52 protein-coding genes and 2 pseudogenes (2 of these 54 only partly in view) are annotated in these 57671 nt (G+C 37.2%); 25 read left to right on the plus strand and 29 right to left on the minus strand.

Translation table 11 applies throughout. The features are described 5' to 3' along the window. Window positions 1-1259: the 5' portion of an adenosylhomocysteinase gene (ahcY, locus tag AC0IWE_RS16710; protein WP_055908063.1), read on the minus strand. It extends 58 nt beyond the left edge of the window; only the first 1259 of its 1317 coding nucleotides appear in the window; the start codon lies at window positions 1257-1259; its stop codon lies beyond the left edge, outside the window. Between the two features lie 403 nt (window positions 1260-1662). On the opposite strand from ahcY, the gene AC0IWE_RS16715 reads away from it, so the two are divergent. Further along, on the plus strand, window positions 1663-2091 hold the full coding sequence (locus AC0IWE_RS16715; RefSeq protein ID WP_471793909.1) for a CBS domain-containing protein: 429 nt from the start codon (window positions 1663-1665) through the stop codon (window positions 2089-2091). 300 nt (window positions 2092-2391) lie between these two features. Here the strand turns inward: AC0IWE_RS16715 and AC0IWE_RS16720 are convergent, their stop codons facing one another. The 4 genes from AC0IWE_RS16720 to AC0IWE_RS16735 all read right to left on the minus strand — a co-directional run bounded on the left by AC0IWE_RS16720 (window position 2392) and on the right by AC0IWE_RS16735 (window position 6033). Then, entirely contained in the window at window positions 2392-2799 is a 408-nt protein-coding gene (locus AC0IWE_RS16720; RefSeq protein ID WP_471793910.1) for a M28 family peptidase, read from the minus strand. 43 nt (window positions 2800-2842) lie between these two features. Next, window positions 2843-3802, minus strand: a complete 960-nt coding sequence (locus tag AC0IWE_RS16725; RefSeq protein WP_471793911.1) for a M28 family peptidase — start codon at window positions 3800-3802, stop codon at window positions 2843-2845. A gap of 204 nt (window positions 3803-4006) precedes the next feature. After that, window positions 4007-5062, minus strand: a complete 1056-nt coding sequence (locus AC0IWE_RS16730) for a TerC family protein (protein WP_471793912.1) — start codon at window positions 5060-5062, stop codon at window positions 4007-4009. Further along, window positions 5062-6033 carry a polyprenyl synthetase family protein gene (locus AC0IWE_RS16735; protein ID WP_055908076.1) on the minus strand — a complete coding sequence of 324 codons (972 nt, stop codon included), beginning with the start codon at window positions 6031-6033 and terminating at the stop codon, window positions 5062-5064. The genes AC0IWE_RS16730 and AC0IWE_RS16735 overlap by 1 nt, the downstream gene beginning before the upstream one ends. 293 nt (window positions 6034-6326) lie before the next feature. Between AC0IWE_RS16735 and AC0IWE_RS16740 the strand changes: the two genes are divergently transcribed. The 3 genes from AC0IWE_RS16740 (at window position 6327) to AC0IWE_RS16750 (ending at window position 8780) form a co-directional block, all read left to right on the plus strand. Continuing rightward, window positions 6327-7319: an alpha/beta hydrolase gene (locus AC0IWE_RS16740; RefSeq protein WP_471793913.1), complete on the plus strand. Its 993-nt coding sequence runs from the start codon at window positions 6327-6329 to the stop codon at window positions 7317-7319. A 130-nt stretch (window positions 7320-7449) separates the two neighbouring features. Then, window positions 7450-7953 (plus strand): hypothetical protein, encoded by a 504-nt coding sequence (locus AC0IWE_RS16745; RefSeq protein ID WP_471793914.1) that lies wholly within the window; start codon window positions 7450-7452, stop codon window positions 7951-7953. Next, window positions 7950-8780 carry an alpha/beta hydrolase gene (locus AC0IWE_RS16750; protein ID WP_471793915.1) on the plus strand — a complete coding sequence of 277 codons (831 nt, stop codon included), beginning with the start codon at window positions 7950-7952 and terminating at the stop codon, window positions 8778-8780. Before AC0IWE_RS16745 ends, AC0IWE_RS16750 begins: the two co-directional genes overlap by 4 nt. Before the next feature lie 26 nt (window positions 8781-8806). Here AC0IWE_RS16750 and AC0IWE_RS16755 read toward each other — a convergent pair whose 3' ends face one another. The 9 genes and pseudogenes from AC0IWE_RS16755 to AC0IWE_RS16795 all read right to left on the minus strand — a co-directional run bounded on the left by AC0IWE_RS16755 (window position 8807) and on the right by AC0IWE_RS16795 (window position 21828). Then, the gene (locus AC0IWE_RS16755; RefSeq protein WP_471793916.1) at window positions 8807-9772 is read right to left on the minus strand and encodes a YpdA family putative bacillithiol disulfide reductase; all 966 of its coding nucleotides are present in this window, start codon (window positions 9770-9772) and stop codon (window positions 8807-8809) included. Window positions 9773-9859: 87 nt separating this feature from the next. Then, on the minus strand, window positions 9860-11272 hold the full coding sequence (locus AC0IWE_RS16760; RefSeq protein WP_471793917.1) for an MBL fold metallo-hydrolase: 1413 nt from the start codon (window positions 11270-11272) through the stop codon (window positions 9860-9862). Between the two features lie 1385 nt (window positions 11273-12657). Beyond that, window positions 12658-13677: pseudogene (locus AC0IWE_RS16765) on the minus strand (asparaginase). Window positions 13678-13960: 283 nt separating this feature from the next. Beyond that, entirely contained in the window at window positions 13961-14728 is a 768-nt protein-coding gene (locus AC0IWE_RS16770; protein ID WP_471793918.1) for a TatD family hydrolase, read from the minus strand. Window positions 14729-14921: 193 nt separating this feature from the next. Continuing rightward, window positions 14922-17757: pseudogene (gene uvrA / locus AC0IWE_RS16775) on the minus strand (excinuclease ABC subunit UvrA); the annotation flags it as partial. Between the two features lie 111 nt (window positions 17758-17868). Continuing rightward, window positions 17869-18828, minus strand: coding sequence for a hypothetical protein (locus AC0IWE_RS16780; protein WP_471793919.1), 960 nt, complete (start codon window positions 18826-18828; stop codon window positions 17869-17871). Window positions 18829-19049: 221 nt separating this feature from the next. Continuing rightward, window positions 19050-19331: a hypothetical protein gene (locus AC0IWE_RS16785; RefSeq protein ID WP_471793920.1), complete on the minus strand. Its 282-nt coding sequence runs from the start codon at window positions 19329-19331 to the stop codon at window positions 19050-19052. A gap of 252 nt (window positions 19332-19583) precedes the next feature. After that, window positions 19584-20627 carry a 2Fe-2S iron-sulfur cluster-binding protein gene (locus tag AC0IWE_RS16790; protein WP_471793921.1) on the minus strand — a complete coding sequence of 348 codons (1044 nt, stop codon included), beginning with the start codon at window positions 20625-20627 and terminating at the stop codon, window positions 19584-19586. A gap of 418 nt (window positions 20628-21045) precedes the next feature. Continuing rightward, a complete protein-coding gene (locus AC0IWE_RS16795; RefSeq protein WP_055908105.1) occupies window positions 21046-21828 on the minus strand; it encodes a lytic transglycosylase domain-containing protein in 783 nt (260 codons plus the stop codon). A gap of 263 nt (window positions 21829-22091) precedes the next feature. Between AC0IWE_RS16795 and AC0IWE_RS16800 the strand changes: the two genes are divergently transcribed. From AC0IWE_RS16800 to AC0IWE_RS16810, 3 genes are all read left to right on the plus strand, one after another. Then, complete coding sequence (locus tag AC0IWE_RS16800; RefSeq protein WP_055908110.1) at window positions 22092-23627, plus strand: pseudouridine synthase; 1536 nt, start codon at window positions 22092-22094, stop codon at window positions 23625-23627. A gap of 331 nt (window positions 23628-23958) precedes the next feature. Continuing rightward, complete coding sequence (locus AC0IWE_RS16805) at window positions 23959-25032, plus strand: lactonase family protein (RefSeq protein ID WP_471793922.1); 1074 nt, start codon at window positions 23959-23961, stop codon at window positions 25030-25032. Window positions 25033-25049: 17 nt separating this feature from the next. Continuing rightward, a complete protein-coding gene (locus AC0IWE_RS16810) occupies window positions 25050-25544 on the plus strand; it encodes an SRPBCC family protein (protein ID WP_055908116.1) in 495 nt (164 codons plus the stop codon). A 211-nt stretch (window positions 25545-25755) separates the two neighbouring features. Here AC0IWE_RS16810 and AC0IWE_RS16815 read toward each other — a convergent pair whose 3' ends face one another. The 4 genes from AC0IWE_RS16815 to tilS all read right to left on the minus strand — a co-directional run bounded on the left by AC0IWE_RS16815 (window position 25756) and on the right by tilS (window position 29541). Further along, a complete protein-coding gene (locus AC0IWE_RS16815; protein ID WP_029279950.1) occupies window positions 25756-26202 on the minus strand; it encodes a KTSC domain-containing protein in 447 nt (148 codons plus the stop codon). 244 nt (window positions 26203-26446) lie between these two features. Beyond that, window positions 26447-27589, minus strand: coding sequence for an N-acetyl-alpha-D-glucosaminyl L-malate synthase BshA (gene bshA / locus AC0IWE_RS16820; protein ID WP_055908118.1), 1143 nt, complete (start codon window positions 27587-27589; stop codon window positions 26447-26449). A gap of 128 nt (window positions 27590-27717) precedes the next feature. After that, a complete protein-coding gene (locus AC0IWE_RS16825) occupies window positions 27718-28209 on the minus strand; it encodes a hypothetical protein (protein ID WP_055908121.1) in 492 nt (163 codons plus the stop codon). Further along, a complete protein-coding gene (gene tilS, locus AC0IWE_RS16830; RefSeq protein WP_471793923.1) occupies window positions 28210-29541 on the minus strand; it encodes a tRNA lysidine(34) synthetase TilS in 1332 nt (443 codons plus the stop codon). It lies immediately after the preceding gene. 65 nt (window positions 29542-29606) lie between these two features. Between tilS and AC0IWE_RS16835 the strand changes: the two genes are divergently transcribed. Genes AC0IWE_RS16835 through AC0IWE_RS16845 form a run of 3 tightly spaced genes read left to right on the plus strand, consistent with a single transcriptional unit; the run spans window position 29607 to window position 32589 of the window. Next, the gene (locus AC0IWE_RS16835; RefSeq protein ID WP_471793924.1) at window positions 29607-32027 is read left to right on the plus strand and encodes an OstA-like protein; all 2421 of its coding nucleotides are present in this window, start codon (window positions 29607-29609) and stop codon (window positions 32025-32027) included. A gap of 38 nt (window positions 32028-32065) precedes the next feature. Beyond that, window positions 32066-32287, plus strand: a complete 222-nt coding sequence (locus AC0IWE_RS16840) for a hypothetical protein (protein ID WP_471793925.1) — start codon at window positions 32066-32068, stop codon at window positions 32285-32287. Next, window positions 32287-32589, plus strand: coding sequence for a type II toxin-antitoxin system RelE/ParE family toxin (locus AC0IWE_RS16845; RefSeq protein WP_471793926.1), 303 nt, complete (start codon window positions 32287-32289; stop codon window positions 32587-32589). The genes AC0IWE_RS16840 and AC0IWE_RS16845 overlap by 1 nt, the downstream gene beginning before the upstream one ends. Here the strand turns inward: AC0IWE_RS16845 and rdgB are convergent. Together rdgB and AC0IWE_RS16855 are read right to left on the minus strand one after the other, a co-directional pair. Then, window positions 32584-33162, minus strand: a complete 579-nt coding sequence (gene rdgB / locus AC0IWE_RS16850) for an RdgB/HAM1 family non-canonical purine NTP pyrophosphatase (RefSeq protein ID WP_471793927.1) — start codon at window positions 33160-33162, stop codon at window positions 32584-32586. The two genes, AC0IWE_RS16845 and rdgB, sit on opposite strands and share 6 nt — an antisense overlap. Before the next feature lie 94 nt (window positions 33163-33256). Next, window positions 33257-33910 (minus strand): hypothetical protein, encoded by a 654-nt coding sequence (locus AC0IWE_RS16855; protein WP_471793928.1) that lies wholly within the window; start codon window positions 33908-33910, stop codon window positions 33257-33259. 104 nt (window positions 33911-34014) lie between these two features. On the opposite strand from AC0IWE_RS16855, the gene AC0IWE_RS16860 reads away from it, so the two are divergent. The 5 genes from AC0IWE_RS16860 (at window position 34015) to AC0IWE_RS16880 (ending at window position 37921) form a co-directional block, all read left to right on the plus strand. After that, complete coding sequence (locus tag AC0IWE_RS16860; RefSeq protein WP_471793929.1) at window positions 34015-34473, plus strand: hypothetical protein; 459 nt, start codon at window positions 34015-34017, stop codon at window positions 34471-34473. A 181-nt stretch (window positions 34474-34654) separates the two neighbouring features. Beyond that, the gene (locus AC0IWE_RS16865; RefSeq protein WP_055908141.1) at window positions 34655-36013 is read left to right on the plus strand and encodes a peptidylprolyl isomerase; all 1359 of its coding nucleotides are present in this window, start codon (window positions 34655-34657) and stop codon (window positions 36011-36013) included. 5 nt (window positions 36014-36018) lie between these two features. Then, window positions 36019-36981 carry an AAA family ATPase gene (locus AC0IWE_RS16870; RefSeq protein ID WP_055908143.1) on the plus strand — a complete coding sequence of 321 codons (963 nt, stop codon included), beginning with the start codon at window positions 36019-36021 and terminating at the stop codon, window positions 36979-36981. Window positions 36982-37082: 101 nt separating this feature from the next. Continuing rightward, the gene (locus AC0IWE_RS16875) at window positions 37083-37541 is read left to right on the plus strand and encodes a hypothetical protein (RefSeq protein ID WP_471793930.1); all 459 of its coding nucleotides are present in this window, start codon (window positions 37083-37085) and stop codon (window positions 37539-37541) included. A 188-nt stretch (window positions 37542-37729) separates the two neighbouring features. Continuing rightward, window positions 37730-37921 carry a hypothetical protein gene (locus AC0IWE_RS16880; RefSeq protein ID WP_471793931.1) on the plus strand — a complete coding sequence of 64 codons (192 nt, stop codon included), beginning with the start codon at window positions 37730-37732 and terminating at the stop codon, window positions 37919-37921. A 146-nt stretch (window positions 37922-38067) separates the two neighbouring features. Here the strand turns inward: AC0IWE_RS16880 and AC0IWE_RS16885 are convergent, their stop codons facing one another. The 6 genes from AC0IWE_RS16885 to cysS form a co-directional block, all read right to left on the minus strand. Further along, entirely contained in the window at window positions 38068-38952 is an 885-nt protein-coding gene (locus AC0IWE_RS16885; RefSeq protein WP_463492492.1) for a glycerophosphodiester phosphodiesterase family protein, read from the minus strand. A 222-nt stretch (window positions 38953-39174) separates the two neighbouring features. Continuing rightward, entirely contained in the window at window positions 39175-39558 is a 384-nt protein-coding gene (locus tag AC0IWE_RS16890; protein ID WP_471793932.1) for a DUF4440 domain-containing protein, read from the minus strand. Between the two features lie 49 nt (window positions 39559-39607). After that, window positions 39608-40033, minus strand: a complete 426-nt coding sequence (locus AC0IWE_RS16895; RefSeq protein WP_471793933.1) for a nuclear transport factor 2 family protein — start codon at window positions 40031-40033, stop codon at window positions 39608-39610. Window positions 40034-40119: 86 nt separating this feature from the next. Beyond that, window positions 40120-41100, minus strand: coding sequence for a M28 family peptidase (locus AC0IWE_RS16900; RefSeq protein ID WP_471793934.1), 981 nt, complete (start codon window positions 41098-41100; stop codon window positions 40120-40122). Between the two features lie 84 nt (window positions 41101-41184). Then, complete coding sequence (locus AC0IWE_RS16905; protein WP_471793935.1) at window positions 41185-41820, minus strand: aspartate/glutamate racemase family protein; 636 nt, start codon at window positions 41818-41820, stop codon at window positions 41185-41187. A gap of 86 nt (window positions 41821-41906) precedes the next feature. Further along, on the minus strand, window positions 41907-43367 hold the full coding sequence (gene cysS / locus AC0IWE_RS16910) for a cysteine--tRNA ligase (RefSeq protein ID WP_471793936.1): 1461 nt from the start codon (window positions 43365-43367) through the stop codon (window positions 41907-41909). A gap of 538 nt (window positions 43368-43905) precedes the next feature. Between cysS and AC0IWE_RS16915 the strand changes: the two genes are divergently transcribed. From AC0IWE_RS16915 to AC0IWE_RS16930, 4 genes are all read left to right on the plus strand, one after another. Next, window positions 43906-44337: a GNAT family N-acetyltransferase gene (locus AC0IWE_RS16915; RefSeq protein ID WP_471793937.1), complete on the plus strand. Its 432-nt coding sequence runs from the start codon at window positions 43906-43908 to the stop codon at window positions 44335-44337. Window positions 44338-44496: 159 nt separating this feature from the next. Next, a complete protein-coding gene (lipA, locus tag AC0IWE_RS16920) occupies window positions 44497-45390 on the plus strand; it encodes a lipoyl synthase (RefSeq protein ID WP_029278501.1) in 894 nt (297 codons plus the stop codon). A gap of 114 nt (window positions 45391-45504) precedes the next feature. After that, the gene (locus AC0IWE_RS16925; protein WP_025144171.1) at window positions 45505-46056 is read left to right on the plus strand and encodes an RNA polymerase sigma factor; all 552 of its coding nucleotides are present in this window, start codon (window positions 45505-45507) and stop codon (window positions 46054-46056) included. A 2-nt stretch (window positions 46057-46058) separates the two neighbouring features. Next, complete coding sequence (locus AC0IWE_RS16930) at window positions 46059-46916, plus strand: anti-sigma factor (RefSeq protein WP_055908166.1); 858 nt, start codon at window positions 46059-46061, stop codon at window positions 46914-46916. 188 nt (window positions 46917-47104) lie between these two features. On the opposite strand, the gene AC0IWE_RS16935 is transcribed toward AC0IWE_RS16930, so the two are convergent. Both AC0IWE_RS16935 and AC0IWE_RS16940 read right to left on the minus strand, forming a co-directional pair. Continuing rightward, window positions 47105-47806 (minus strand): AIM24 family protein, encoded by a 702-nt coding sequence (locus AC0IWE_RS16935; RefSeq protein ID WP_055908167.1) that lies wholly within the window; start codon window positions 47804-47806, stop codon window positions 47105-47107. Between the two features lie 118 nt (window positions 47807-47924). Continuing rightward, complete coding sequence (locus tag AC0IWE_RS16940) at window positions 47925-49421, minus strand: NAD(P)H-hydrate dehydratase (RefSeq protein WP_471793938.1); 1497 nt, start codon at window positions 49419-49421, stop codon at window positions 47925-47927. 353 nt (window positions 49422-49774) lie between these two features. On the opposite strand from AC0IWE_RS16940, the gene yiaA reads away from it, so the two are divergent. Continuing rightward, a complete protein-coding gene (yiaA, locus tag AC0IWE_RS16945; RefSeq protein WP_471793939.1) occupies window positions 49775-50182 on the plus strand; it encodes an inner membrane protein YiaA in 408 nt (135 codons plus the stop codon). A 154-nt stretch (window positions 50183-50336) separates the two neighbouring features. Here the strand turns inward: yiaA and AC0IWE_RS16950 are convergent, their stop codons facing one another. Further along, window positions 50337-52433 carry a M48 family metalloprotease gene (locus tag AC0IWE_RS16950; protein ID WP_471793940.1) on the minus strand — a complete coding sequence of 699 codons (2097 nt, stop codon included), beginning with the start codon at window positions 52431-52433 and terminating at the stop codon, window positions 50337-50339. 201 nt (window positions 52434-52634) lie between these two features. On the opposite strand from AC0IWE_RS16950, the gene eat reads away from it, so the two are divergent. The 5 genes from eat to AC0IWE_RS16975 form a co-directional block, all read left to right on the plus strand. Next, window positions 52635-53951: an ethanolamine permease gene (gene eat, locus AC0IWE_RS16955; protein WP_471794053.1), complete on the plus strand. Its 1317-nt coding sequence runs from the start codon at window positions 52635-52637 to the stop codon at window positions 53949-53951. Then, on the plus strand, window positions 53951-55312 hold the full coding sequence (locus AC0IWE_RS16960; protein WP_471793941.1) for a glutamine synthetase family protein: 1362 nt from the start codon (window positions 53951-53953) through the stop codon (window positions 55310-55312). Before eat ends, AC0IWE_RS16960 begins: the two co-directional genes overlap by 1 nt. A gap of 287 nt (window positions 55313-55599) precedes the next feature. Continuing rightward, the gene (locus tag AC0IWE_RS16965; RefSeq protein WP_471793942.1) at window positions 55600-56748 is read left to right on the plus strand and encodes an iron-containing alcohol dehydrogenase; all 1149 of its coding nucleotides are present in this window, start codon (window positions 55600-55602) and stop codon (window positions 56746-56748) included. Between the two features lie 45 nt (window positions 56749-56793). After that, window positions 56794-57507: a gamma-glutamyl-gamma-aminobutyrate hydrolase family protein gene (locus tag AC0IWE_RS16970; RefSeq protein WP_471793943.1), complete on the plus strand. Its 714-nt coding sequence runs from the start codon at window positions 56794-56796 to the stop codon at window positions 57505-57507. 82 nt (window positions 57508-57589) lie between these two features. Next, window positions 57590-57671, plus strand: the start of a protein-coding gene (locus AC0IWE_RS16975) for an aldehyde dehydrogenase family protein (RefSeq protein ID WP_471793944.1). The gene runs 1283 nt beyond the window's last position; 82 of the gene's 1365 nt are visible here — the first part of the coding sequence; it begins with the start codon at window positions 57590-57592; its stop codon lies off the right edge, out of view.

Here is a 57671-nt window from a genome sequence, read left to right on the forward strand (position 1 = left end):
GCCTGGTGTTGATCTAAAACATCCAACTCTACACCAATTTTTTCTAAGTGCAAACGGGCAACTTTTTCATCTAAATGTTTAGGTAAAGTATACACTTTGTTTTCGTAAGCTGCAGTGTTTGTCCAAAGTTCCAATTGAGCTAAAGTTTGGTTGGTGAATGAGTTACTCATTACGAAACTTGGGTGACCAGTTGCGCAACCTAAGTTTACCAAGCGACCTTCAGCAAGCACAATTACATCTTTACCGTCGATAGTATATTTATCAACTTGTGGTTTAATTTCCACTTTGGTATCGCCATAATTGCCATTTAACCAAGCCATATCAATTTCATTATCGAAGTGACCAATGTTACAAACAATAGCTTTATCTTTTAGTGCACGGAAATGTTTTTCGCGAACAATATCACAGTTACCTGTAGTTGTTACCACGATATCAGCTTCTTTAATTGCAGTATCTAAACGTTTAACTTCGTAACCTTCCATTGCAGCCTGTAAAGCACAGATTGGATCAATTTCGGTTACAATTACACGTACACCTTGTGAGCTTAATGATTCTGCAGATCCTTTACCCACATCACCATAACCACAAACAACAGCAACTTTACCAGCCATCATTACATCGGTAGCACGACGGATCGCATCAACCAATGATTCGCGACAGCCATATTTGTTATCGAATTTTGATTTGGTAACCGAATCGTTAACGTTAATTGCAGGCACGTGCAAGGTTCCGTTTTTCATTCTTTCGTACAAACGGTGAACACCAGTTGTAGTTTCTTCTGATAAACCTTTAATTGCTGCAATCAGCTCAGGATATTTATCAAAAACCATATTGGTTAAATCGCCACCATCATCTAAAATCATATTTAATGGCTGTTGCTCCGGACCGAAGTGTAAAGTTTGCTCAATACACCAGTCGAATTCTTCTTCGTTTAAGCCTTTCCAGGCGTAAACCTGAATACCAGCAGCAGCAATTGCAGCAGCAGCATGATCTTGTGTTGAAAAAATATTGCAAGATGACCAGGTAACCTCAGCACCTAGTGCAGTTAATGTTTCGATTAATACAGCCGTTTGGATGGTCATGTGCAGACAACCTGCAATGCGCGCACCTTTAAGCGGTTGTGTTGGACCGAATTCTTTACGTAAACTCATTAAACCTGGCATTTCTGCCTCGGCTAATTCGATTTCTTTACGGCCCCATTCTGCCAGTGAAATGTCCTTAACTTTGTAAGGGATATAAGTTGTCTCTACTGATGACATAATTATTTGTTTTTAAATGTAATGCAAAGTTACGGCATAGCTTTGTGAAAGCCAAATAATTAAAAGAGCAAGCAGGTTTACAGATTGTAAAATCTCTTAGCACATAATAAGAATCATATTATTATACATGACCGACTTTAAAGTGATTATGCTTGATTTGAAAAGCAAGACCAGCAGCACTGAGAGGGCTGTCCATCCATTATAACACCGATCAGGAATCGGAAGCTACCAATTTTGTAGGTTGAGATTAATCCGGTTCTACCGTATATGCCTCAAAGAAGTCAAGTTGACATGGCGAGGTGTACATCAAAAACTTGACTTCTTTTTAAATCTCCTAAACATCAAATAAAACTTTGATTTACAGGTAATTATTTCTTAAATTGTTATAACCAAAATAACTGTTATGAAGAGCGTAAAAAATTTATTGGATACCAAACAGGTAAGGATTATCTCGGTATCAGAAAATATATCCGTTTTGGATGCTTTAAAAGTAATGACCGAAAAGAATATCAGTGCCGTATTGGTAATGGAAAATGACTTGCTTAAGGGCATTTTTACAGAACGCGATTATGCCAGAAAAATCATTCTTCAGGGCAAATCATCAAAAGATACATTGATTAAAGAAGCTATGACGGCCAGTCCGATTACCATAAATTTAAGCGATACAATTGATTATTGCATGGAGCTGATGACCGATAAACACATCCGTCATTTACCAGTAGTAGAAAACAACGAGGTAAAAGGAATGGTTTCAATCGGCGATGTGGTTAAATTTATCATCGCCGATCAAAAGCAAACCATTTCGCAATTGGAAAGCTATATTAGCGGATAGTACTGGTTGGTGAGATACCTGGTTTACTCAATCTTCTACTACTACTTCTCCGCTACCGATGAAGTGTAATGAGCTTCAGTCGAAACGACGAAGCTAGAATTATTTCCGTCATTTCGAGTGCAGCGCAGCGAAGTCGAGAAATCTTTAAAGGTAGTTCTCACAAAGATTTCTCCCCGAAGGAGTTCCTTTGGAACACCAAATTCGAAAGGACGAATTATCTTATACCAATGAAGACTATACTCTGTGCATCTATCCCCAGGCTATTTCCATCTCCACTCACCGGCAATGGTTAAAGGTTCTTTAAGGTTTTGAGATTCTGAAAAAAGTCTTCAATTCATTTTCTCCTTGTACCCCTACCGGAATTTTTGGTGTATTGGCTAAAGCATATGTTAACATCGCACTGTAACGCACCGTGTTTTTAAGTTCCTGTTCATCAACCAGCTTAAAACTATCACCATCTGAATGGTAAAATGAGCCAGAATTGTTTGGCAATTTACCACCAAAACCACCACCAGTAGGAATACCTTCCAACATAAATGGTTGATGATCGCTATGTAATCCCGCACCTGCATTAAACATGTTTTTAAAACCCGTATCAATTTTTACAATATCAGCACCCCAGGCGGTAAACAAATCTTTCATTTCTGCTCTTGAGGTAGAAAAACCCTTCGGGTCATTCGTCATATCATAATTCAGCATAAATTTCACCTGATTTAAGGTTTTATCCTTTTTAGCCTGATCGATATACGCTTTAGAACCTAATAAACCCTGCCTCCTCGCCCATAAAAAGAACGAATTCTACAGTACGCTTTGTTTTTAAATTCAGTTTTTTAAACGTACGTGCCATATCCATAATGGCAAAAGAACCGATTCCATTGTCAATTGCACCAGTTGCCAAGTCCCAGCTATCTAAATGCCCGCCAACTACAATTTTATCTTTGGGCAACTCGGTTCCCTTAAAAGTAGCCACTACGTTTCTCGCTTTAATTAAACCAGAGAAATTGGTCATGGCGATATGCGCAATCTGATTTTGTGATTTTATTTTCGTTTTCAACGCCATACCATCTTCCAAACCAATACATATAGCCGGAATAGGAATTAATTTACCCGTTACAGAAGCGGTTCCGGTTAACAGAACACCATCTTTTACAGTATTAATTATAATAACTCCTATTGCACCATATTTAGTTGCAATGGCAGTTTTTTCTGAGCGATGCAGTGTTTTTGTTCCTGCCGGAGAGCCTGGCAAAACACCAAGATAAATTAATGCGATTTTACCTTTAAACTTATCTGGATTGGCTTGATAATCTACTTCTAATCCATTACCAGCATCAACAATTTCGCCAGTAACATCTGCACTCACTGGCGAATGCGCAAGTGTAACGGCTTTAACCTTGGTCAGATTATTTTTATCTGTACCAATTTCTACACTAATCGCTTTTCTAGCCCAGCTTTCTACTTCAAAAGGTTGAAACTTTACTTCACAGCCGTATGATTTTAATAAATCGAAAGCATATTGCTCAGCCTTTGCCCCATTTGTAGAGCCAGTTAAACGGTGGCCAATCGTTTCGGTTTCATATTTAAGCGTTTCATAGGCTTTTGAATGCTGTTGTACATCTGTATTGATCTTGGCAAAAACATCACCGAATTTATCCTGGGCATTTGCAACAAAAGCGGCACAAAGAAGTGCAGCGGAGAAAAAATATTTCATTAATAATAGTAGTTTAGTTGCTGAAAGTACAAATTTTAGCCAGAGATTGCTAGCTGTAACGTATATTTTGCTTTGGATAAGGTGTTATGCTAATGGTTCGTCGTTTCGAAGTATCAATCCACTATTTTAAAGTATTACAGGTTTTAAAAGACACTGAAATAACTTAAGGTGGACGATAAGTGCGAAATCATCCAATGCAAAAGATTATTTTGCAATATCTACCTTTTTCTTAGGGAAAACCAATGAAGCCACAATACTGATAACGAGTATGCTTAAAATCACTATAAGTGAGTGTTCGGTCGTAAAACCCCATTTCTCCAAATACACGTGACCCAACATTTTAACGCCGATAAATGCCAGTAGAATAGCCAAACCAGTTTTTAAATAATGAAATTTATGAATAATATTCACCAGTAGGAAGAACATAGACCGCAAACCCATGATGGCGAAAATATTAGAGAAAAATACGATATAAGGATCTTTTGTTACTGCAAAAATAGCCGGAATGGAATCCACAGCGAATAGAAGATCGGTAAACTCGACAATCAACAATACTAAAAATAGTGGTGTTACCAATGTTTTATGGTCAATTTTTACAAAAAACTTCTTTCCTTCGTACTTAGGGTGAATTGAAAATATTTTTGATGCCCATTTTACAACAGGATGATTTTCAGGATCTATTTTATCATCTTCCTGCTTACTTAAAAACATTTTAACACCAGTAAATACCAGAAAAGCACCGAAAATATAAAGTATCCAGGCAAATTTTGTAATCAGTGCTGCACCAACAAAAATAAAGATGAAGCGCATCACAATTGCACCCAAAATACCCCAGAATAATACTCGGTGATAATATTTTTCTTCTACCGCAAAAGCAGAAAAAACAAGAACGATTACAAAAATATTGTCGACCGAGAGTGCATATTCAATTACATAACCGGTTAAAAACTCCAAACCAAGATTTTGTTTGTAAATGGCTAAACTGCCATCAAAATCGCCTGGGATTAATTTAATATGATGCTGATGTTTGGTTACAATTTCCTGAAGTTGTGCAAAATCTTTGATTCCGTGCAGTTGGTGCCCTTCAGTTAAAAGGATAAAGTAAAAGCCAATGGCCAGTGCCACCATAATCAAACTCATTACTCCAGCTTGTTTTAAACTTACTACATGCTCTTTCCTGCTAAAAAGACCAAGGTCTAAAGCAAGAACAAGTACAATAAATAGTAGAAAACCTAAGCTAAAAAGTAATTCGTTACCCATTATTTTTTACGTTCAGTGGTGTACAATACAAGCTGTTCTAAACCAGTGCGTGCCTCGCCTGCTTCAAAACTGTGCAAAATATCAAATGCATCTTTCTGGTATTCCAGCATTTTTTGATTGGCATAAAATACACCTTCATTTGCATTTACAAAATCAATAATCTGTTGAATTTTAACCGGGTCATCCTGATGGTTTTTCACCAGGTTGATGATCCGTTTCCGTTCTGTTTTATCAGATTTGTTTAATGCATATATTAAAGGCAATGTTACTTTTTTTTCTTTAATATCAATCCCCAAAGGCTTACCCACATCATCCGTTCCGAAATCGAAAGTATCATCTTTAATTTGAAAGGCAATTCCTACTTTTTCACCAAAAAGGCGCATTTTCTCAATTGTTTCATCATCAGCACCTGCCGAAGCGGCCCCTGCAGCACAACAGGAAGCAATTAAAGAAGCTGTTTTCTGCCGGATTACATCAAAGTATAAATCCTCCGAAATATCCATTCTTCGCACTTTTTCCACCTGCAACAATTCTCCCTCACTCATTTGTTTAACTGCTTCTGATACAATTTGTAACAATCTGTGCTCGTTATTGTTTACTGAAAGCAATAATCCTTTGGCCAGCAAATAATCGCCAACTAAAACGGCAATCTTATTTTTCCATAAGGCGTTAATGGAGAAAAAGCCACGACGCTCGTACGCATTGTCTACCACATCATCATGCACCAAGGTTGCCGTATGTAAAAGCTCTACCAAGGCTGCGCCACGATGCGTCGATTCTGTTATTCCACCGCATAGCTTAGCCGCAAAAAACACGAACATCGGTCGCATTTGCTTGCCTTTTTGCTTCACTATATAATGGGTAATCCTATCCAGCAACGGTGCGTCGCTATGCATAGACTCTTTAAAGGTTTTTTCAAACGCTTTAATATCAGCAGCAATAGGTGTTTTTATCTGTTCGATTCCCGGCATTAAGTCGAAAAATTTTGATTGCAAACTTAAGCTAATTTCCCATAAAAAGGTAATCTGGAAACTTAATATTGAGGATTTGAAGAGCCGAAACTACAATCTCTATAATCTTTTCGCTTCTGCTATTCCTTATTATATCAAAACTTAAGCTTCGGTTTTAGACGATCTGGTGCATTAAGGATTGTCAGGCGCGATAAAAGCGGTTGTAAAAATGAGCTTTATCACAATAAATCCATTAAAACATTAGCTTTATTTAATTTCAAATTTTACATTTAAACCAATATTAGCTGTGCTAAATGAAAAAACGCTACAAAGTAATTATCGGTCTTTCGGCATTAATTGTTGCAGGCTATTTGTTGGGGCCTAAGCCTAAAAAGCCCATTTACAATGAGGAATTAACTGAAATTCCGGAATTGGAAGATTTAGATAATTTTGTGGCGAGTTTGGAATCCATGCATAAAATAAAACCAGGTAATGAGGCAGAAATTATCTGGGCAGATAGCATCCATAAGCAAACGGAATATGCTATTGTTTACCTCCATGGCTTTTCAGCATCGAAAACTGAAGGCAATCCGGTTTACCTCAACCTGGCAAAAGAGTTAAATGCCAATTTATATTTAGCTCGTTTGGCTGATCATGGGATCGATACCCTGGCCCCAATGCAATATTTTACCGCAGATCGCCTTTGGGAAACAAGCAAGCAGGCTTATGCCATAGGTAAAAAGTTAGGTAAAAAAGTAATCCTGATAGGCACTTCTACCGGTGGAACTGTAGCATTAAAATTAGCGGCAACCTACCCAGAAATTAACAGTTTGATTTTATTATCGCCCAATGTGGCCATTAATGATAAAAATGCATGGTTGTTGAATAATCCATGGGGCTTGCAGATTGCCAGAAAAGTAGTTGGGGGCGATGAAAGAAAAGTAGACGACCGCACCGATGAGTATAAAAAATACTGGTATACGAATTATCGCCTAGAATCGCTTGTAGAACTGGAAGAGTTTATAGAAAGCAGTATGGTAAAATCTACTTTCCAGAAAGTAAAACAGCCTGTTTTAATGCTGTATTATTATAAAAATGAACTGGAGCAAGATCCTGTGGTGCGGGTAGATGCCATGCTGAAAATGTTTGCTGAACTGGGTACACCAATTGACTTAAAAAGAAAGGTGGCAATACCAAATGCAGGCAACCATGTAATGGGATCGTACATTACCTCTAAAGATTTGTCAGGCGTTGAAACAGCTATAGGTAATTTTGTAGATAGTACGCTTAAGGCTCCTGTTCATTAGTTAATTTTATTAATCACTAGTCGTCACCCTGAATTTATTTCAGGGCCTACCTTGCAAGAAAGATGCTGAAATAAATCTAACAGCTATCGGATCAGCATGACGAGTAATACTAATCTAAATTTCGCTCACTATGAAAACCAAACCATTACTACAAGAAATTTTATGGCTCTTAAGTTGCATTGCAATTAGCGTAATTATTAGCCTCTGCATATTTGGAAAAACTCTTTTTATTGATTCAATTGATGTCAATCTTCACGACACCTACCTCGTGATTAAAAAACAGTTCTTATTAATATCCTTTTTTGTAATTATTTCCTTTCTTATTTATTATTTTAAAGAATTAAAATATTCATACAACAGAAAAATTCAGCGTTCATTTATTTTCTTATTGGGTTTTATTTTAATCCTTCTTGCATCATTAGCGTTGCAGATTTTACCTATCTTAAATCCATACCGCAATAACAACGGATGGACAGTTTACCCCCCGTTATCCATCCATCCGAAAATCGATCCATATGAGCAAAACATTACTATATTGGCAATCGTATCTAAAGCTGTTCTCATATTTCAAATTATAGTCGTTTCTATGCTACTAGTTTTAGCTTATAAACGCGGAAAATCAAAAAATAAATGATGAAATTTTACTTTTTAGCGGCCTTTATTCTTTTTTTAACCACAGAATCTTTTTCTCAGACAAAACTTGATTCTAAACCATTTATTTTAGGGGAAACTCTGGAAATTAATTCCAATGAACTTAAAGAAACCAGGAAATTAAATATCTATCTACCAGAAGGTTATGCTGCAGATTCTGCTACCAAGTATCCGGTAATTTATTTGCTCGATGGATCTGCAAACGAAGATTTTATTCACATTGTAGGCCTGGTCCAATTTTTAACGATGATCGAAAAAATGCCAAAAACAATAGTCGTTGGCATCGCCAATGTAGACAGGAGACGAGATTTCACCTTCCCCACAACCATTAAACAAGATTTAATTGATTATCCAACAACTGGTAAATCGGAAAAATTTATATCGTTTATCGAAAGAGAATTGCAGCCGTTTATCACAAAGAATTTTAAAACAAATGGTTCTAAAACCATTATTGGTCAATCTTTAGGCGGCTTGTTGGCTACTGAAATTTTATTAAAGAAGCCTCAATTGTTCGATAATTATATCATAATTAGTCCAAGTTTATGGTGGAACAATGAATCGCTTATAACTGATGCTACCAAATTTATTCCCAACATTAAAACTGAAGCTAAAATCTATATTTCTGTTGGTAAGGAAGAAAAAATGATAGCAGATGCCACAAAACTAGCTGAACTTGCTCAGGCAAATAAAAAATTAAACACAACATTTGTTCCGCTTATGCAGGAGAATCACCTTACTATTTTACACAATAGTGCGTATAAGGGCTTAGAAATTGTGTTTTCCAAAAAAAATAATTCAATAACTTATTAAGGTTAAGGCACAAACTTTGCCGAAATTTAGCTAAGTATATTTTTAACAATAATTTCAGCGTGTACCCTCGAATTTTCGATAAATAGCTTGTGGGTATCCAATCCGCCACAAACCACACCGGCCAGATATAAACCTTTTACATTGGTTTCCATGGTTTCTTCGTTATAGGCCGGGCAAAGTGTTTTTGGTAATTCGATGCCAAATTTTCTTAACATTCCAAAATCAGGCTGATAGCCCGTCATTGCAATTACAAAATCGTTCGGTATAGTTTGTATGCCTTCGGGGGTTTTTATATCAACCTCTCCTACGCGTATTTCGACCAATTCAGAATTAAAATGCGCCTTAATTTCACCTTCTTTAATCCTGTTTTGTATATCTGGTCGCACCCAATATTTCACATGTGGACCAAGATCGCCGCTTCGAACCACCATAGTTACATTTGCGCCCTTTCTGTAGGTTTCTAAGGCCGCATCTACTCCAGAGTTGTTTGCACCAACCACTACTACATTTTGAAAAGCATATAAATGTGGATCTTTGTAATAATGGGTCACTTTTGGCAAATCTTCACCCGGTACATTCATCAATAAAGGAACATCATAAAAACCGGTAGCCACAACTACATTCTTTGCCGTATAATTTGTTTTGGAAGTACTAATTTCAAAAACCTGATCTTCGTTTTTTACAACTTGTTTTACGCTTTCGAAAAGATGAATGTTTAAATCAAATTTTTCTGCTACCCGACGATAATATTCAACAGCTTCATTACGATTGGGTTTTGGGCTGATGGTTACAAAAGGTACACCCCCTATTTCTAACTTCTGTGAAGTAGAAAAGAAAGTCATAAATACCGGGTAGTTGAACAAACTGTTCACCAAAGCACCTTTTTCTACAATTACGTAACTTAAGTTTGCTTTTTTTGCTTCAATTGCACAAGCCATCCCTATTGGTCCGGCACCGATAATTAATACGTCGTAATGATTTTGATTTGCCAAATGCTTTATATCTTATGTTGTCATTCTTGAGCCTGTCGAAGAACCTTTAATGCAATTCGACAAACTCAATGTGACATTTGCGCTTAATTATACTTTCATTGCTTTACTCGGGCATGCAAAATCGGTTCTTTTTAAACCGGTATTTTTAATTGCAGCATACCCCCCGGCAACATCTATTACATTTTCTACTCCACGCGATTTTAAAATTGAAGCGGCTATCATTGAGCGGTAACCACCAGCACAATGGATGTAATACGTAGATTTTGGATCAATTTCACCCGTCCATTCGTTAATAAAATCTAATGGGCAGCTAAGTGTAAATTCCAGATGCTCTGATTCATATTCACCAGGTTTACGCACATCAAGCGCTGTAATTTCACCATTGGTATTTGCTTCTTCAAATGCTTCAGCTGAGATCGAATCGATAGTATCGATTTCCTTACCGGAATCCGTCCATCTTTCGAAACCACCATCTAAATAGCCAATCGTACTATCGTATCCCACCCGGGTTAGGCGCGTAATGGTTTCTTCCTCTTTGCCCTCATCTGTGATTAATAAAATTGGTTGCTGTAAATCGCTAATCAAAGCACCAACCCAAGGCGCAAACTGCCCGTTTAGGCCAATATTAATCGAATTGGGAATAAAACCTTTGGCAAAAACCTGAGGATCGCGGGTATCAAGCATAATGGCACCCGTTTGGTTAGCGGTATCTTCAAATTGCTGAGGCGTTAAGGCGTTTAATCCTTTTTCATAAACCTCGTCAATACTTTCTACGCCACCTTTATTAATGGCTGCATTTTTAGCAAAATATTGTGGTGGTGGCATAATGCCATCTGTTACTTCGGTTATAAACTGTTCTTTAGTTTGCGCTTTTAAGGCATAATTAACCTCTTTCTGGTGGCCTAAAGTATCAAATGTTTCTTTGCTCATGCTTTTACCACAGGCCGAACCAGCACCATGCGCAGGATAAACAATTACATGATCAGCCAATGGCTTAATTTTCTCATTTAACGAATCGTAAAGCATACCTGCCAGATCTTCCATCGTTAAATGCCCTTTTTGCGCTAAATCCGGGCGACCTACATCACCAATAAACAAGGTATCGCCACTAAAAATGCAGTAATCTTTCCCGTTTTCATCAGTTAACAAATAAGTGGTAGATTCTAACGTATGGCCAGGTGTATGTAACGCAGTTATGGTTACTCTGCCTACTTTAAACTGCTCTCCATCTTGAGCAATATGTGCTTTAAATTCAGTTTTAGCAGTTGGTCCGTAAATAATTTCTGCACCAGATTTTTCAGCCAAATCTACATGTCCGGAAACAAAATCAGCATGAAAATGCGTTTCGAAAATATATTTGATGGTTGCTCCTGCTTTTTCAGCTTTCTTTAAGTATGTTCCAACCTCTCTCAGTGGATCAATAATAGCAGCTTCACCATCACTTTCTATGTAATAGGCGGCTTCAGCCAGGCATCCTGTATATATCTGTTCTATTTTCATGTTTTTTTCACTACGTCAAACTGAATTTATTTCAGCTGCTTACTAAAAGATGCTGATCGGAAAGATTCGGGACAGCATGACGGATCTATAAAAGCAAAAATAGGGCTAAATACTTATAATCGGAATGTTGTAGATCATAATTGCAGAAGTTTTACTTAGCGGGGGCATAAAAACTGCAAACTGTGAACCAATTAGCTGCCAACTATAAACTGTAAACTATAACTGCCAACTGATCTGGGCGTTTCCCATCCCGATGAAAAAATCGGGAAAGGGGCGGGCTTTGCAGGGCTGCGCTGCGCTCCGGTACCGATGAAGGATCGGCACTGAACCCTTACAATCCCTAACGCGGTATTTATGACAATATCTATCCCGGGGTTAAAATTTGTAGCCAAAAGCACCAGAATTGTTAAATAAACCTGATAAAACGGAAAGCCCGGAGCGAAGAATGAGTGAGGACTTGGAGTGATAGCAAGGCTTTCTTAACCTAAAATCACCGAACCCCGCTTTTCAAAATAATTCGTATATGGTTTTTCCAGATTGTACTGCAAATTAAAAACTGCAAACGGTGAACCAATTAGCTGTAAAACTGCCAACTATAAACTGTTAACTGTAAACTGCCAACTAATCTGGGCGTTTCCCATCCCGATGAAAAATCGGGAAAGGGGCGGGCTTTGCAGGGCTGCGCTCCGGTACCGATGAAGGATCGTTACTGAACCCTTACAATCCCTAACGCGGTATTTATCATAATATCTATCCCGAAGTTAAAATTTGTAGCCATAAGCACCGATTTGTTAAATAAACCTGATAAAACGGAAAGCCCGGAGCGAACAATGAGTGAGGACTTGGAGAGATAGCAGGGCTTTCTTAACCTAAAAGCACCGAACCCCGCTTTTCAAAATAATTCGTATATGGTTTTTCCAGGTTGTACTGCAAATTAAAAACTGCAAACGGTGAACCAATTAGCTGTAAAACTGCCAACTATAAACTGTTAACTGTAAACTGCCAACTGATCTGGGCGTTACCAATCCCGATCAAAAAATCGGGAAAGGGGCGCGCTTTGCAGGGCTGCGCTGCGCTCCGGTACCGATGAAGGATCGGCACTGAACCCTTACAATCCCTAACGCGGTATTTATCACAATATCTATCCCGAAGTTAAAATTTATAGCCATAAGCATCGAATTTGTTAAATAAACCTGATAAAACGGAAAGCCCGGAGCGAAGAATGAGTGAGGACTTGGAGTGATAGCAGGGCTTTCGTACCCTAAAAGCACCGAACCCCGCTTTTCAAAATAATTTGTATATGTTTTTTTAGAAGGTTTTACTGCAAATTAAAAACTGCAAACTGATTAGCTGTTGTTAATGGCATTACAAATCAAATCTGGCAATTAATCTTTGCTTAACTCCCCTCTTAACGGTTCTTCCATCAACTTACGGCTTTCTTCAACTGATAAACCCCAGGCCCATTACAAACATGAGTTTTGTAACAGTTGCCTCAAAAGTTAAATCGTAACCACTTAAAACACCCATTTTTAGCAATTCTCTACTGGTTTCGTATCTGCCTAGCTGAACCGAACCTTTTTTACATTGAGAAATGTCGATAATGATTTTTCCATTCAAAATGGCCTGTCGTAAACTGTCTAAAAACCATTGGGCAGTTGTGGTATTGCCCGAGCCAAATGCTTCGAGTATTATGGCATCTACTTTTGAGTCTGTTATTGCCTGAACGGCTTGTGGCGTTATGCCCGGATACAATTTAAGCACCCCAATGTTCGCGTTAAAATTGGTATGTAATTTTAGTTTGCCTTCTGGTGCTTTTAGAATATAATTCCGGTAAAATTGCAGGTGTACCCCTGCTTCGGCAAGTGTAGGATAATTTGGTGAGCGGAATGCCTCAAACTTTTCGCTATTGTATTTTATGGAGCGGTTACCCCTAAATAATTGCGCATCAAAATAAATGCAAACCTCAGGAACAGTGCTTTTCCATCTTCTTTCGTAGCTGCAATCTCTAAAGCTGTAATTAAATTTTCTTTGGCATCCGTTCTAATTTCGCCAATAGGCAATTGCGATCCCGTCAAAACTACTGGTTTATCCAGGTTTTCGAGCATAAAGCTCAATGCCGATGCAGTAAAAGCCATGGTATCCGATCCATGGAGGATCACAAAACCATCATACTGATCATATTTATGGTAAACGAGTTCGGCTAATGTTTTCCATATCTCAGGATCCATGTTTGATGAATCCAATACCGGATTAAAGGAGTGTACATCCAAATCATAATCTAAACGACTTAATTCTGGAACGTTTTCTTTTATCTGCTCGAAATTAAATGGAACTAACATCCCATTTATAGGATCGTTAACCATACCAATGGTGCCACCGGTATAAATTATTAATATTTTGGTCATTTGGTTTAGTGAAGGTTGCTCAACGCAAAGAAACTAAAAAATTACAAATGATGGAGTGATATTTTCAAATTAGCAATAAAAAGAGATATTTCAACTCTAATATTACGAATTTAATAATTTAAATTTTAAATAATTATTAAATTAACAATTCAATTTATAAAGTAGTCTCAAATCAATTATTGAATGCTACAAAACAGATTTCACTATTATGTTACACTTCGGTCGAAATGACAACCGGCTCAACCGGATTAACAACTTCAGACGGTGGACTTCGAACTCAATCCTAAACCCCGAAAATTTTCTTCGAATTCTCTGTGGTAACATCTGCAATTTCTTCAATAGAAACACTATAAATATCAGCCAGTTTCTGAGCGATATAAATCAGATAACTACTTTCATTGGGTTTACCACGAAAAGGAACTGGTGCCAAATATGGCGAATCGGTTTCCAAAACAAGGTTTTGTAGAGCGATTTCAGATAATACCAAATCCAAACCTGCTTTTTTATAGGTAACCACACCACCAATACCCAAATAAAAATTTAAATCGATAGCTTGTTTTGCCTGCGCTACATTGCCCGTAAAACAATGGAAAATACCGCGTAACTTTTCATCGCGTTCGCTTTCTAAAACTTCGAAAACTTCATCAAAAGCTTCGCGACAGTGAATTACAATTGGCAAACCCAAATCTTTTGCCCAGCCAATTTGTTTGCGGAAGGCATCTTGTTGAATGCCCAAAGTTGTTTTATCCCAATATAGATCGATGCCAATTTCACCGATGGCATAAATTTTCCGTCCAGAAATACTCTTGTAAATTTCATCAAGCTGAGCAAGATAATCGTCCTTAACATCACAAGGATGTAAACCCGCCATAGCAAAACAATTTGCAGGGTATTTCGCCACCAAATCATTAATCATCGCTATTGACTTAACATCAACATTTGGCAAGAATAATCGGTTAACGTCGTTTTCAAAGCAACGATCAATCAACTGCGCCTGTTTCTCGGCATCTTGCTCGTAATATAAATGGGTATGGGTATCGGTGAAAATCATGTTTATAGGTGAAATGATGATGAGTTAGGTTTTGAGTTAAAAATTATGTCATTGACAAATCTATTTTTCAATTTTGGTATTTCTGATCTCCGACCTGTGACTATTTTTTATTTCCAGCTTTGCTTTTCTTCAATGCTTTGACTTTAGGCTCCGGACTTTCGACTTCAGACTTTCCGTTCTGCGGATTCCATTCCATTTCCTTTTTCAAAAATTTCCCTGTCAAACTAATCGGATTCTGGATTAAACCTTCTGGCGTACCTTCAAATAAAATTCTTCCGCCGCCAGCTCCTCCTTCTTCTCCAAGATCGATCACCCAATCGGCCACTTTAACCACATCCAAATTATGTTCAATTACCAAAATGGTATTTCCTTTATCAACTAACTCTTGCAAAACGCCTAAAAGCACATTAATATCTTCAAAATGGAGTCCGGTTGTAGGTTCATCTAAAATATAGAAGGTTTTTCCGGTATCCTTTTTAGAAAGTTCTGTTGCCAGTTTAACCCGTTGCGCTTCTCCTCCGGATAGGGTTACGGATGATTGCCCTAAGGTAATATAACCCAACCCTACATCTTTCAGGGTTTTGATTTTTCTATAAATAATCGGAATATTTTCGAAGAAATTGCAAGCATCTTCAATACTCATATCCAATACATCACTGATCGATTTTCCACGGAAACGCACTTCCAAAGTTTCCCGGTTATATCTTCTTCCGCCACACTCCTCACAAGGCACCTGAACATCCGGAAGGAAATTCATTTCAATTACTTTTAAACCTGCACCCTGACAGGTTTCGCAACGGCCACCTTTAACATTAAAAGAAAAACGGCCAGGTTTATACCCCCGGATTTTGGCTTCTGGCAGCTGAACGAAAAGATTTCTGATATCAGAAAAAACCCCGGTATAAGTTGAAGGATTTGAACGTGGCGTTCTGCCAATAGGTGCCTGGTCAATTTCAATTACCTTATCAATTTCCTTTAATCCGTTGATTTTTTCGTAAGGAAGCGGTGTTTTTTTCGCCCTAAAGAAATGATGGTTTAAAATCGGGTATAAAGTTTCGGTAATCAAGCTGGATTTACCGCTACCAGAAACGCCGGTTACGGCAATAAATTTACCCAAAGGAAAATCTACCGATACCTCTTTTAGGTTGTGCCCGGTTGCTTTAATGATTGATAATTTATGGCCATTTCCTTTCCTGCGGATTTTTGGCGTTTCAATCTGCTTTTTACCATTCAGGTAATCGGCAGTTAAGGTTTTCGATTTAAGAATTTGTGCCGCTGTTCCTTCAGCAACCACAGTACCGCCATGAATCCCTGCACCCGGGCCAACGTCGATTACCCAATCGGCCTCAAGTATCATATCCTTATCATGCCTCTACCACCAAAACGGTATTGCCAAGATCACGGAGATTTTTAAGCGCATTGATTAAACGCTCATTATCGCGCTGATGCAAACCAATACTTGGCTCATCAAGAATATACATTACGTTCATTAACTGCGAACCAATCTGCGTAGCCAAACGGATCCGTTGCGCCTCTCCACCAGAAAGTGTACGGGCTGTACGATCTTAAAGTTAAATACGTTAAACCAACATCTGTTAAAAATCCGATCCTGGCTTTAATTTCCTTTAAAATTTCTTTCGCTATAATATTCTGACGGTCGGTAAGGCGTTCATCAACTTTTTCGAACCATTGATGAAGGTTGTTAATGTCCATCGAAGAAAGTTCGAAAATATTTTTACCATCAACTTTAAAGTGCAGGCTCTCTTTTTCAAACGGGCACCATGGCACTCCGGACAGGTTTTCAGTTTCCTGAATTCATCCATATCATCAGATGCAGATTCACTTCTTTTTTCGTTCTGCTCTTCAAGCATCTTAATAATACCGTCGAAAGTAATATTGTAATTCTGAACGTTCCACTTATTATATTCTACCTCAACTTTAATCAGATCAGGTGAGCCGTTTAAAATGATGTTGATAATTTCGTCGCTTAACTTTTCAACAGGCGTAGAAAGGGAAAAGCTGTATTTTTTTGCCAGGGCTTTAAGCACCTGAAACATCCAGATATCCCTGTATTCTCCGAGCGGAGCTAGCGCACCGTTCAAAATACTCAGTTTTTGGTTTGGAATCACCGATTCTTTATCCACCACAAAAATATACCCCAAACCATCGCAACGCTCGCAGGCACCATAAGGCGAATTGAACGAAAAACTGTTGGGTTGTGGTTCATCATAAGAAATACCGGTGGTTGGGCACATTAAAAACTTGCTAAAATGCGCAACATTATTGTCTTTATCGCTTATCTTGATTACCCCTTTACCCATTTTCATTGCAATCTGCAATGAATCGAGCAGGCGTTTTTTATCTTTCACATCAATAATCAAGCGATCGATCACTACTTCAATATCGTGGATTTTATATCGATCTACCTGCATTTTTGCAGAAATATCTTTTATTTCGCCATCTACACGCACTTTTACATAGCCCTGCTTACGGATTTGCTCAAAAAGTTCGCGATAGTGTCCTTTTCTACCTTTAACAACGGGTGCAAGAATATTTACTGCAACGCCATCAAATTTGTTGAAGATATTCTGCAAGATCTGATCTTCGCTCATGCGCTCCATCTTTTCGCCTGTATTGTACGAAAAGGCATCGGCAACACGTGCATAAAGCAAACGCATAAAATCGTAAATTTCGGTAATGGTACCAACTGTAGAGCGTGGGTTTTTGCTTGTGGTTTTTTGCTCAATGGCAATAACAGGACTTAACCCCGAAACTTTATCAACATCAGGCCGCTCCATCCCACCCATAAACTGGCGGCTGTAGGCACTAAATGTTTCCATATAGCGGCGCTGCCCTTCGGCATATATGGTATCAAAAGCCAGCGATGATTTACCGCTTCCACTTAAACCTGTTATTACAACAAGCTGGTTGCGCGGAAAACTAACATCTATATTCTTTAAATTATGTACCCTCGCACCATATACTTCTACATCTTTTTGCTCGCCGAGGTCGATAGATTTATTGCTCATATTTTATTTAAAGTTGGGGGAAAATCAAGCCATAAAAAAGACTGAATTTCAATCCGCAAAAATGCTAAAAATTTTATCAAAAAGAAAGTCGAAACCAATCTGTATTACCGATTAATTGTCATAATGTCGACTTCTATTTCGTAGGAAACCAGATGATAAGCCCAAGCGCACATAACCATAATGATCCTGAAAATAAATGTTGTAATTATCTTCTCCATAGTAACCTACTGCAGCCATCAAAAACACGTTATGCATAAAAGGGAAGCTATAATTAAAATTAATTTCAGCATTTAGCCTTTTCTGAATATCCATCAGATTTTTTGAAGGAATTTTATTCACCGCATAAGATAACTCTGTATTTAAACGCCAGGTTTCTTTTTCAGTTTTTGTTTTCGACTTGTTTTTTGCATTTTTTTCAATTTCATCATATTTGCGCCACGAGAAACCATATAATATGCGCGTAAAGCCGAAGCCTTCATTCAAAGCCGGTTCATACCTAAAAAACTTGTACCATTGTAAGCCTACCCGATGATTTAACGAATAATAACTTTCGTTAACGTTGGTTGGTGTAAGCTGCCCGAATCGGTAAGAAAGTGTTAAGTAATTGGCATTAAAATTTCCTGTGCGTGTGTTTATGGTGCCATCTGGATTAAGCGCATCATGATCTTGCCCGTTCGAATGGTGGGTAAAAGCCAGTTCACCATATTTATAATTATCAGGGGTGGTATTTAACCTTGCATAGGCAGCAAAACCTAAACGGTAGCTAGGGGTACGCACCGCTGCCGAAAACTCGTTGCGCACTCTAACGGTAAAATCGGGAATAATGGCAAATGCAACGGGCGATTTGTAACTACCTAAAAGCATATAAGTAGTGGTAAGCCGCCCATTAATTACATATTTTGCAGGTGCCCCCAGTTCTCCACCTGGTGCAGTATAGGCTAAATCAGCATTTTCTTTGTAGAGATGAATGTATTCCCTATTGGCAAATTCTCTTTTTACAGCAATAGAATCTTGAGCGGATGATTGTAAGTAGAAGAGGCAGATTATAATTGTAAAAAAAGATCTGATCATACCAGATAAACGCTGATAATGAAGCAACGGTTTTGTAATTGTTTAATTGATCTTGGAAATTAATTAATTGTATAATAAATTAGACCAGAAACAATAATAAGCGGCATTAATAATAGCATACATTTAAATCCGTAATTACATTTTAAACAATACAAAAATTATGACTTTAAAAAATATGCCGGACAAGTAGCCCGACACATGTTTTTAGTTCTTAATCTTAGCTATAAGCTAAAATTATCATTTAACCACTTTTTAATATTGGCATGACTTCTAGTTGTTCCAGGAAGTTTATCACGCAACGAATCCTCTAATTTATGCAGGGTGGCTTGACTCGTCCATCCTTTATCAGCCATATACCTATTAAGAAAAGGAAGGACTTCGTATCCTTCATGCCTATCAAGAAGTACATTGTCCGGAAAACCCGTAATTTTTGCATTATCACTTTCTGCAGAAGCCGTCCAAGAATAGGTAAGCTTTAAATCACTTTTTTTAAAATTTGCCATGCTATAGTTTAATTAGTAAGCTCGAAAATATTCATAAGAGGCAATAAATATTTACGGGAAACCATAGAAGACAAAATTATTTTAAATTAACTTTATCTGTAAAAAGTAATCCTTGCAGATAAAATAATAAGGAAAACTTCAAAAGATATGATAAACAACCTACTTTTTGCCCGTTACTCTCAGCTCAAGATATTCAATATAATAACTATAATTGGAGTTGCTACATTCTTAATATTTAACAAATGAACTAACTCACCACTCTATCGTAGTTCCGTTTTCAGTTGGATGCCCGGTACAAACCAAAACCCTGCCCCTTTCAATTTCATCATCGGTAAGCACTTCATTGTAATCCATCCGCACGCCACCTTTAGTACAATTTGCTACGCAGGTACTACATACACCTCCGCGGCAACTATAAGGCAGCTTGATCTTATTTTCGAGTGCAACATCTAAAATCCGCTTTGGCCAGGGCACTTCGAGATTGTACAGTTTGCCTTGAAAATTTAAAATCACAGAATAGGTATTTTTGTCGACAACTTTTTCGGAGCTATCATCTTCATCCACCTCATCTTCAGGCAGCACAAAGGTTTCTCTCTTGATCTGTTTAATATCGAAACCCATGCCCAACAAGGTTATCCGGCATAAATCCATGTAAATTATCGGTCCGCAGCTATAAAACAGTGCATTATTACGGTCGAAATGTAAATGCTCTTTGAGCAATCTTTCAATATAAAATTTGTTTAACCTGGCCGTCATCAGGTTTTTGCTGTTGCTAAAAATCCAAATTATTTTTAACCTATCGGGATATTTCTCTTGCCATTCATTAAGTTCATTGTAAAAGAGGGCATCTTCTTGCGACTTGTTGCTATATACCAACGTAATCAACGATTTTTTTTCACGCACCAAGGCTGTTTTCATAATCGAATACAAAGGTGTAATGCCAACCCCTGCCGCAAAAAGAAAAAGATCGCGTTCCAGGTTTTCTTCTGGCAGATAACTGAACAATCCTTGCGGCTCTTGGGCGAACAGAATATCATTTACAGCTGTTTTATGGTGAAGAAACCTTGAAATTTCTCCATTTTCTACCCTTTTCACCGTAATTGCCAAAGGCTCATCTACATCAGGCGAACTATTAAATGAATACGACCTTCTTACTTCTTTATGCTTCCCCTGAAAAACCAACGACAAAAACTGCCCAGCCAGGTATTTTGGATAGTGTTCATCCACTTCTTCAAATTGAAATGTAATGTTATCCCCCGGTTGATTGATTATTTTATTTATGCGCAGCTTAAACATAATGCAAAGTAAGGGTTTTGAGCGTAAAGCGAAAAGCGTTTGGCGTAAATTCAACGATCCTTTGTCGGTAAATCGGTTACTGTCCTAATTGGTTAATCGATCACTAGTTTTAATGAGTAATCCGCTATCCACATTCCATCGTCAACCTGATCGGGTAGCTATCGGATCACGATGACGGAACGGAGGAAAATTTTCTGTGACCAGAAGCTCAATAGTCCGCTAGTAATTGGTTCATTGTCTGTATGATGCATACATTATTCCGTGTGAATCCGTGTCTCCGTGGCTAACAACTTCCTTTCATTGATTAGCAGGGTGCAAAAGAATGTCAGTTTTTTTCTGTGTAATCACCTTCAAAAAAAAAACGTCCTGATTTAAAATCAGGACGCCTTACCAAATGCTTGTCTTTATCTTAATTATACTATTCGGCGTTATAAGCCAATAATACCCTCGGTTTTTCGTAACCGTAACGTTTTGGATGTTCCATAATCTGTTTCATAGAAATCACCTTATAAACATAGCCTCCGGTTTCGCGGTTGAGCTTCATTTTGTAGTAATTGTCTTGATTTTGATTATCGATCTGCTTGCGTAAGCGTCCATCGCCAACATTGTAAGCCGCAGCTACCAATGTCCAGCTTTCTAAACCCTTATACATTTCCTTAATGTATTTGCAGGCCGCAATGGTAGATTTACGCAAATTGTAGCGCTCATCAACATTTCCGTTTACTCTTAATCCGTAGGTACGCGCTGTGCCGGGCATAAACTGCCAGATACCGGCTGCACCTTTTGGAGAAACTCCTTCAGCCATTCCAGATTCGACCAGGGCCAAATACTTAAAATCATTAGGGATTTTGTACGCGGCAAGAATAGGCTCAATTACAGGAAACCATTTTGCTGCTTTTGCATGCAGGCGGTTCGTTTGTGTGTTGCCATAACGATGTGCTGCAAGAATTTTTTTCATTTTGCGTTCTACTTTTTTATCGCCCAAAGGCAAAGTTTCTTTTGCAAAATTTAACTGTGCCATTAAAGATAGAGGGCTTTCCTCTTTTTCCACTTTAAGGCTATCAGATTTTGGTATTGTAGTGTTTAATTTTTCTTCTTTTAAAAGACTTTTTTGTGCTAAGGGCATTTGGTAAGCGAACACTTTTGCCAAGATAAATAGTGTTGCCACTACCGCAAATGGTACGATGTGTTTCTTTAACATTTTCCTCCTTTTTTTGGTGAACTTATATAAAAACGTTGGCAAAGCTAAAAAATAATAAGCACATTATCAAATAGTTACGAAATTAAGCCCCAAAATCAGCCCTTAAAGTGCTTTAAACGTGGATTTTAAATTTTGATTTTCAACCGATTTTTCCTATTTTAGAGGCTATTTTTTTAGCTAATTTTTCCGCTCTTAAAATTGTTATGTTCATCATTTTTTCATAAATTTGCAACCCGCATTTTTAATGTGGTTAAAAGCGTATCATGATAAATAAAAACAACAGGAACAGTCGGGATGACAAGTCCAAACCAGGCAGTCGGAAAACAGAGGGCAGGAGCAGTTCGGCCGGGTCTGACAGAAGAAGATCAGACGACAAAGACAGCAAATTCAAAAAATCATCCGATTCAAAAGACGGCTTCAAACCCAGAAGCTCAGACGGTAAAGATTTCAAATCAAAATCTTTCGGAGACAAAAAAGACTTCAGACCAAGAACAGGAGACCGCGATTTTAAATCAAAAGACGGGGAATCAAAAGGATTCAAATTTGGCGACCGTGAATTTAAATCAAAAGATAGCAATTCAAAATCAGAAGACCGTAGTTTTAAACCTAGAGAAGGCGGATCGAGAGATTATAAGCCAAGAACAGGCGATCGTGATTTCAAATCGAGAGAGGGCGGATCAAGAGATTACAAACCAAGAACAGGAGACAGGGATTTTAAACCAAGAGAAGGTGGTGCAAGAGATTATAAGCCAAGAACAGGAGAACGTGATTTCAAATCTAAGGATGGAGATTCGAGAGATTTTAAACCGAGAACTGGCGACCGCGACTTCAAGCCTAGAGAAGGCGGATCAAGAGATTACAAACCAAGAGAAGGTGGCTACAAAGATTTTAAATCAAGAGGCAAATCAGACGATTTTAAACCAAGTGCTGGAAGTTCAAGAGATGTAAAACCTAGGGAACCAAAAGAAGGTGACACCCGTCCATTTAGAAAACGCGAGGATGCGCAGCCTAGAGATACAGAATTTAACCGCCCGGAGCGTACTGTAATTGCTCAGGGCCGCAGAACTACGAATGAAGATAAAGGCTTAATCCGCCTGAACAGATATATTTCAAATGCAGGCATCTGCTCTCGTCGTAAAGCTGATGAGTTAATTGCTGCCGGCATTATTACCGTAAACGGAGAAGCCATTACCGAATTAGGGCATAAAGTTGATCCCGCTAAAGATTTAGTACGCTATAATGGCGAACTTTTAAAACGTGAGAAAAAAGTTTACGTGTTATTGAACAAACCAAAAGATTACATCACCACAACTGACGATCCACAGGAACGCCGTACAGTGATGCAACTGGTTGATAAAGCAAGCCGCGAGCGTATTTACCCGGTTGGCCGTTTAGATCGTAATACTACCGGTTTATTATTAATGACAAATGATGGTGATTTAGCGGATAAATTATCTCATCCTAAAAACGGAATTACCAAAATTTACAATGTTGAACTGGATAAATCTTTATCACAAGGTGATTTAAACAAAATTGCTTTTGGTTTAGAATTAGAAGATGGATTGATAAAACCGGATAACATTTCTTATGTTGCAGGTGGAACCAAAAAAGAAATCGGCATTCAGATTCACAGCGGTAAAAACAGAATTGTTCGTCGTATTTTCGAGCACCTGGGTTACAGCGTAGAAAAATTAGACCGTGTGGTTTATGGCAATTTAACCAAAAAAGATCTGCCCCGCGGTAGATGGCGTTATCTAGAAGATCATGAATTGATTCAGATTAAGCATTTAATTAAATAATATACAAAAGGCAGCCAATGGTTGCCTTTTTTTTATATTGCTAATTTCACCACAAAGCGCACAGAGAAAGCACAGCGTTCACAGAGCTGGAGTCTATATCCAATCGCCCTCGTTTGTAAGAGGATGCAAAAGAAAAACGATTATAGAGTTAATTAGTAATAGTAACGTGCATCACAAATGCAGCAGTCAATCACCGTGATTACAAACACAGAAGAAAATGGGGAAACATCTTCGGTGTTTTCTGTGCCTCCGTGGCCAACTTTATTTATATTTGTTAAAATCAAGATCATTCTCCATGAAAAAATTCAGTTCATTATTTATACTTATCATATTGTCTACATTAGCCTTTGCCCAAAAAAGCAGTTACAATCTTATCGTTGGAACCTATACCGCACCGGGAAAGAGTGAAGGAATTTACACTTACGATTTTAATGCTTTAACCGCTGTTACCAAGATAAAAAGCATTACCAAAAATACCGCTAATCCGAGTTACCTCGCCATATCTCCCGACCAAAAATTTATTTATGTGGTTAATGAAACCGGCACCACAAGTACTGTAAGTGCTTTTAAATACAATGCAAAAACTGGTGATTTAACGTTTTTAAACAAAGTTGATAGTCATGGTGCCGATCCTTGTTTTATTACCGTTGATACAAAAAATGTAATAGTTGCAAATTATAGCGGCGGCAGTTTAGCAGTATTTGCAAGAAAGGCCAATGGAGCTTTAACCGAAGCTTTGCAGATTATTAAGCATACGGGAAAGAGCATCGACCCAAAAGGCAGACAGGAAAGTGCCCATGTGCACATGACGGTATTCACGCCAGACCACAAATATTTAATAGTGAACGACTTGGGCGAAGATCAAACCTATATTTATACATACAAGCCTACAGCAAAAGAAAACATACTAACGGTTAAATCGGTAATTAAAACCAATGCAGGTACCGGCCCCCGACATATAACTTTTAGTCCGAATGGAAAGTTTGCCTACCTGGCGCACGAATTTAATGGCACCATTACAGCTTTTGCTTATTCTGATGGAAGATTAACTAAAATACAGGAGATTGGCACTGCGCCAAAAGATTTTGCAGGCAAGATTGATGGTGCAGATATTCACGTCTCACCAGACGGAAAATTTCTTTATGAAACGAACCGTGGCGATGCCAATAGCATTTCTACTTTCTCAATCCTTTCAACGGGAAAACTTAAATTTATCGAAACCGTAAGCACCCTGGGTAAAGGCCCAAGGAATTTTGCCATCGATCCAACTGGAAAATTTTTACTTGTTGGACACCAGTATACCAACAACATCGTGATTTTTAACCGCAACAAAACAACCGGCAAATTGACCGATAGCGGGAAAAGAATTGATGTTGGCGCTCCTGTATGTTTGGTATTTAATTAAGATCTAAAACCAAACCAATGGAAAATTTCGATTGGACAAAATTTACCATCAGGATAGCGATTAAGGTTAATATGGCAGACCTATACAACGCGTGGACAAAACCAAGTGAAATTGAAAAGTGGTTTTTAAGCGAAGCAACGTTTTATGATGAGAATGATGTATTACTGAGCAAAACGCAAAATGCGCTAAAAGGCGATCGCTACAAATGGATCTGGTATTTGTATGATGATATCGAAAATGGAACCATAACCGAAGCGAACGGTAAAGATTATTTTCAGTTTACTTTTGCAGGCGATTGCTTGGTAGATATCAAACTGAGGGAAGAATTCGAATACATTGTTGTAGAACTTACGCAAAAAAATATTCCACTTGATGATAATTCCAAAAGGAATATCCGTTTAGGCTGCCATAACGGCTGGAGTTTTTATCTTTTGAATTTAAAATCAATTTATGAAGGTGGTTTGGATTTAAGAAATAAGGATAACCGTTTCAAACCCATGTTAAATAATTAAAGCTGCTATAATAGATGCTGAAATAAATTCAGCAGGACGCATGTTTAATACGCTTGCGTAAATTTAATTTATAGTACGATCTTCACCCTGGATTTATAATACGCTTATAACAGTCGACGATAGTTTTAACCACCTCATCTCGAAGGATCAACGCAAAAAAAATGGCCCCGATTTTCATCGCGACCATTCTTAACTATTTTAATTTTAGTAATTATGCTGGTTCTGCAACCCTTGCAACGTTACGGTATGGAAATTCATTAAAAATATGCCTGCGGGCGAAACGACCAGGAGAATCCGCATTCACCAATTTCACATAAATTGCTTTTGGCACATCGAAATATTCGTAAGCACTCCCATCAAAAAACTGGATGTTTAAAACCTGTTGTTTGTATTCGAAATCCTGAATATTTGATAATGTTGTGGTTTGTGTATACGTTTCAATATTCTGCTCGCGTGTTTCTGGCGCAATACTTACCAGGAAATGATAAGCTTCGATAATTTCTTTACTTCTTGCTTCTGCATCTAATTTCTCTTCTTCCTGCTGAAATTTATCAGGGTGACAATCTTTCATCAATGTACGGTACACCGATTTAAGCTCTTTTAACTCAGCATTTTTGTCTACGCTCAAAAGCTTTCTGTAATCAACTATTTTCTTCATGGGAACTAACCTCTTTTATAATTTTGCTGAAACGTTTTTAAATCGCTAAAGCGTTTCAAGCCGCAAAGATACGATTTATAATCATTTGATTTTGAGAAAGTTTACTTTTTTCAAATATTGCAGATAGTAATGATAAATTGTGCATTTAGAAGTATCTTAATACCCATTCAATACCCCAAAACTAAAAAAGTTTTGCTGCGTAAAAACGGCAAAACTTTGAATGAGTTAAATAAATAACTTGTAGTTAATATTTGGGCTGTAACGAATTCTCAATCACTTCTTTGTAATAATCGATATATATAGGCAAGATCTTTTTCAGATCGAAATCCTGAGCCCTTTTAAAAGCATTTTCTTTAAAACGGTTTAATGTTTCATCATCTTTCAAAATTTCGATTGCATGAGCTGCCATTGCATCAACATCGCCAACATTGCTCATATAACCACAAAATCCATCTACATTAAGCTCTGGCAAGCCACCAGCATTTGTAGTAATTGCAGGCACTTTACAAGCCATTGCTTCTAAGGCAGCCAAACCAAAACTTTCAGATTCTGAAGGCATCAGAAAAAGATCCGAAACCGATAAAATTTCTTCTACCGCATCTTGTTTCCCCAAAAACCTTACACTTTCGCAAATATTTAACGATCTGCAAAGTTGTTCATCATAAGCACGCTCAGGTCCATCGCCAACCATTAACAGCTTCGAAGGAATAACCGCCTGCACCTTTTCGAAAATCCGGATAACGTCTGAAGTGCGTTTCACTTTCCTGAAGTTGCTGGTATGAATTAAAATCCGTTCGTTATTCGGGGCAATTGCTTTTTTGAAATGGTCTTTAGCCTGTAAACTGAATCGCGAAAAATCGATAAAATTCGGAATTACCTTAATTTCTTTAGTTATTTCAAAGTGGTTATAGGTATCTTCTTTTAAATCTTCCGAAACTGTAGTTACACCATCACTCTGGTTGATTGAAAAGGTAACCACTGGTTTATATGTTGGATCTTTACCTACCAAAGTAATATCTGTACCGTGCAAAGTAGTTACCACTGGTATATGAATACCATAACTCGCTAAAATCTGTTTTGCCATGAAAGCAGCGGAAGCATGTGGAATAGCATAATGTACATGCAATACATCCAATTGTTCGAAACGGACAACATCTACCAGTTTACTCGCCAATGCGGATTCGTATGGCGCATAATCAAAAAGTGGATAGTCTCTAACCGATACCTCATGATAAAACAGATTGGCAGAGAAGAAATCGAGCCTGGCGGGCTGACTATATGTGATAAAGTGAACTTGATGACCCTCGTTAGCAAGCGCCTTACCAAGTTCTGTTGCAACTACTCCACTACCGCCAAAAGTGGGGTAGCAAACAATTCCTATCTTCATTGTATGTGTATTGTTGTTACCGCAAATGTACCCGATTTTAATGTATAATGCGTGTCGGTCTATTGCAATAAAAAAGACGAGAAATTGAGTAGAGATTTTCTCAAGAAAATCGAAAAAAAATTAGAAGATTAGGATTTGAGGTTTCTCATTTCATCCTTAATTACCAGGAAGAGTTCATTTGGACGCTGCGTGCCGATAAAATATTCTAATCCATCACGATCGGTTAGCACAACCGCATCTTTACCTGATGAATAAAAACGAATTGTTCCTTTTGTGTGGAGGTTATATACCGGATTATTGAAAAAATAACGGCTGTAAGTAGCTTTACGCACATCAACAATGCTATTTAAATCTATTTTAACCCGTTTGGTTGTCCAAAGGCCATCCAAAATCATACTGCCATTATCTACCACAATTTTGTATTGAATCAAAAACAGCAAAAGCATGGAAACACCTATAATTCCAAATCCAACAACAAGGAACAAATCTTGGGTATTGTCGCGATCGCGCTCATAAACATATGCTGCAAAACAGAATGCAGCCATAATAAGCCTAATGAAAATGCGAACATAATCACGGCCGATGTACTGTTTTTCGATATAGGCGTATCTGCTTTCCACTTATTTAATTTTGAGTTCGAATATAGCAACTTTTTTTGTTGTGCCTGTTAATTTATATCGGTTATCCTGTCGCATGCCTGCAATCCAAACAATTTCACCATTTCCGTTCACCAATATTGGAGTAGTGTTTTTTAAATGAATGGGAACCTTTTCATCAATAAAGTAATCACTTACTTTTTTAGGGCTGCGCATGCCCAACGGAATAAATTTATCTCCGTTTTGCCAATTTCTGAGCACCAATGGAAAAATCAGTTTATCTGCATTTACAAATGCCTTATTTACATTAATTTCGAATTTAATATCATCAGTGAATTTTAATGAGATCTCTTCACTGGCAAAAGCAATACTTTTGGTTGTTGGGTGGATAAATTGATTGGATACCACAACAGTATCTTTTTCAACAATTACCAAATCACCCCTATTGATAATGGCCTGATGAGTTGCACTAAAAAAATGTGTTCCACTTAGTGCCTTTAAACTATCTAAAATTTCCTGAACTAAATTTTCGCCAAACCCAAAAGGTTTGAGCAATTCATATAGTAGTAATTTTTGTGGATTTAGTTTAGCAATCTCATCCAAAGGAATATAAATTCCATCATTTTTCTTATTTAAAATCTTATTTTCAAGTTTGTTGACCTGTAGATTTAAAAAAGTTTCTAATTCTGCAAATCTTGCTATATTCTCTGCAAAGGTTTTTTCCAGGTTTGGATTAATCTCTTGCAGGTGAGGAACAACTTGTAACCTGATTTTATTCCGGGTATAATTTGTACTTGCGTTCGAGCTGTCTTCTACGAAATTAATATTGTTAGCAATTACAATATCGTCAATTTGCTGGCGGTTTAAGAAGAGTATCGGCCTGATTAGCCTTTCGCGTTTGGGCAAAATACCATGTAAACCACTTATTCCGGTGCCGCGGGTTAAATTAATAAGCACGGTTTCAACAGCATCGTTCTGGTGTTGGGCCAATGCAATGTAATCGTATCTTTCTTTAATCCGTATTTCTTCAAACCAGTAGTAACGGAGATCGCGGGCTGCCATCTGAGTAGAAATTTTATTTTCTGTGGCATATTTTTTGGTATCAAAATGCGTTACATAGAAAGGTAACTCTAAATTTTTAGCCAGAAGCGCAACAAAACTTTCATCACGTTGTGCCTCATCGGCTCTTAAATTAAAATTACAATGTGCCACACCAACATCAACGCCTATTGCTTTAAACAAGTGCAACATTAATACCGAATCTTTTCCTCCGCTTACGGCCAAAAGAATCCTGTTACCCCGAACAAATAGCTGTTGCTGTTCAATAAAATCCTGAAATTGCTTAAGAGGTAACATCAATCAAAAATATTTAATTTTAACTGGTATTCCGAACGTTCGGAACAAAAAACTAACTTTGTAGTGTGCAAAAACTATTTGTCTTTTTATTTCTTCTAATCAGTCCAGTATTTTTATTCGGTCAGCAACCTGCTTCGAAGATTAAAATCGTTTCATTTGCAAAGATAACCGGAGATACCAAGAAAAAAATAAGTTACCTCCGTAATCCTGTTTTCCAGCAGGATAATGCAACATTAACCTGTGATAGTGCCGTTTTTTACAGCGAGCGGAATTATTTCGAAGCTTTTAAAAATGTGCACATCAACCAGCTTACCACCGATATTTATTCTGATCAATTGGAATATGATGGAAATAAAAAACATGCCCATTTGACCGGTAATGTAAAAATGATCGATCCCACATCGATCTTAACCACCAATATTTTAGATTATAATACACTAAGTAAAATTGGCACTTATACCAGTGGCGGTAAAATTGTTAACAAGGAAGTAACGCTGACAAGTAAAAACGGCTATTATTTTAGCAATTCGAACGATGCCTATTTTAGATATGATGTAGTGGTAGTTACGCCGCAATCGGTTATCAAATCGGATACGATGAGTTATAATACGCAAAGCAAGTGGACTTTTTTCTATGGCCCGACCAACATTAAAGGAAAAGATGATAACCTGTATACTGAAAACGGACAGTACAATACACTGAGCGAAGATGCCTTTTTCGGAAAGAAAAATTTATACACTCAGGGTACCAGATCGTTAAAAGGAGATAGTTTATATTATTACGGCAAAAAAGGAATTGGCAAAGCTGTAAAGAATATTGTTTTTTCTGATACAAAAGATAAAATGAAAATGTTTGGCGATTTGGGTTATTATTATAAACTGGATCAGCGGACATTGGTTACCCGAAATGCCTACTTGGGGATAGGTACCGAAGATTCTATCATGGTGAAGAACAAAAAAAGGCCTGATAGTTTATGGATGGGTGCGGATACCTTGGAAACTCAAATGGTATTGCAAAAGACGTTAAAACTGATTCCTAAAATTTCGATCAAAGCCGACAATCAGGTTGGTGAAGATGATGAAGACACTGGAGAAAAGAAAGCAAAAGGTGAGGCAAAATATAAACCTGAGGCTGAATCTAGTCAAAAAGAAGATAAAAATAAGCGTAAAAACAGTAGAGCAGATAAAAAGAAAAAGAATAAAGACGACGAAAAAGATGATCCGCTTAACCTGAAAGATAAAAATATCGACAGTTTAAAATCAAAAACAGATTCGCTCGGAAAAGGATTGCCGAAAATTACGCTGGATAGCCTACAAAAAAACAATGTTTTAAAAAACAAGGCAGATTCTATTGTTAAAAACTTACCTAAACTAAAAACAGATAGCCTGCAGAAAAAATTAACGGATAAAATTGGTCCGGCTATAAAAGGTATTTCAAAAACAAAGGTAGATAGTTTACAGAAAAAACTGACTGATAAAGCTACACCAATCGTTAAAGATTTATCGAAAACAAAAATTGATAGTCTGCAAAAAAAGGCAATTAAAACTGGTGTTAAAGATAGTTTGACAAAAGTTATAGCGAATTTGAAAACAGGCAAGCCAAACGATACTGCAAAATTTAATCCGGCAGATACCGTTCAAACACGTATTATTAAGGCTTATCATGGTGTTAAAATTTTTAAAACCAACATACAAGCTAAAACTGATAGCCTTTTTTATACCAGTGCCGATTCTACTTTGCGCTGCTATAGTAACCCAATTATATGGTCGGAAGGCTCGCAACAGGTGGGTGATACCATTTTTGTTCAGTTTAAGAACAAAAAGCTGAATAATTTACAAGCATTCAGAAATGCATTCTTAGTGAATACGCCAAAAGATTCATTAAGGTTTAACCAGATAAAAGGCAGGTTAATGACTGGTTTCTTTTATAATGGAAAACTTAAAAACCTATATGTTGATGGCAATGCTGAAAGTATATACTATACACAGGATGATAGCACGAAAGTGTATAAAGAGATGAACCAAACGCTGAGCAGCAGGATAAAATTCATTTTTAAGGATAAAGAAAATGCAATTGAAGACATTGTTTACATAAAAGGTGTAGAGGGAGCTTTAAATCCAGAAAATACCATTGCAAAAGACCATGTTTTAAAAGGATTTTCATGGAAACCAACAGAACGGCCAAAATCCAAAAAGGATGCGGTTGGCTCATCAGGAAAGGCTAAGCCCAAAGGAAAGACTAAAACCGTTGCAGGTAAGTCTCCAGTAGCTACAAAGGCGACAAAGCCAGCCAAAACTGTACCAACTACGGTTGTTAAACCAAAAATTACCACAGGAAAAGACAGTTTAAATCTGGATAAAAAACTGCCTCAAACCAAACCAGCAGACACCAGTAATTTTGGTATCAAACCTATTTTGCAAAAAAGGGATTCTACGCTAACAAAAAAAGATTCAATACAGGTAAAAAAGGTAGCGGGCAAGATGTAGTTTTTTGCTATTCATTAAATTAATGGTTAAATTTATTTATGGATTTACAATCAGAAAAACTAAGTGTACTTCAACAGATTATTAATTCTGATGATGAAAGTTTAATCAGGGATATTAAAACATTAATTACTGCAAGGGATATTGATTGGTTTGATGAACTGAACGATAGTCAGAAAAATGATATTTTTGAAGGAATAAGCCAATTAGATCGTGGCGAAAGTTTTAGCCATGAAGAGGCGAAAAAAAGGTTTAGTATTTAATGACTATTATTTGGTCTGAAAAAGCAGGCGAAACCTTTCAAAAAAATATTGATTATTTAAAGGAAAACTGGACTGAAGTTGAAGTAAAAAAATTCATCATCAGGGTATTTACATATCTTGAAACACTATCTGAAGAACCACTAATTTCTAGAAAAACCTATAAGACAAAAAATACCCACATAGGTTTTATCATCCCTCACATATCAGTTGTTTACCGAATTAAAACCAAAAAAGATATCTTAGAGATTGTAACTTTTATAGACAATCGACAAAGTGGCAAAAGGAAGAAAAGATTCTTATAACTCCCCTTTCAAAAACTCCATCATCTTTCCAAGTGCAATCGCCCTATGGCTGATTTTATTTTTTTCCGCCAGATCCATTTCGGCAAAAGTTGATTCATAACCATTTGGCTGGAAAATCGGATCATATCCAAAGCCGTTTGAACCAGATAGCGTTGTCCGGATTGTGCCTTCAATTGTGCCTTCAAAAATATGATTTTCACCATTTTGCATTAAGGAAATTACGGTTTTAAACCGTGCTTTTCTATTGGCAATGCCTTCAAGTTTTTTTAAAACCAGCTGAATATTTTCCATATTATCACGGCTTCCTGAATACCTGGCAGAGTAAACCCCGGGCTCATTATTTAATGCCTCAATTTCCAAACCACTATCATCAGCAAAACAATCCAGGTTAAAATGCGCTACTACATAACTGCTTTTTAGGGTTGCGTTTCCTTCAAAAGTATCAGCCGTTTCAGGAATATCAACCAGGCTGCCAATATCTTCCAAATTCAGAATTTCATACTTCCCTTCAAGTGCAGCACGTATTTCTTCAGTTTTATGTTGGTTATTTGTAGCAAAAACAAGTTTTTTCATTGAAATATTGGGCGTTTTTAAATTGGAATGTTTAGAAATTTTTAAGGTTGCTACAAAATATTAATGCCTCCTCATTATTTACCATTATACAGGCTTATCTGATTTTCTGAAGATGCCCCCACAGCATTTTTTTTGCGGTTATATCACTTTCAAGATGATGAAGATTAGGGGCGAAAATTATTCTGGTGCTTTCGTGAACGATAATTTCATTTTGCCAGCTAAGGTTTAATTTAAGTTCGGCAACTTCTACACCAAAAGACAGCATAATGAGGGGTTTAAAAAACCTGTGCAAAGTTTGATAATCAGTGCCGGTGTAATTTGCATAGTTTAAAATGGCAAAGTCTGGCGTACCCAAATCTACTGCTTTGACTATTTTCCTCAGCAGTTCCCTTCCCTGTTCGCTACTAACATCGTTCTGATTGTCGTTCACTAAAATCAATACCGATTTTTTATTTCCGCCTAAAAATTTAAACGTTTTTTCGGGTAGCGGTTCTGCCACAATCTGCGGAATTTCAAGTTCTTGCGTATTAACTTTCGGTATATTTGTAGCATTAATCTGAGGAATTTGCGCTATTTCCGGTTTTAAAACAGATTCTTTTACTTCGGTAACTGAAACATTTTCGTCAGCAAAAACTGGCTCAGAATTACCTAAAGGCAGAATTTCTACGCTTTCATCCTTAACCAAAAAAACCTCTTCAGTAAAAAATAAGCGTAAAGCATTCGCATTGTTGGTAACCTGGTTTTCCATTCGTATTTTTGTTGAATAATAATATCTGTTAAAATTAGTTAAATATCTTATAATAGCGCCGCTAATTGTTACTTTTATCCCTTAAAATTTATAGAGTGCTCTGCGTGAGGAAAGCTTATTGCCTATTTATTTTCAGCTTTGTTTACAGCATTTCGTTTGCACAAAACGTTGCTGTGGTAAACGGTAAATCGATAAGTGCCAAGGAGTTTATGTGGGCCTACAAAAAAAGCCATAATGGCAACATTAGTGCGGCTTATGATACCTTACAAACGTATTTAAACTTGTATATAAATTTTAAACTTAAAGTTTTGGATGCCCGTGATATGGGTTTGGATAAAAATGCCAGTTATCAGGAAGAAATTAAGACTTATGAGGACGCATTAACCACGCATAAGAAAGTTGGGGTAAGTAATAAAGACCGCGATTTTTTATTGAACGAATATCGCGAGGGTGTTTTAATGTTCAATGTTTCGGAACAAAAAATTTGGAATAAGGCTAGGAAGATGAACAGGCGATACTTGATTTTTACACTAAAAACCAACAAAATTACAATAAACCTTTAAGTGAAGTTAGAGGAGAGGTGATTGCCGATTACCAGCTAAGTTTAGAAGATAAATGGCTTAAAAGCCTTAAACAAAAATATCAGGTCAAGATTAACGAAAACGAGCTTAAAAAACTCGCCAAATTGTAACCGATCTGATTTTAAAACCATTAGTATTAAATTTGCAAAATATAATAAATAGAATGAAGAAAGTTTTTTTAGTAGCAACCGCTTTAATTTGCCTGTTCTTAAACAGTTTCGCGCAAAAGCATACCGTTGATAAAGTTGCTGCTGTTGTAGGAAACAATATTATCCTGCTATCAGATTTAAACCAACAATACACACAATATCTTTACCAGGGAAACCAACCAAATAATGATATTAAATGCAAAATTTTACAACAAACCTTAACCCAAAAACTACTTAAACAACAAGCTGAAATCGATTCGGTAATGGTTGAAGATGGTGCGGTTGATGATGAGGTTAACAAACGCATGCGTTACAGTATGCAACGTGCCGGTGGACAGGAGCGCTTAGAGCAATTTTTAAACAAATCGGTTCTTCAGTATAAAGATGAGATCAGACCATCCGTAAAAGATGAGTTGATTGCGCAGAAAATGCAGCAAAAAATCACAGAAAACATCAATGTTACACCAATGGAGGTTGAAAAATATTTCAAAACGCTGGGAGATAGCATTCCTGAATTTAATACAGAGGTAGAAGTTGGTGAGGTGGTTTTAAATCCCCAGTTAACAAGAGCAGAAAAACAAAAATTCCGCGATAAAATTGAAGCCCTTCGTTTAAGGGTTAAAAGCGGCGAAGATATGGGCGTTTTGGCTAAAACCTATTCTGAAGATCCAGGTTCTGCTGCCGATGGTGGTGATTATGGTTTTATCGACAGAAATACCATGGTTAAAGAATTTACAGCATGGGCTTTTAAATTAAAGGCCGGAGAAATTTCACCAGTGTTTGAAACTGATTATGGATTTCACTTTTTGCAGGTGTTAGAGCGTAGAGGTGAACAAGTACACGTTAGGCATATTTTAATCATGCCTAAAACCACGCCAGAAAGTTTAACCCGTTTAAAACTGCATGCAGATAGTATTTACAACAATATTATTGGCAAAAAATTGAGCTTTGCAGCAGCAGCAAACCTTTATTCTGACAATAAAGAAAGTAAATATAATGGCGGTATGATGCTTAATGCAGAAAATGTACAAGCTAGAAGTACTTTTATCCCGGTTGATAAATTAGATCCAACAATATTTTTGGTAATTGACACAATGAAAATCGGTGGCATTTCTAAGCCAGATTTATTTACTGCAGCTGATGGAAAACAAGGCTACCGTATTTTATACTTAAAATCTAAAATACCTCCTCACAAAGCAAATCTTGCGCAAGATTTTCCAAAAATCAGAGATGCCGCACAAAGTGATAAAATTAATCGTACTTTAAGCGAATGGTTTGAAAAACGTCGCGAAAGTACTTACATTAAAATTGACGACGAATTTAATACCTGTGATGAATTAAAAATTTGGACTAAAACCACAGCCGCAAAATAACACCAATGCAGTATAAGAACGAAGTAGAAGCTGTTGATGCACTTCATCAATCTTTCAACAATATTAAAGCCGAAATAAGCAAGGTAGTAGTTGGACAGGATGACATCATAAAATCTGTTTTAATCGCCATTTTTAGCAACGGACATTGTTTGTTGGTTGGCGTACCGGGATTAGCCAAAACTTTACTTGTACAAACTGTAGCTTCTGTTTTAGATCTCGATTTCAATCGAATTCAGTTTACACCAGATTTAATGCCAAGCGACATTATTGGCGCAGAGATTTTAGGAGAAGACAGGCACTTTAAGTTTATAAAAGGGCCTGTTTTTTCTAATATTATCCTCGCTGATGAGATTAACCGTACCCCTCCAAAAACGCAGGCCGCTTTGTTAGAAGCCATGCAGGAGAAATCGGTTACCGCAGCTGGGCAAACACATATTTTACCGAAACCTTTTTTCGTTTTGGCCACACAAAACCCAATTGAGCAGGAAGGAACTTATCCCCTACCCGAAGCGCAACTAGATCGTTTCATGTTCAATATTCAGTTAAACTATCCTGCTTTTGCTGATGAATTGAATATTGTTAAAAACACCACCAGTAATAAAACCATTCAACTGCAAAAAATTATTCATGCAGACGATATTCAATATTTTCAGAAACTGATCCGCGATATTCCCATTACAGATAATGTTTTGGAATATGCTGTAAAATTAGCTTCCAAAACCCGCCCGAACAGCGAATTTGCTACAGATGCGGTTAATAAATATATCAGCTGGGGTGCTGGCCCTCGTGCTTCTCAATTTTTAGTACTGGGTGCAAAATGCCATGCCGCAGTAACGGGAAAATATTCTCCCGATATCGAAGATGTTAAAGCCGTTGCTGAACCTATTTTGCGCCACCGTATTGTGCGCAATTATCGCGCTGAAGCCGAAGGTTTGTCTATCGAAAAAATAATTAAAGACTTGTTGTAATCAGCGAAATTTATAATTCTTGCACTAAAGGATTATAAATCAACATTAAAGTAGTTAGTGGTTCCAAATGGTGACCAACTAAATTATTACATTTGTTTAAGATGGATACCAACAACCTCACCGGTGCAATAGCCGCACTAATGGACGAATATAAAAAGGCAGTTGATGAACTGATAATAGTTATCAGACAAATCAACCCGCAGCAACTGCTTAAAACCATTGAGCCAGTTAGTTCAAATACAGATTGCATTTCCATCCAAACCATTTTAACGCATGTAGCGGCTTCAATGTTCAGTTACGCAATATATATCGAAAACTCAGTCGGATTGCAGGCCATTAGACCAGAACGGCAAGAATTTGATGAAGTACTACCCTATGTTTCCCTTATCCAGGAAGCACTTAAATATAATGAGGACTTTTTCAACCGAAATCCTAATATTACAGTGGAAGAGCTAAATCCAGCCAGGAAAATAAATACACGATGGGGACAGCAGTATGACGTAGAACAAATGCTTGAGTCATGCCATTGTTCATATATTACGGCACAGGCGGCAAATTAGGAATGCTTTAGCTCAATTTAATTCATAAAACGAATTGTTAACAGCACAAGTATTAAAATTATATCTCTTGTCTTTTAATTACTTGCGCTACCTAAAATACAATTGGTCAAATTACGCTTATTTTAATTTTGTTAGTATCTTTACCACTTAATTACAAAGCATAAATCTTTAAATCAAAAATATTCGATATGTCAGCTCACGATTCACACGCACCGGTTCATCAAACTAAAGGCATTTGGGCATTACCATTAACGGCTTGGATTATTGTTTTAATCCTTCTTGTAGCTTTTACAAGACCAATTTTCCACCATGAAGAAGAAACTTCTTCTCACGAGAAAACTGAGGTAAACCATACAGAAGCTCCTGAATCACACCACTAGGCATAGCTCAAGAGAAAAATAAAAAAAGCGCTGGTTTCAGCGCTTTTTTTATTTTTATATATTTTGTTTACTCGTTCTTACCCTAACAACAGTTTATGCTCCATTGAAATCATTATCATGACCTTATAAACTACGATTTACTTCAGCTACTTAATTTGCCCCTTAATATTAGGAAAATCAGTAATTACCCCATCTACACCTAAATCCATAAAATATTTAAGCTCTTTAACTGTATTTACCGTCCACGGAATAATTTTAATACCCATATCGTGGCACCGATCTACCAAACCTTTACCAACCAACACTGAATATGGACTATAAATGGTTGGTTTAAATCCTAATTTCTCTATATAATCTTCAAAAGGCTCTTTTTCATCAATCAACAACGAAGTTTGTATTTTAGGATATTTTTCGTGCAGGTATTGTAGTGTACGCATATCAAACGATTCGATAATTACCCTTTTGGCAAGCTTTTTTTCATTGATCACTCCCATAATCAGCTCTACAAATTCTGCAGGCTCCGGATGAAATTCGTTATCACCGTTTTTAATGGTTTTTGTTTCAATGCTATAAACTGGTTTAGCCAATTTATGCGCTTTAACATAATCCTCAACCGCATCTATTGTTTCAGAAAGTAAGGGTTTATATGCTTTAAATTTCATTTGACCAGGAAAACGACTATGAACTTTACTCCCTACATCAAACTTCTTTACCTCTTCATAATCCATCTTATAAATGTTGTATTTCTTCTGATCTTTCAAAGAAATCGCTTTTCCGTTAGGCTGAAGTGAGATTTCGTTGTTAAAATAAGGCTCTTGAGAAAGTACAACCTGTTTATCTTTAGAAATCACGGCATCCATTTCTAACGTGTTAACACCCAAATCCAAAGCTTTTAACATTCCTTCAATGGTATTTTCTGGCATAATACCCCTTGCGCCCGCTTTACCCTGCAGATCGAACTTTCTTTTTTGTGCCGATACGTTTAAAAAAAGTAATAAGAGCGTGGAGAGTAGAAGTAATTTTTTATTCATGAATTTTAAACGTAAAATGAACATTTTTATTTGTGATAATCTTCCCTAAAGCGTAAAGATGCTGCATTTAGTTATATTATCGCGTTGCTGGATGGATATCGCTTCATCAAATTGTAATCCAACTGTGGCTGAACCTTAACAAAGTTGCAGGAAGCAATAATTTAAGAAATAAAAAAAGGGCTTCTTTTTATGGATAGCCCTCTTTTAATTCACATTGTTATTTTATCTTTCTGCAGGTACGAATGCCTGTACAATTAAGTTCCAGCTTGCATCTGCTGCTTTTTCATAAACAAAAACATAATTAAAGCTTTCACGCAGGTCGGCTTTATAATCGATGGTAGCAACACCATAAGTGTAAGCCAAATCGCTACCTATTGCTTTATCTACACCTGTAGTTTTTAAATTGATCTTGCTGATCATGCTATTATAAAAAGCAACAATTTTTCCTTTTCCATCAATGGCCTCATTACCAGGGAAAAGCAAACGTGCATCATTGGTTAAAAAACCTCCAAAAGCAGCAATTCCATGTGTTTTTAATAAAGTATTAAGGGTTTTCTCAGTGGTTAAAATGATTTCTTTTCCGGCCTTAATTTCTCTTTCATTCAAAAATTTAGGTGCAACGTGGTCTTTAGGCTCAACAAACGAAGGTGTAAATTTAGTTAGCGGTTTGTTGCTTCTCTGTCCCTAAATCAATCGCTAATTTCCATTTGCCATTTTCTGGTTTCCAGATAGAAAGGTACTGACCGTATTTTTTTTCTGAAGTTCCGATTTCATAAGGGCCGGTAGTAAAACCTAAATCACCACTACGCGATACTTTAGCCAAATTTGGTGTCCATGTTACATCATTTTCAGCATTAGCTTTACCAGCATAAAAAGTTTTAGCATTAACAGGGTTTGGCCTGAATACCAAAGTACTGGTAGATGAATAATCTATGTAAGCTTCTTTATCTCCATTTTTGGCAATCGACTTAGCGAAATCCTTTTCAGCATTTACTAAAGATTTGGTTGTTCCGTCACTTTTTTGTGCAAAAGCACTAAGGGCTAAAAGCGAAGCTATTGCGGTTGAAAATAATTGTTTCATTATTAATTAAGATAATATGTTTGGCGAATATAAAATTTTCTTTGATGGATGATTTCAAAAGTAATTAACAATTACACATTAAAGGGTTATTTTTCGCGATAAATAGTTTCCAAAACCGTTTGTCCGGTTGCTTTTAACGTATTCTTATCTATATTATTCAAATTATCCATCTGGGTATGCCAATTGATATAAAAGCCACTGTTATCGCTGTAATGGATAATATCAATTGATGGAATTCCTGCTTTGTTCATCCAAAAATGATCGTCTACCAGTTTTCCACTTGGTATACTTGTAAAATACGAAGCATAACCGATTTCACTACCAATTTCCCAAACTTTTTTTACCAGATCAGGAGCGGCCTGTCGTGAAATTTCATCTTGTGTAAACTGAGCGTTGCCCCCGCCTATCATATCAAGATTGATACCATATAATGCCTTGTAACCTGTAGCAACCGCATGTTTTGCCCAATATTGAGAACCCAAGCACCATGAAACATCATCAAGTGTTTCATCATCAGCCTTTCCATAATCCTCCAAATCCCATAGAATAAAATCGACTCCAACATTTGGCTCTTTTTGTTGAATCTGACGTGCCATTTCTAAAATTACTGCCACACCACTTGCGCCATCATTAGCTGCATCAAAAGATTTACTACGGTTTGCAGGATCTGTATCCTGATCAGAAAATGGACGTGCATCCCAATGTGCAGTAATTAAAACTCTATTCTTTTGATCAGGATTAAAAGCAGCAACGATGTTTTTCATTTGAAAACTTTTACCATCATAAATCTGTGTTTTCTGCCCCATTATGCTTACATCTGCGCCGAAAGATTTCAATTTTGTTACTAAATAATCAGCACATTTTTGATGAGCCACAGTACCGGGAATGCGTGGACCAAATTCTACCTTAGCCTTGGTATAAGCATAGGCACTATCAGCATTAAAGTCAGGTGAGGATAATGTTACTTGCGTTTCCCCATTTCCATTAGTTTTTTGGGTAGTTTTATTCCGGCAACCCACAATTCCAATAAAGGCTAACAGAGGAAGTACCAATAATTTTTTATTCATTTTTCAAACTAACGCAAAATTGTTTAAATTAGTGTAAATCACACTAATTTACTGTGCCTACCCTTTGAGGCGATTATTAAAAATTTACGAAAGGATATAGTTTACAATGGCCTGGCAATGAATTTTAGTGGTATCGAATACCGGAATATCGAAATCATCCTGACTGATCAGCATGGGGATTTCTGTACATCCCAGGATTATTCCTTCGGCTCCATCCGCGATCAGGTCATTAATTATTTTGATATATTGCGCCCTGGTTTCTTCTAAAATCTGTCCTCTGCCTAATTCTTCTTTAAGCGTAAACTGGATGTAATCGCGAGTTGCTTTTTTTGCTGGCACCAATATGCTTAATCCATGCTCTTCGAGCTTTTTGATATAAAAGTCTTTTTCCATAGTAAACACTGTACCCAATAAAGCTATTTTTTTAATTCCTGTAGCATTTATGGCCTTAGCAGTTTCGGTGCCGATATGGATAATCGGTAATGCAATTTTTTCCTGAAGCTGATCGGCAAAAAGATGGGCAGTATTTGCACATAACACAATGGCTTCTACACCAATACGCTTTAAACTCTCACAAGCAGCCAGTAAAAGGTCAAATGATCCTTCCCAGGTTTTATCCTGAACATCACCAAAATTAAGGGAGTAAATTAAACACTCAGCAAAATTTAATCCGCCCAAGCGCTCATTTACGCCCTCATTTATAAACCGATAATAATCCATTGTCGATACCCAGCTTACACACCAACTAAACCAATTTTATTTATCGTTTATCGGCTCTTTACTCCAAACGCCCGACTCTAAACTCGTTAAGCCTTACTCCAGGTTGTTCCTTCTTTGCCATCTTTAAGCTGAATACCCAATTCCTGCAATCCAATTCTGATCCGGTCTGAAGTTGCGTAATCTTTATTCGCTTTAGCCTCGGTTCTTAAATCAATTACCATATTCAAAACGCCGTTTAAGTCATTTCCTCCTGCATCCTCATCTTTAAGGCCTAAAATATCAAATACAAAATCGTTAATCAGTTGCTTTAATTTTTCTAACGCTTCGGCAGAGATTTTCCCTTTACCATCATAAACGGTATTGATAATTCTTACTGCTTCAAAGAGTTCTGCAATTAAAATCGGACTGTTAAAATCGTCATTCATCGCATGGATACATTTCTCTTTTAAGGCATCAATGTCAAAATCATTCTGTTCTGCAACCTGAAGTTTATCCAACAAACCAACCGCCGACATTAATCGGCGAAAGCCTTTTTCTGAAGCATCCAGGGCATCATTAGAAAAATCCAAAGTACTACGGTAATGTGCCTGCAACATAAAAAACTTAACCGTCATCGGGCTGTAGCCTTTTTTCAGTAAGGGGTGATCGCCCGTAAACAACTCTAACGGAAGGAAACCGTTCCCCGCCGATTTAGACATCCGCGTACCGTTTACCGTAAGCATATTGGTGTGCATCCAATAACGGGCAGGTTGTTTATGGCTGCAAGCCTCAGATTGTGCAATTTCGTTGGTGTGGTGCGTGGCCGCTAAATCCATTCCACCTCCGTGAATATCAAATTCGGCCCCCAGATATTTAGCACTCATTGCTGAACATTCGATATGCCAGCCCGGAAAACCCATGCCCCATGGCGATTGCCATTGCATTAACGTTTCTGGCTTTGCTTTAATCCAAAGGGCAAAATCCAACCTCCCGTGTTTCTCATCCTGACCACCCAATTCGCGGGTATTGTTCAGCATATCTTCCAGGTTACGGTTGGTTAAAATCGTGTAATTGTATTCTTTACTATATTTTTCCACATCGAAATACACATTGCCATCCACTTCGTAACCATAACCATTGGCTATAATTACTTTAATCATTTCAATTTGCTCAATAATGTGTCCGGTAGCAGTAGGCTCGATACTTGGCGGCAGTGTATTAAACATCCGCAATACATCGTGGAAACCTAAAGTATACTTCTGTACAATTTCCATTGGCTCAAGCTGTTCTAATTTTGCACGTTTTGCAAATTTATCATCACCTTCATCCCTATCGCCCTCTAAATGGCCAGCATCGGTAATATTACGTACATAACGCACTTTATAACCCGCATATTTAAGGTACCTAAAAATTAAATCGAATGATATAAATGTGCGGCAATTGCCCAGGTGCACATCACTATAAACGGTAGGACCGCAAACATACATCCCAACATTAGGTGCATTTAAGGGTTGAAAAAGTTCTTTTTTGCGCGAAAGCGTATTATAAAGCTGTAAGCCAGTATTCATACTGCAAATGTAAGATTTAGTTAGAAAGTAAAAACGTTTAAAGTTGCAATGTTTAGGTTATGATTTTAAGCTAACATTTGAAAAGGCAATATCGGTCATCACTTGCAAATAGCAAATGCTCACAAATATTTTAATTATTATTTGGAAAGGTACTTTAGTGCTTATGAGTAATGGTAGTCCCTCTTTCCGCTATAGCTTCGCCGAAGGGGCTCAGGCTGCCGCTTCAATAGGGTTTAGGTGGCAGGGTTTGATGATTTTATAATCGTAAAATTACGAAGTTAGCCAGCGCTGGCCGCTGTGAGGAATGTCATTAAGTTAAGGTTTTTAACCACAGATCCACACAGATAAACACGGATTTTTATATCTGTGTTCATCCTTTTTATCTGTGGTTAAATTATTTTCACCTGTGCCAATGGCTTAACTTAGTAACATTATACCGATTAGCCAGCATCAGGTATCCGTTCGGTCAGATGTTACCATCTGACGTTAGAACAATTTTTTAATCTTAATTTAGTTTAACATAATAACCCTTTTAACAATGGTCGAAATTAGAGCGATAACCGAGAAAGATGCAGATATTGTAGCCAAACTTTCTACACAATTGGGTTACAAAAGTGATGTAAAACAAACAACAGCCCGGATCAAACTCATCAATAACAGCGTTGAAAATTGCGCATTTGTCGCATTAGTTAATGGCAAAGTAGTAGGCTGGATTCATGCATTTTATACTTTAAGAATAGAATCTGATGCTTTTGTAGAAATTGGAGGTTTGATTGTTGACGAAACTTACCGTAACCTAAAAATCGGAAAAAAATTAATTGATAGTGTAAAACTTTGGGCAAAACAGCATCAGGTGAAAAAACTAAAGGTGAGGTGCAACACCAAACGTATTGAAAGTCATCAATTTTACGTGCGGGTTGGTTTTAAAGAGAATAAAAGGCAGATTGCTTTTGAAATGGATCTGGATTAATTTTTCAGTGTCAGATAGAAATATCTTACACCACGATGAAAATTAGGATTTATACCCAGTTAACCGTTTTAAACAATTAACCAGTTAACCAAACTATTATTACAACCCACAAACATTTCATTATTGTAACATTTCAATCCTATTCGTTAACTTTGTGGCATGATTGATTTACCGGTAGTACCTGCTGTGACTGAAGTTAAACGTAAACCCGATTGGTTACGTGTAAAATTACCTGTTGGTAAGGAATATGCCCAAGTTCGCAGTTTAGTAGATACGCACAAGCTCCACACCATCTGCGAAAGTGGTAATTGCCCTAATATGGGCGAATGCTGGGGTGCAGGCACGGCAACTTTCATGATTTTAGGTAACATTTGTACCCGTAGCTGCTCTTTTTGTGCCGTTGCAACAGGCCGTCCTTTGGCTGTTGATGTAGATGAACCTAACCGCATAGCCGATTCTGTAAGGTTAATGGGCGTTAAACATTGCGTAATTACTTCGGTAGATCGTGATGACTTAAAGGATGGTGGTTCAATCATCTGGGCAGAAACATTACAAGCCATCCGCCGAGAAAGCCCTATTACCACTTTAGAAACATTAATTCCTGATTTTAAAGGACAGTGGGATAATTTATACCGCGTTTTAGAAGAAAGACCAGAAGTGGTTTCGCACAATATGGAAACAGTTAAGCGTTTAACCAAACAAGTGCGTATCCAGGCAAAATACGATAGAAGTTTAGAGGCCTTAAAAAGGATTTCGGAATTTGGTTTAAGAACTAAAACGGGCATTATGCTTGGTTTAGGTGAAACTGAAGAAGATATTTTTGAGGCAATGGACGATTTAGTTGCCAATGGTGTTCATATATTAACTTTAGGCCAATATTTACAACCTACACGTAATCACCATCCTGTGGTTGATTGGATCCATCCAGATACATTTGCTATGTATAAAGAGGCTGGTTTAGCAAAAGGTTTAAAGTATGTAGAAAGCGGTCCTTTGGTTCGTTCATCTTACCATGCCGAAAAACACCTTTTTCCGATTGAAGGAATTGCCTAAATCTATTATTATAAGCGATTTAACCTCTTTTATTAAATCGCACTCCTTAAAGGAATGAATTTATAAAACATTTTTTTGGTTTTAATGTTCTGTATTGTATCTTAGTGACCGATAGTGACTGCATTAAAAAAATTAACTCTAACCGAGCCTGAACTTGTTCAAGCACTGCAATCGAAAGATCCAGCGGTACTAAAAACACTGTACAGCATGTATTCCTCAGCGCTTTACGGCGTTATTTCACGCATTATTACCCATACTGAACTTGCAGAAGATGTTTTACAAGAAACTTTCGTAAAAATCTGGCAGTCTGCTACACACTATGATCATACTAAAGGACGTTTGTTTACGTGGATGATGAATATTGCCCGCAATTTATCGATCGACAAACTTCGTTCTAAAGATTTTAAGAATTCACTCAAAAACCAAGATATAGAAAATAACGTAAGTTTCGTTGATGAACAAAACAAGGTTACGTTTAATCCGGATGTTCTTGGAGTTAAGCAACTTGTAGAAAACCTTAAACCGGATTTACAAGCAGTTCTTGATTTAGTTTATTACAAGGGTTTCACACATGTGGAAGCCGCAGAAAAGTTAGATCTGCCATTAGGTACGGTGAAAACCCGGATCCGGTTGGCTATTATTGAATTGAGAAGGAATTTTAATTGAGCGTGGAAAATTTAAAAGCATATATCGAATCTGGAGTACTTGAGCTGTACGTTTTAGGTGATTTATCACCTGAAGAAGCGTTGCAGGTTGAGGAAATGGCATCTCAAAACCTAGAGGTTAGAGATGAAATAGCTGCCATTGAGCAAGCTATGGAGCAATATGCTATGCAAAATGCTGTAGAGCCATCTGCAGATGTAGAAACAAGATTATTCGAGAAGTTGGGGTTAAGTGAAGTTGAAGAGAATGTGAATGTTCAACCCGAACCAGTTTATACAGAAGAACCAAGAATTATACGTTTGGATGGAAGTAGTGCAAAAGTGAGAACTTTGCGTTATGCCTTAGTTGCTTGTATAGCTTTATTGGTAGTAAGTACTGCAGCACTATTTATTACTTATAATAAACTTAATGCTGCGCACGACCAAATTGCAAGTTTAAACCTCGACAAACAGAAATTTGCCGGAGTAGTTAGTAAGCTTGAATTTGAAAACCAAGGTTTAGATAACATGGCTACTATGGCCGATAGTAAAGAATGGGCAACCATTCGTATGGCAGGACAGGCTTTTAGTCCATCTTCTAAAATGAAGGTTTATTGGAACAAAAAAGATAAAAGCGTGCTGATTAACTATGTGGCAATGGATTTACCTAAAACAGATGCCGAACATGAATATCAATTATGGGCACTTGTAAATGGAAAACCAGTAAGTTTAGGTGTATTCGGAAAAACCGATTCTACCAGTAACGAAGCCTTAGTAAAAATGCAGACTATCCAGGAAGCACAAGCTTTTGCCGTTACATTAGAGCCAACTGGGGGTAGTGTTAATCCAACAATGGATAAACTGACCGTTATGGGTGGTGTTTAAATAGAAAGTATTTAATTAATATATTAAATCCCGACATTAAAAAGTGTCGGGATTTTTGTTTTATAACATTTTGATCGATGTTTCTTACCATTAATCGACATTGGGGGCAAGAAACTTACTTGATCAAATAAGGAAGGCAGAGAGACATCTTTTTGAAATAGATCTCTCCGCTGCAACCTGGTTGACAATTAAGATTTCGCCGCGTACTTCACTTCTTCATAAGGTTGTACCAATACCCATCCTTCACCAAAAAACTCCAATTGGAAAGATTCGCCACTTCCTCTTCCAATAAATGAGCCGAAAGTTAGATTTGTTTTAATGTTGGGTGTTAAATTTTCAGACCACGCCACTGTAGCATTTGGATCGGTATATACTGGTTGATTGCCTGTAACCCTTAACAAAATTGGTTCTCCATGTGTGGTAATGGCAATGTATCCGCTTCCCGAAAGTTTAACCTGAAATAAGCCTCCACTCATCATTCCCGCAATACTTTTAAGCATTTTTATTTCATTTTTTATATTTTCTTCAAGTGCAAGTACGTCGTTGCCATTTACAAAAACCGATTCGTTTTGAAGTTTGATGATCTTTACTTTCTTGCCTTCATCTGCCAGATATAATTTACCTGTGCCAGTGGCATGCATTAGTGAAGTACCTTCACCTGATATCGCTTTTTTTAACAAACCTCCTAAACCTTTACTCAATAAACCTTCTCTTTTAAAATCGATATTACCGATGTAAGCCACCATAGAACCTGCTTTAGCCAAAATCTTTTGATTTTTAAGGTTTACTTCCAGCATGGCTGGTTTTTCCAATTCAAAAAAGTCGTTCTCATTTGGGTTTTCAGCTGATTCCTGAATTAATTCATTCAGCGTGTATTCTTTTTGTGCCATAATAATTTGTTTTCCGTTTTTAGGTTTCTAATTTCTAAATATTCCCTTAAGCTATAGATTTTTAAACTAGAACCATAGTAGATTCAATTCATTTTTTTCCACAATAAGATTCTTTTAACTAATTGGCCATGCAGAGTTTAATTTCTTTAGAAATTCTGGCAGCAACCTGAGATGCGGTAACCACAAAACTTTCGCTTGCTAAATGATCACCAGCTTTGCCATGTAAGTAACAGGCTAAAACAGCGGCATCACTGGCTGAATATTGCTGTGCAACTAAACCAGCAATAATACCTGTAAGAACATCGCCCATTCCTCCTTGTGCCATAGCTGGATTACCGGTTGAATTAATTAAAACGCGACCTGTTGGCAAGCAGATAAAAGTATATTGATTTTTAAGCACGATTACGATTTTAAGCTTTTCTGCTTGTTTTTTTGCAGTTTCTACCCGCTCCCACCAACTATCATGTTCTCCAAATAACCGATCAAACTCTTTCATATGGGGAGTAATGATGGTGTTAGGCACCAATTTTTTGATCAGATCTGGTCTTTTTCCAAGAATATTTAAAGCATCGGCATCGATAATTAAAGCCTGATTATTCAAAATTAAGTCTTCGAGCAGTTTTTCGTTATTTTCATCTGTACCCAAGCCTGGGCCTATGGCTATCGCCTGGTACCTTTTCGGATCTTTAATCGTAACATCATCCGCTCTTGGCAGAGCCATAACTTCTGGCAAAGTAGTATTTAGTGCATTTAAACCGCTTGTTGGAATACATGCCGTGGTTAATCCGGCTCCAGCATGCAAACAGGCCATACATGATAGTAATGCTGCTCCCATTGTATTTGCATCACCGGCAATAATCAGGGCATGACCGTAAGTACCTTTATGACTAAATAATTTTCGCGGCTTTAGGATTTTCTCTATATCATTTTGTCCAACCAGAAAGAAACCAGCCTGTTGTTTTTGGATAAAGGCTTCATCCAGGCCAATATCAACCACCTCATACTTTTCAGTAGCCAGAACAGATTCCGGAAAGAAAAAATTGATTTTAGGTCTTTGAAAACAGATCGTTTTATATGCTTTTATACCATTATAATCTTGAGGCAATTTACCTTCAGCAAAAAAACCTGTGGGAACATCAACTGCATACACTTTTTTATTTAGCTTGTTAATTCCATAAGCGAGTTCCTCAAATGGTCCGCTTAAGGGTTTGTTTAATCCAGATCCTAAGATGGCATCGATAATCAGGTCTGCTTTGATATTTTTTAAATCGGCAGGTTGATTAATGATGATTTTTTTACACCGTGTTTCTTCAATCCGTTGCAAATTGATTGCAAAATCGCCGCTTTGTTTATCGCTAAAATTTATGATGTAAACTTTTATATTTTCGTAACCATTCGCAATAAGCAAATGGGCTATTGCCAGCCCGTCGCCGCCGTTGTTCCCCTTTCCGCAAAATATGGCCACACTTTTATTGGTGTCAAATTCAGTTCTTAAAAAACTTTGAACGAAAGCGCGCGCAGCTTTTTCCATCAGATCGATCGATGCTATGGGTTTATTGGCAATGGTAAACTGATCGGCACTGCGCATTTGGGCAGAAGTAAGCAATATTTGCATATAACTAAGGTAATATTATACAGCTATAATGCAAAAGATAGGATTTTGTTTGATTTTTCCTTTATCAACACAATGCAATTGAATAAAATGATGAGTTTTAACCTCGAATATAAAAAGATAAATACGGATTTTACTTCCATAAGCTTGTTTATCAAAATTGCTTGGTAAACTTATTATTTTCCGAAAATCTTATCAGGTTGTACACATATGAGTTTACTCATGCACAATGGCTTAAATAACCACATTCCATTAGTAGCTCAGATTCCTTAAATAATTTAAAATACTATCTTTTAATTTTATACCTTTTGCGAATCTTTAGCGTTGACTATTGAATTAAATTAAATCTCAAAACAATGAATCAAAAACCATCAAATGCATTCGTGGCAGCTGCCTGGATGGCATTAGGTATCGGAATGATCGGCTTTATTGTAGGGCTATGGCGTTCTGATATGCTTCTTAATGAAAAAGGATATTATTTTACGGTATTGATGTTTGGCCTTTTCGCCGTAATATCTTTACAAAAGGCTGTTCGCGATAAGCTGGAGGGTATTCCGGTTACTGAAATTTATTATGGCATCAGTTGGTTTTCTACGCTTTTAACCATCACCTTATTGGTAATCGGTTTGTGGAATGCAACTTTACTGCCCAGTGAAAAAGGATTTTATGCCTTTGCATTTTTACTCTCGCTTTTTGGTGCCATTACGGTGCAGAAAAACACAAGGGACAGTCAGATGGTAAATAAAAACCGTGATTTGGAATAGATTATTGGGTGCAGCAAGGATATACTTAATAATTGCATTGCCTTGCTCATTAGTTTAGCCAATATTTACAACGAGCAATCTAAATTAAATTATCTGCAGGTTTTATGAATTAATTTCATAAAACCTGCAGTTTTTTTTGCAGCAAACCTTATAATCAACCTGTTACCAAGCCATTTACTTTGCCTACATTGGCAACTTCTAAATCTGCCTGAAAGTCCAGTAATTTTTTTTTCGCTTTAAAACCCGCACCATTAGTAATTTTACTGAACAAATTAATACATTCAAAAAGATCATCCACCTGATCATCGAAATAACTACCGCCAGCAAAATATTTATAATTGGCTGCTATAAATTTTTCTATTTTATCTCTATCCTCAACCGATACTTCATCAGTATAAATAGGATTTGTAAGCAACAATTCAAGCTGCTCTTTAAAAATCACTTCTTCATCTTTTACTAAAAACATTTTTTGCGATATTGTTTCAAAAGCAGTGCTGACGCGCATAAATGAAGTAATCTCTATAATTTTATTTAGTAAGGCCTGCTGGTTTTGCAGCAGAACGTTGATCACTTTATTGCTGTCATAAAGACATTTAAGATCGTTAACTATGTTCTGCTTAAAAGCGACTGACAAAAAATATTCAAAAATTTGTTTATCCAATTGCTTTAATTGGCTTTCCAGTTCTTCATTTTCAGCATTCAGCCGCACTATAAGCTCGGTACAATCTGTTTTAATATGGCGCTGTCCATCGTAATCAAAAGTATCAACGCTAAAAACTTCATCCTCAATTTGCTTTAGTGTATTTAAATCAGTCTTAATACCATCTTGCAGATAGATTAAACTTAAATTTTCATCATTAAACAAGTCGCCTATCTGGCTTTGTATAATTGGCAATGGCTTTTCGAAAGCATCTTCATTAAAGTCAATTAATGGATCTCTAAAATCAAAATATCCATTATACATATTATTAAGAGAATACTGTTTTTGAGTTTCCCAAAAATCAAGTTCAAATTTGCCGGGATCTGATATAATTGGAGAATTGCCATAATCAATTGCATCAAAGAGCTTTTTAGTAATCTCCTCCAAAACCAGGTGTTTGTTTGTCAGTAAATCTGTTGCAATTCCTACACCATAACTTTTAAGTGGATAATCTAATTTTCTTAAATGCGCTACCCTATCTTTAGTGCTTGGGTGCGATGACCATTGATCTTTAAGCACAAGTTTGCTTTTATTAAATTTATTATAATGTTCTTCAGATACAATAGGTAAGTTATTTTCAACGGTGATATCTTGCAGATTAGCATAAAAATCCAATACAAATTTTTGCTGAGGGAAAATATTAATGGTTTTCTCCTTCTCAATAATTTTAGCATTATAATAATTAAACACGTTATTTAATGAATAATCAGCCAGTTGCAGGCGATGAAGTGCGGTAATTAATGCATCAGAACCCGCAACACTAGCAGCAACTGCATCGGCATGAAACTCCATTTCTCTTGATAAGGCCAAATGATTCAAATTAACTGAATCATAATTTTTCTTTAAAATAAATTGTATACCTGCAATGATTTTATTTGCCAAAACCACAAAAATCGCTAAATAATTACTGATACCAGCTAATTTTTGAGTGAAATTGCCATACCCATCATTATCATATAGGGTATTATAAATTACTTGGTTAACATTATAAACATAACTCCCTGTACGCATACTTTTTTGGGAAAAATGGCCAAATTCGTGTGCGAGAATAGCTTTTAGTTCATTAATGGATATTGTATTCATTAGGCCCAAACCAATATGTAGATTCTTCTTTACTGGAAAAAACATACTCCAAAAACTAGAATCATAGAATACAGAAGCGTTAACCTCGGAGGATAAGTATACTTTTTTAGGTAAATCTGTCCCTACCTCTTCAACAATTTCATCAATCATTTTAAAAAGATCAGGGTGTTCGGCTTTTGTTATCCTGGTTAAATGAGAGCGGTCAACTTTATTAACCTTAAATATAAATTTCACTAAAAAAACCAATATTAAAACACCAAAACAGACCAACCCACCACCCAACATGAAGGTAAAAAACATCGGTTTAAGAGCAATTAGCATCAAACCAGCATATGCACAAAGGACAGTTAAGCATACAGCACCGAGAATTAATATAAGGTATGTTACTATGAATAATAAAATTGCTTGAATAGATTTTCGTGCCATCTTCTTAAAATTTTCAGATGGTTGGAGAGCGTTTTTGTTCATAAAATAATGTTTGGTAATGCAAGATAATAAAACACACAGGCAGGTTAAAGAACTTTTAAAAAAAACAGTAAATTATTATAACAAAACTTTTTATTAGTTAAATCACTGGAAAATAATTACTACTTTAACCATCAGATACCGAAGCAAATAGTGATCATTTTCGAGCAGATTATATAAACTTATTTCAATCTTATACATCCTATCCATGGAAAAAAAGATGGCTTAAAAAAAACGCTTACTCCTTTTATGCTTTGGGGGCTCGGTGTTGGGTATGTAATTTCCGGAATGTATTTCGGCTGGAATTTAGGCCTGGAGAAGGGCGGTACGCTAGGTATGGCCATTGCCACAGTTGCCATTATGGTAATGTATGTTACCTTTAGTTTCAGCTATGCCGAACTTGCGTGCGCAATACCAAAGGCTGGTGGTGTTTTTGATTATGCAAATACCGCACTGGGCAAAAACATAGGTTTTATAGCAGGCATTGCACAAATGGTCGAATTTATATTTGCACCTCCAGCAATTGCGTTTGCAATAGGTGCTTATTTTAATGCTTTTTTTCCGCAAGTACCCATTCTTACCAGTGCAATTGCAGTGTACTTTATATTTACAGCACTTAACGTTTATGGCGTAAAAGCGGCGGCATCATTCGAGGTAATAATTACCATTTTAGCCGTTGGTGAGCTGTTGTTATTCTCTGGAATCACATTGCCTAAATTTCGATCCGAAAATCTGATTCAAAATAATTTCCCGAACGGCTGGAGTGGTGTTTTTGCCGCCATACCCTTTGCCATCTGGTTTTTCCTGGGTATAGAGGGTGTTGCTAATGTAGCAGAAGAAACTAAAAACCCGCAGCGCGATATCAGCAAAGGTTTTGGATGGGGTATTTTTACGTTGGTTGTTTTATGTGTACTTGTTTTTATCGCTACCATTGGCATTGGCGGCTGGGAAGCCATTGTATACAAAAACGGAAAATCAGGAGAAACTTCTGATTCGCCATTACCGCTTGCCTTATCGCTGATTACCGGCGATAACCACCTGATGTATCATGTACTCATCACCGTGGGGTTGTTTGGATTAATCGCCTCTTTCCATGGTTTGGTTTTGGCTGCTGGTCGCTCTACTTACGAAATGGGGCGTGTAAAAAGTATTCCGGCTATCCTTGGGAAAATTTCACCCAAATTTCAAACACCAGCAAATGCGCTAATTGGCAATATGGTAATCGGCATCATTGCGCTGTTATCGGGTAAAACCGCTGAAATTATTATTATTTCAGTATTCGGGGCCCTAACGTTATATATTATTTCAATGATTTCGGTAATGGTGCTGCGGAAAAGTCGGCCTGAGATGGCTAGGCCTTTCAAAGCTCCGGTTTACCCACTGTTTCCCATCATTGCTTTAATTATTTCGTGCGTTTCTTTCATCGCAATGCTGATTTATAATCTTAAATTGGGTTTAATTTATTTGGGTATCGTTTTAGGCATATTTCTTTTATATAAAATATTCAAAAAGGCAGATTGATGAGTACAAGCAAAGAAATTCTGGATTACGTTAAAAATCATCCTTCTGGGAAAGTCAAATTGGCTGTTGCAGATATTGATGGTATTTTAAGGGGAAAATATGTTGCAGCCGAAAAGTTTGCTTCGCTGGTTGAAGGTCGTTTAGGTTTTTGTGATGTTACCTTTGGTTGGGATGCAGCTGATCTGGCTTACGAAAACGGAAAATACACTGGCTGGCATACCGGTTATCCGGATGCGCAGGTTAAAATTGATATTGAAACTTTCCGGAAAATCCCATGGGAAAATGAAGTTCCTTTCTTTTTGGGCGATTTCATTGATGATCAGGACCATGCAAATTTTGTTTGTCCAAGGCAGCTCTTAAAAAAAATAATTGCCGAATGTGAGCATGAAGGTTTTTCGCCCCTTTTTGCACAAGAATTTGAGTGGTTTAATTTTTCGGAAACACCAGAAAGCATTCATGAGAAAGGTTTTGCCAACTTAAAACCCTTAAGTCCGGGTATGTTTGGTTATTCCATTTTAAGGAGTACCTATAGGAATGAATTTATGAGCGACCTGTTCGAGCTGCTCAATAAATTTGATATTCCCATTGAGGGTTTGCATACCGAAACAGGGCCTGGGGTATACGAAGCTGCCATCAAATATGCACCAGCCTTACAAGCGGCCGACCAAGCCATTTTATTTAAAACAGCTGTTAAAGAAATTGCCTACAAACACGGTATAATGGCCACATTTATGGCAAAAGTAAGTGAAAACCTGCCAGGATGCAGCGGCCATGTGCATCAAAGTTTGTGGGATACCGATAAAAAAACAAACCTTTTTTACGATGAAAAGGATCCGGCTAAAATGAGTGAAATAATGAAAAGTTATATCGCTGGTCAGCTATACTGCCTGCCAGAGCTATTGCCGATGGTTGCTCCAACTATAAACAGTTACAAACGTTTGGTAGAAGGTGCATGGGCACCAACCACGGTAACCTGGGGAATTGATAACCGCACAACCGCATTACGTGCATTGCCAGGAAGCAAAAAAGCATCGCGTTTGGAAACCCGGATTGTTGGCGCTGATACTAACCCATACCTGGCACTTTCGGCTTGTTTAGCTGCAGGAATGTATGGTGTTAAAAATAAATTAAAGCTCAATCAACCGGCTACAAAAGGGAATGGCTATACCGATTTATCAAATGGTATACTATCCCGTAATTTATTTGAAGCTACACAAAAGATGAAAAATTCTGATTTGGCCAAAACACTATTGGGCGAAGATTTCGTTGATCATTTTACCATGACCCGCGAGTGGGAATGTAAGCAATATGCCAAAGTAGTAACCGATTGGGAGCTGAAAAGGTATTTAGAAATTATTTAATCTAAAGTCTTCGTGCTGAAATCAAATTTTTAGAAAAAAATGGATTAAAGATGAGAGAATACGGGTTATCGTTATTCCAAACCCGATAGCTATCGGGTTAATTGGGAATTTTAAGACTAGGGCAGGGTTTGTGAGCTGCATTAAGATTAGCGCCAGCGCGAGAATGACGACAATTTTTTAGAATCTGTGATTCGTAACTTGATTCAGAATCTTTTATAGATTAAATACTGGAAAAATTTAACACAACGCGAACTTAAGAACCATAAAAGGAACAAAAAACAATTGCCATGATATTTGATAAGATTCATCAGTTTAATTTCCCTACAACCATCCGTTTTGGTGCTGGTGCAGTAAAAGAATTACCCTTCTATTTAACCAAGCACAATTTAAAAGCACCATTAATTGTTACCGATGCCACCATTGCGCAACTTCCATTTTTTAAAAGCATTGTAGAAGATTTGAAGGCAAAAAACATTTCTGTCGAGGTTTTTAGCGACATCCATAAAAACCCGGTTAAAAGTGATGTTTACAAAGGTACTGATGTTTGGGATGCAACTAATCGTGATAGCATTATTGGTATTGGTGGTGGTGCGGCTCTGGATGTTGCCCGTGCAATTGTGCTCCGGGTGAATCATCGGGAAGACTTATTTAAATACGACGATTTAATTGGTGGTGATATTTATGTCACCAATGATGTTCCTCATTTTATTACCATTCCAACCACATCAGGTACCGGAAGTGAGGTTGGCCGTAGCGCAATTATTGCGGATGATGAAACCCATCAGAAAAAAATCCTGTTCTCCCCTAAATTAATGGCGCAGATTGTATTTGCAGATCCGCAGCTTACTATGGATTTACCACCATTTATTACTGCTGCAACAGGTATGGATGCACTTACACACAATATGGAAGCCTACCTGGCCAAAAATTTCCACCCAATGTGTGATGGTATTGCGCTTGAAGGCATTTCTTTGATAAAAGATTCGCTGGAACGGGCAACCAACAATCCGGATTTAGAAAGTCGCAGTAAGATGTTAATGGCATCAATGATGGGTGCAATCGCCTTTCAAAAAGGTTTAGGTGTTGTACATTCGTTGGCGCATCCGCTTTCTTCATTATTGGATACCCACCATGGTTTGGCCAATGCCGTTAATATTCCTTACGGTATGCAGTTCAATATTGCAGGTTTTGAAGATCGTTTTAAAAAAATTGCCCGTACTTTAGCGCTTAAAGATGAAAATGGTGAGGCTGTTGTAAAATACCTGTTTGATTTAAACACAAAAGTGAATATTCCGCATAAATTGAGTGATATTGGTGTTAAAAATGAACATATCGAAACCCTTGCCGATTTAGCTTTTGCCGATTTTGCACATCCAAACAACCCAAAACCGGTAAGCAGAGCGGATTTTAAACAACTATATTTAAATGCACTTTAAAGCAGTTATTAACCACAAATAAGGAGGATGAAAACATAAAGGACTATGTCTGATAAAATAATCATTGGCGTTACCGATTGCAGCAAATACGCCATTTACCGGGATTGGGTATTATCTTACAATAAAAGTGTTGAGGTTATCCAGCTCGGCTATAAACTAAACAACTTTGATGAAATAAATAAATGCGACGGTATTGTTTTAACCGGTGGTGAAGATGTTCATCCCCGTTTTTATAACCAGCCCGAATACTATCATTATTGTTATGATGATGACATTGATGAAGAACGGGATAACTTTGAGTTTAAGGTTTTAACCTATACTGAAGCAAACTCAATTCCGGTTTTAGGTATTTGTCGTGGCATGCAAGTGGGCAATGTATTTTTTGGCGGTACCTTAATTCCTGATATTCCAACCTGGGGAAAGTTCGATCATGGTAAAATGCCGGATAAATCAGACCGTTACCACGAAATCATTGTAAATCCTTCCTCATGGTTAAATCAAATTGTAAATACAGATAAAGGCTTGGTTAATAGCAACCACCATCAAAGCACCGATAAAACCGGAAAAGGCCTTGTGGTGAGTGCAATATCTCCTGATGGCGTTACTGAGGCAATGGAGCGGATGAAACCTGAAGGAAAACCTTTTTTGCTATTTGTACAATGGCATCCTGAACGGTTAAAAGATCAGCAGGGTCCTTTTAGCAAAAATATACACGAGGCTTTTATTCATGCGATAAACTTAAATATTAACCACAGATAAAAAGGATAAACACAGATCCTAATGATTATTACATTTTAAAATCTGTGTTCATCTGTGAAAATCTGTGGTAAAAACAAAGAACATGCAAATCATCAACCCAGCAACAGAAGAAGTTATTGCGAATTTAGCGGAGGATACTCCATCTACGCTTCAAGCTAAATTTG

The sequence above is a fragment of the Pedobacter sp. AC402 genome, from assembly GCF_979252805.1.

Coding starts and splice junctions, on each gene's coding strand:
- AC0IWE_RS16770 (WP_471793918.1), bottom strand. CDS start 14,728: ATGATTTTCACCGATACCCATACCCATTTATATTACGAGCAAGATGCC.
- AC0IWE_RS16895 (WP_471793933.1), bottom strand. CDS start 40,033: ATGAAACAATTATTTTCAACCGCAATAGCTTCGCTTTTAGCCCTTAGT.
- AC0IWE_RS16970 (WP_471793943.1), top strand. CDS start 56,794: ATGTCTGATAAAATAATCATTGGCGTTACCGATTGCAGCAAATACGCC.
- lipA (WP_029278501.1), top strand. CDS start 44,497: ATGATTGATTTACCGGTAGTACCTGCTGTGACTGAAGTTAAACGTAAA.
- AC0IWE_RS16740 (WP_471793913.1), top strand. CDS start 6,327: ATGAAAAAACGCTACAAAGTAATTATCGGTCTTTCGGCATTAATTGTT.
- AC0IWE_RS16885 (WP_463492492.1), bottom strand. CDS start 38,952: ATGAATAAAAAATTACTTCTACTCTCCACGCTCTTATTACTTTTTTTA.
- AC0IWE_RS16790 (WP_471793921.1), bottom strand. CDS start 20,627: ATGTTTAAGCTGCGCATAAATAAAATAATCAATCAACCGGGGGATAAC.
- AC0IWE_RS16750 (WP_471793915.1), top strand. CDS start 7,950: ATGATGAAATTTTACTTTTTAGCGGCCTTTATTCTTTTTTTAACCACA.
- AC0IWE_RS16730 (WP_471793912.1), bottom strand. CDS start 5,062: ATGGGTAACGAATTACTTTTTAGCTTAGGTTTTCTACTATTTATTGTA.
- AC0IWE_RS16745 (WP_471793914.1), top strand. CDS start 7,450: ATGAAAACCAAACCATTACTACAAGAAATTTTATGGCTCTTAAGTTGC.
- cysS (WP_471793936.1), bottom strand. CDS start 43,367: ATGAATACTGGCTTACAGCTTTATAATACGCTTTCGCGCAAAAAAGAA.
- AC0IWE_RS16800 (WP_055908110.1), top strand. CDS start 22,092: ATGATAAATAAAAACAACAGGAACAGTCGGGATGACAAGTCCAAACCA.
- AC0IWE_RS16915 (WP_471793937.1), top strand. CDS start 43,906: ATGGTCGAAATTAGAGCGATAACCGAGAAAGATGCAGATATTGTAGCC.
- AC0IWE_RS16725 (WP_471793911.1), bottom strand. CDS start 3,802: ATGAAATATTTTTTCTCCGCTGCACTTCTTTGTGCCGCTTTTGTTGCA.
- AC0IWE_RS16935 (WP_055908167.1), bottom strand. CDS start 47,806: ATGGCACAAAAAGAATACACGCTGAATGAATTAATTCAGGAATCAGCT.
- AC0IWE_RS16735 (WP_055908076.1), bottom strand. CDS start 6,033: ATGCCGGGAATCGAACAGATAAAAACACCTATTGCTGCTGATATTAAA.
- AC0IWE_RS16795 (WP_055908105.1), bottom strand. CDS start 21,828: ATGTTAAAGAAACACATCGTACCATTTGCGGTAGTGGCAACACTATTT.
- AC0IWE_RS16965 (WP_471793942.1), top strand. CDS start 55,600: ATGATATTTGATAAGATTCATCAGTTTAATTTCCCTACAACCATCCGT.
- AC0IWE_RS16960 (WP_471793941.1), top strand. CDS start 53,951: ATGAGTACAAGCAAAGAAATTCTGGATTACGTTAAAAATCATCCTTCT.
- AC0IWE_RS16855 (WP_471793928.1), bottom strand. CDS start 33,910: ATGGAAAACCAGGTTACCAACAATGCGAATGCTTTACGCTTATTTTTT.
- AC0IWE_RS16900 (WP_471793934.1), bottom strand. CDS start 41,100: ATGAATAAAAAATTATTGGTACTTCCTCTGTTAGCCTTTATTGGAATT.
- AC0IWE_RS16845 (WP_471793926.1), top strand. CDS start 32,287: ATGACTATTATTTGGTCTGAAAAAGCAGGCGAAACCTTTCAAAAAAAT.
- AC0IWE_RS16780 (WP_471793919.1), bottom strand. CDS start 18,828: ATGATCAGATCTTTTTTTACAATTATAATCTGCCTCTTCTACTTACAA.
- AC0IWE_RS16840 (WP_471793925.1), top strand. CDS start 32,066: ATGGATTTACAATCAGAAAAACTAAGTGTACTTCAACAGATTATTAAT.
- AC0IWE_RS16880 (WP_471793931.1), top strand. CDS start 37,730: ATGTCAGCTCACGATTCACACGCACCGGTTCATCAAACTAAAGGCATT.
- AC0IWE_RS16905 (WP_471793935.1), bottom strand. CDS start 41,820: ATGGATTATTATCGGTTTATAAATGAGGGCGTAAATGAGCGCTTGGGC.
- AC0IWE_RS16940 (WP_471793938.1), bottom strand. CDS start 49,421: ATGCAAATATTGCTTACTTCTGCCCAAATGCGCAGTGCCGATCAGTTT.
- bshA (WP_055908118.1), bottom strand. CDS start 27,589: ATGAAGATAGGAATTGTTTGCTACCCCACTTTTGGCGGTAGTGGAGTA.
- AC0IWE_RS16785 (WP_471793920.1), bottom strand. CDS start 19,331: ATGGCAAATTTTAAAAAAAGTGATTTAAAGCTTACCTATTCTTGGACG.
- AC0IWE_RS16870 (WP_055908143.1), top strand. CDS start 36,019: ATGCAGTATAAGAACGAAGTAGAAGCTGTTGATGCACTTCATCAATCT.
- AC0IWE_RS16760 (WP_471793917.1), bottom strand. CDS start 11,272: ATGAAAATAGAACAGATATATACAGGATGCCTGGCTGAAGCCGCCTAT.
- AC0IWE_RS16875 (WP_471793930.1), top strand. CDS start 37,083: ATGGATACCAACAACCTCACCGGTGCAATAGCCGCACTAATGGACGAA.
- AC0IWE_RS16815 (WP_029279950.1), bottom strand. CDS start 26,202: ATGAAGAAAATAGTTGATTACAGAAAGCTTTTGAGCGTAGACAAAAAT.
- AC0IWE_RS16810 (WP_055908116.1), top strand. CDS start 25,050: ATGGAAAATTTCGATTGGACAAAATTTACCATCAGGATAGCGATTAAG.
- AC0IWE_RS16950 (WP_471793940.1), bottom strand. CDS start 52,433: ATGAACAAAAACGCTCTCCAACCATCTGAAAATTTTAAGAAGATGGCA.
- rdgB (WP_471793927.1), bottom strand. CDS start 33,162: ATGAAAAAACTTGTTTTTGCTACAAATAACCAACATAAAACTGAAGAA.
- AC0IWE_RS16865 (WP_055908141.1), top strand. CDS start 34,655: ATGAAGAAAGTTTTTTTAGTAGCAACCGCTTTAATTTGCCTGTTCTTA.
- yiaA (WP_471793939.1), top strand. CDS start 49,775: ATGAATCAAAAACCATCAAATGCATTCGTGGCAGCTGCCTGGATGGCA.
- tilS (WP_471793923.1), bottom strand. CDS start 29,541: ATGTTACCTCTTAAGCAATTTCAGGATTTTATTGAACAGCAACAGCTA.
- AC0IWE_RS16715 (WP_471793909.1), top strand. CDS start 1,663: ATGAAGAGCGTAAAAAATTTATTGGATACCAAACAGGTAAGGATTATC.